Here is a 56483-nt window from a genome sequence, read left to right as displayed (position 1 = left end):
GATCGGGGCTGTTCGATGGGCGCCGAGCAATCGAGGCACCATGTCGCAGGTTTGCCCATGCTCAGGTCTGGCACAGTCCGCGTTCCTCCGCACGCGTTCGCCCGAGCCTAGCGTATGAGCCAGCAGGCCTTGCCGCGTGGCCAAGCGCCTCGGGCAACGCGGGCGTGGTGTTCAGCAGCCCGATTTCTGTACGCCGTGCGGTGGGCATACGTCGGACCGCGTTAGCGGCACCCGACCGTCTGCCATTGTCTCGCGCCAAAACGATGCTGTACGCACGCGACGGGTCCACAAACATGCGCATGCCCAGTAGATCGATGATCGGTGCGCTACGGCGAACCGATCACGTCGTCAGCGCGTCGCATTCTGGACGGCGATGACCGGTGAGAAGAGCTGGCCCAGCGCCTGCACCAGCTTCAGCGGCTGGTTGGCGGAGGCGTTGGCGATATATACCACGTCCTTGTCCCGCATCACGAATTGCTGCGCCAAGAAGTAGTTTTGCGCGCGCAGCATATCGATCCGGTAGACGATCGGCCTGACAGTCGGGGGTGCTGCGCCTGGCTGCTTCGGCTTGAGCGATGCTGCCCCGGCCGGCAGGCGGAAGACAAACACCGAGCTAGGATCGGCGCGACCGTCATTCGGCCCGCCCGCGCGCGCTAGCGCCTCCGCCAGCGTCAATGTGCGGCTCTCGAAGGGGATCTGTGAAATCCGGTCGATCGCGCCGAACACGGTGAAGGTGCGAGGCTGGCGAATCAGTTCGATGCGGTCGCCACCTAGCAACACCAGATCGTCGGGCGAACCGGACAGGATCGTGTCGAGCGGCTGCTCCACCGTGCGTCCCCGGCGCGTGAAGCGCACGATCTCGTCCTGCGGTCCGGTTCCGGTCGCGGTGGACGAACCGGTCTGCGCAGCACGGCTGATCCCGCCGGTATCCGCGATCACGTCGAGCAGACGTTCGCGCGCCAGCGTTAAGGGCACGCGTCGCGGATTGGCGACGGCCCCCATGACGACGACGGTGTTTGAAACGTTGCGGCGAAGGGTGACAATTACCTGGGGGCTCTGCGACTTGCCGCGCAAGCCCGCTACGATCAGGCGCTGCACCTGCACCGTGGTTAATCCGCCGACCGAAATCGTGCCGATATAGGGTACGGTGATCTCGCCATTGCGATCGACGACGATCCCGCCGTCACCAACTGTTTCACCGCTAGCGGAGGGTGGCGGATCGCCACTTGCGGAGGCGCCCCCAGCCGCAATATTAGCGTGTCCGCCGAACAGCGATGCGCCGACCTCGTAAATTTCGATCGAGAGCACGTCGCCCGCTCCGAGCGTATCGATCGCGCCGTCGGCGGTCAGAGTAGCAAGCGCACCGGCAGTCGTATCCATAGTCGACAGGGCGGCGATGTTACCGGGCGCAATATCGACGATCTGAAACCCGATGTCGTTGCGCTTCGTCGCATCTTTTGTGATCCGTCCCCCGGTGGGGCCATTACGCGGCAACGTAGCGCAAGCGCTCATCCCCGACATCGCCAACAACGCTAGTCCTGGACGGACGAACTGTACCGAGCGTGCAACACGCATGATATTACTCCAATGCCACCCAAGATGCTCGGGCGAAAATACGCGGCTTGTCCGGGACGATCCCGAACGTGCCTCGCGAACGCGCCTAGCGTTTGGCGACTTGCTGGTAAAGTTGACGGAGGCGTTCGGCGAAAATGGTATGGGTGAATTTGGCGGCTTGAAGCGGCCCCCGTGTCGCCAGTTGATTCCGCAAGGTATCGTCCCGATCAAGCCTGCGGATGCCATCGACTATGGCGTCGATGTCGTATGGATCTACGGCAAGGGCAGCATTTCCGGCCACCTCGGGAAGCGAGCCGGTGCTGCTCGACAGCAGCGGAACCCCGGCCGCCAGCGCCTCCAGTGCCGGCAGACCGAAACCTTCGTACAGCGCCGGGAAAAGGCTTGCCTTGGCGCCGTGAAGCAAATCCGTTAGCAGAGCGCGGGGGACGTAATCGATACGACGGATCCGCTCGACCCCGGGCAATTGTCGGCCATGCGCGCTGCCCAGCAGCTTCAGCTCGCGCTCGGCATGCCAGGCTTCGGCGCCGACGATGACCAGCGGGGTCTCGAGATCAGCTTCGAGATAGGCCTGGATCACGCGCCCGAGGTTCTTCTTTGGCTCGATCGCGCCGAAGAATAGGAAATAGCCCTTCATCTCCAGGTCGAACAGCCGGCGCAGCCGCCCGGCCAATCCGGTCGGATCGCGCAGCGGAGGTATGTCGCTCGCCTGGTAGCAGTTGGTGACCCGGTCGGGATCGGCGCCGAGCAGTTCGATGATGTCGTCGCGCGACTTTTCGGACACCGTGACGATATGGTCGCTGCGCGCGACGCAGGCGCGCGCGAGCCGGTCATAATAGCGCTTATCCTCGAGACTGGCGCGCGGCAGCCGCAACGGTACTAGGTCGTGCAGTGTATAAATGTTGCGCGCGCCAGCCACGCGAAGCGGCAACGGATAGGTCCAGTGCATGATCGTCGGCGGGTTGGGCATCCGCAGCGTCATGAACGTGCCGTAGCGGCGGAAATGCCGCGCGCAGACGTCGTAGATTTCGCTGAGATTGAACAGCCGGTCAAACCGCGGCAACCGGTCTCCCGCATCAGCCATGATCGCCCGGCCGGTCACAGGAATCTCGATCAGTTGATGCGCCAGCGGGTGGACGCGCCAGCGCCGCACGCGTTTGCGCCAAGTCAGGCGATTTGGCACATCGGCCCCCAACTGCCCGAAGAACAGCGATTCCCGAAGATCGATATCGGCCTTGCGCGGGATGTTGACGCCGAACACGAGATCGACCGGATAGCCGAGCTGGTCGATCGCCGCGGCCAGGTTGCGGCCATAGGTAGCGACCCCGGTACCCTGCGGCAAAGCGAGGTTATAGCCATCCAGTCCGATCCGGACGGCCGATGAATCATGGTCGGTCATGCCATCCCGTACAGGGATAGCAGGCGCTGTGCATAGGGGCCGAGCGCAAAGTGTTGCGCCCGCTGCCGTCCCAGGCGCGACAGACGGTCGCGCAGCGCCGCATCGCCGTCGATCGCGATCAGCCTGGTTCGCAGCGCGGACAGATCGAGCGGATCGACCAATAACGCCGTGCCGTCCGCGACTTCGGCGAGCGCTGCGACGTCGGCCGCCAGCACCGGCGTTCCCAGCGCCATCGCCTCCGCCACCGGAAGCCCGAAACCTTCGGCGAGCGACACGAACACGAGCGCGCGCGCACTGCCGATCAGGTGCAGCACGCGGCCGCGCGGCTGCAGCCCGAGCCGAACCGCGCCGGGCGTCGCGGCGATATGGTCGTCGATGCTTGCGGCATCCAACCCGTCCGGCCCTGAGATAACCAACGGGGTCGTGATTCCGCTGGCGTGGTAGGCGTCGAGCAGCCGATGCAGATTTTTGCGAGCCTCGACCGCCCCGACATACAGCAGATAGCCGCACGCATGGAGCGAGCCGGGCAACGGACCCTCTTCGGCACCGGCGACATCGATGGCCTGATGGCAGCAGGTTACCGACACCGTGGGCCACCCCATCCGTGCGACGATCTGGGCGTGCGCGGCTTCCGATACCGTCGCGAAATCACCGCCCGAAGCCCGCAGCGCATCGAGCAGGCGCCGCAGGCGCGGGCCATTGACCGGACTGGGGATCGCCGGATCGAGCGGCAGCACGTCATGGATCGTATAAAGGTTGCGCCAGCCCGTGACCCGCAAGGGCAGGGGATAGGTCCAGTGCATGATCCCAGGAGGGCCAGGCAGGGTGATCGGCATCGGCCGCTTGTGGATGTCAAAAAACACCTGCGCCTCGCGGAAGACGTCGGGCACGAGGAACCCTTCCGCACTCGCGGTTGCATGACGGCGCCACGGACGCGCTGCCGCCAGCAGCTTGCCGATCTGCGACCGACGAACCGCCGGCCCGCCATCCTTAAGGATCGACGGATGGATTCCTATGCTCTGCAAGGCACCAATAAGGGTTCGTACGAATTGCCCGATACCGGTACCGGCTCCATCTTCGGACAGCATCCGCCCGTCGACGCAGATCGGCATTGCCGACGAACTGACCGCCGCGGATCCTCCGAAGCGTGTGGCGTCCGATATCAGGCTGCCAAATCCTGCAAGGTCATGGCCTCAATTAGCTCCTGCCGCGCAAGCGTGTTGTCGACCTGCGCATACCCAATGGAGCGCAGCCCGATCGCGTAGTTGCGGACTTCGCCCGGCAACTGGGAATAGGATCCGATAACGTTGAAACGCAAATGGAGCGCTCCATCTTTACCAACCACGGCCGGCATGCGGATCGCTCCCCCAGCGTGCCGAAGATCATGCAATCCGATCGATGCTGTTTCCGTATCCGACGCGATGTCGGATATCTTCAAACGACACTCAAGCGCACCGGGCGCGATCGAAAGCTTCAGATAGACCAATAGCGAAGTCCCCGCTGCCATATCGGTCGCTATCGAAAGCTCTGGATTGGCTCCTCTCATCCAGATCCCATGGTCTTCGGCGGCGTAGAAGAAGGCGGATTCCGCCAACAAGCGGTTCAGACGCTGAAAATACCGATGCGTATCGACGCGATCGCCAGGATAGACCTGGAAAGAGAAATTCTCACCTTCCTTGAGCGTCGCCGTGAACGGCGTGATCGGTGTATCCTGATGGAGTTTTATCTTTTCTAGGAAATCGGCGCCGACATCGTTCCACGTCCGTGCAATGAAACGATCGCGGATCGCCTCTACCCGGCTACGAAGATACCCTCGGTCGGTGATCATTCGCCGAAAGACCTTGACCCCCTGAGTCAGGTTAAAAGGATCGACATAGTCCACCAGGTCGCCGCCAACCTCGGGAATGGACGATGTATTGGAGGCAATGCACGGGCGTCCGTGGAACAGGCTCTCGCCGACCGGCAACCCCCAGCCTTCGACAAAGCTCGTGAACACCGAAAATTCGCATCCGGCATATACCGCGTTCAACTCGCCATCGGACAGGTTGTGCGCGATATGCAGTCGTCCGCCGAGATTCTCGGTCGCCGTCAAGACATCGGTAAGTGCGCCGATCTTCCAGCCATGCCGGCCGACGAAAACAAGATCGGGCACATCGACGCCTTCGGCGATCAGACGTCGCCAGGCGTTGATGACGTACAAATGATTTTTGCGCCCCTCGATCGTCGATACATACGCGACGTAGGGCTTTCCCTTCACACGCCGGAGCTGCTCGGGCCACGCGACGGAATGACCGGCTTCGCGCGTCAAATGATGCGCCAGTGGGACGGTCGTCATCGGGATGGGCCGCCCCCCGTTTTCAGTGATGAAGTCGGTCAGCGCAATGCGCGTCGCGTCGGAGATCGTCAAAACGAAGTCGGCCGTACCGCAGAGCTCGCAGATCGCCATCGTGAAGTCGGTGACCAGGGCATCGTCGCAGAATTCCGGATGCGTCACCGGGATGATGTCGTAGACATAGGCACCGATCCGCACACCGTCGCGCTTGGAGCGGACGAAATTCTGGATGCTGTTCCCCAGGCCCCAGAAAGCCCCTAGCAGGATGATCGTACTGCCCTCGAGCGGCCTGACGCGTTCTGCGGCGTCCTCGCACGCCATCAACATCGCCCGCAGCGTTTCGTGATCCACCTGCCGTCCCGAGGCATAGTCGATGGCTCGCATCATCTCGGCGTTGTCGACCATCCAGAACTCACCGGCAGGAAGCGCGGGCGTCTCCGGTCCGACATTGCTCAGAATGAAACGGACGTCGATATCGGTATCCCGTATCGCATGCATGGCGATGCCCGCTTGCACACGCTGGATCCCGGACATCGTCACATGCGCCTTGAGATACCCGAAAAGATCCTGGATCGCGAAGAAGGTGGTGCCCTCCCCCAAGCCCAATGCTTCGATTGCCTTCGTGTCACGGCGTAGCAACCGGATTTGCTGCATGCTTTCGACGTTAGGTGCGATGTCGTTTACCCTCTCATAGGCTGCAAGTGCGTCTTCGCCGCGACCCAGTCGCCGCAGAACGTCGGCAAGGTGGATGCTGGCATCGGCATCGCGGCTATCGAGGTCGACCGCGGCCTGATACGCGTTCGCTGCCTCGGTCAGAAGCCCTTGTTCCTTGTAGGCGTGACCCAACTGAACCCAGATAGGCTGGTCGGTGCGGTTGACCACAAGATGCCGCGCATACGCAGCCGATGCGCCCACCCAGTCGTGGGCATTACGGCATTGATTACCGGTACGGCGATCGTTAGCCCGGCTTCTCTTGTTCAAAAATTTCGAAAGCATGTTTTGCTCCTACCGCGCCCGAGCCGTCGAGTTCCACTGTTGCGGCGCTCCCTGCACCAGCGGGCATCGCCTCGCAAGCAAGGGACCTCATATACCTACCGATACATCGGGGCGCTTGTTCTGATGCTGGCAGTCGCGCTAGCGGCGATGTCGGGGTTCGGCGGGGGGGATCGATCAGTCGCGACCGCAGCGGCTGCGCCTGCGCCCTGCGCCGCGATACCGCGCTTGGCCGGCAGTGGACACGATGCAGGACCCGCTCTTCAGGCCTGTCTGGACGCAACCCCGACAAACGGGAAACTGGCGCTTCCATCCGGCCGGTATGAGGTTGTAACGCCCGTTCGCCTCCGACGTCCGGTGACATTGACGACACGCGGCCTTTCACCGGATGCGCGTCCGTGCTTTGCCGACGAACGTCGCTGCGCAGTCCTGCATCTCGCGATCAAAGCGACCGCGATGGCGGGCGCGATCATGCCCATCACGATAGACAGCAACGCCGTCCGGCTCGATCACCTGGTGTTCCAGGGAACGCGACTGACCGATCCAGCCCTGTCGGCAAGGCGCTGCGCATCGGACAAGAAACGGCCTATGGCGGGCGGACTTCTCGTCAACGGAAATTCGGTGACGATCACCCGCTCGGTTTTTCGCGATATGGCCTGCTATACCGCACTCGAATACGGAACCGGTGTCGAGGCCGTCATCAGCGACAACACCTTCATCGGAAACGGCACGCATAATACCTTGCTGCACTGGGCAGACGGTTTGACGATCCATACCGCGCAACGCTTCCAGATCTCGAGCAACCGATTTCGCGACAATACCGACGTCCAGCTGATATTCGGCAGTTGCGTCGGCTGCACGATCACCAACAATAACTTCAATCATAGCGGGACTGCCGAGGGCGGTGCGTTCGCCGAGATCATGCTGCAAGCCTGGCCCAACGCCACCAGCGGCGATTTCACCGGCACGCAGGTCACCCGCAACACGATCGATTGTGGCGCCCAGCGGCGATGTGGCTTCGGCATCATGATCGGGTCGGCCCCCTGGTATGAGGCGCCGACATTCGGGGGTGCGGTGACCGACAATCGGGTTCGCGGGGCCATGCTGGCGCTCAACGTCGACTATCTCACGGGGCCGATGGTGATCGCGCACAACGACCTCGAAGCAGTCTCCGGCACCTATCCGAGCATGTGCGGCCCGCAACGGATCTCCGGTGCTTCGGCGAACTTCTCCGCAAGGTCCCGGATGGTTTTGCCCCTGACCGCTACGGATACGGCCACGACCGCCAAGCATTACTGCATTCTGAACTACAGTATCCGCTAGGCTAGATCGATCGCATCTCGACTTCGACTGCGTGGTTCAGAATATCAACCGTTTTCTCGTTGGCCGTAAGGTCAAGAACGGTCGTCCGGGCGTTCTCGCTTAGATGCCTGTATTCGTCCAGCGTAAGCGCCTCCAACGCTGCGATGGCCTGCTCGATGGTATCTGTAACAATGGAGTTTTCGGGACGCAGGAAATACTCGCCGAGCGTTTTATCTCGCATGAACTCATGCGTGCTCACAACCGGGGTTCCAAGCATCATCGATTCCAGGCAGGACAGGCCATAGGCCTCTTCGTCTTTGAAGTGCGCCGTGAAGAACGATGTTGCCATCCGTGCATTGCATTGTGCATGCGTAAGCAGGCCATCGGTGGCTTGATGGCCGAACATGTAGCAATTCCCCTGCCACTGCGCACGAAACGCTTCAAAGGCAGGCAGTCCCCGCGTCCAGAACGTCGGCATACTTATAAATGACGCTATCGTCCGGTCTTCGAACGACTGAACGATATCCTTGGCAGTAACGTCGGCAATTACGGGTCGTGGGAAATACAACAGCCTGTGCTGTATCGGATCAGGATAACTTTTCCAAAGCCCAATATCCGGGCATATGAGGATATTGGATATATGCGGCTCATACACATGGTTTTGCTGAGCAATATTAAGGATCATCTTGTCGCCATGCTCGCGCGCAATAGACTTTAGATCTTCCTCCTGTGCCTTGCACCCGATCAAAACAAAACCGGGTTCCGTCTTCATATAGTCTTCGAAGGATAGGATCTCGCTTCCAAGACCGGTATTTTCGGCGAAATACGTAATCCGTCCCCAGTCACAATCGGGACTGAAGACCTTGAAGCCGATCGATTTGAAATCACGAATTAACGCTTCGGTACCCTGGGGGTGATAATTCTGGATAAGAATAGACTTGCTCATACATGCATTTCCCAGCTGTACACTGATTGGATATTGTTTTTACTGTATGGACTGATTGTGCATGTGAATATCAATGGCCTCATCTATCGTGTCATAGAAACTAAGCCGGCCATCCTGCAAAACTGCACCGCGCTCGCAATACGCACGTAAAGTATTTGGATCGTGACTGATCATCAACAGGGTGCCGGCAGAGCGCCGATGATGGAGCGCGTCTTCGCAGCGCTGCCGAAAGCGGTCGTCGCCCGCTGCGGTGACCTCGTCCACCAGATAACAATCGAAATCGATCGCCAACGAAATGCCAAACGCGAGACGCGCCATCATACCGGCCGAATAGCTATAGATCGGCTGATAGAAATAAGCGCCCAGCTGCGCAAAATCCTCAACGTAATCGAGCAGCTGCTGGATATCCCTGCTGTAGATCCGCGCGATGAACCGGGCATTGTCGGCGCCGGTCAAACTGGACTGGAAGCAACTCGAATACCCGATCGGCCAAGAGCATGATACCGAGCGTGTGATGCGGCCGGCGCTCGGCGCCTCGACACCCGAGATCAGACGCATCAAGGTCGATTTACCGGCACCATTGGCACCGCATATACCGAGGCTGCATCCGGTCGGAATATCGAAGCTCAGATCGCTCAGCACATCCTTGCGGAACTTCCGGATGTGATAGCTTTTGGATACGTTTTCAAACGAAATCATCAATTAACCACATATATCAATGTCATCGTCCTGTACGATCACGCTCGCATCTGCCGAGCAACTCAATGCTCCGTGTCACCGCGCTCGGTGCTCAGTGTAAGGCTCCGAGACGTAATTCTCAAGCAGCGGCATTAATACCGCTTGCTAGACCAGACTGACAAACATACCATCGTCTCTGCTCAATTTTATACCGTAATTCGATAGTTTTGAGAGGTTTTTGCGATGCTTTACAAATACCCATCCAATCAGTATTTGGTCTAGTAACCAAGAGTTGCAATGGTCGACAGCCCATTCTGGCATTATCAAGCCCGGCTTGACATTACAGGGACTATTCGACGTCATGCGGCTGGCCCGCAGACCGCACGCTCTGACTATGCGCTTAATTATTTCGGTATGGCGATCGATCCAAAATTCTTTCCCGAGCATCTCGAGCCGATGAAGGGGACCGTCGAAGTCGACGTTATTCCGGCCAAGTGGCATGCCGACATGGCAGAGTTCGGAGCGGCATTGCGCGCCGTCGATCTGGCTGGCGATGTGTTCACCGTTATCGAGCTTGGTTGCCACTGGGGGTGCTGGATCAACATTACGGGTGTAGCAGCGCGTCGAGCGGGTAAGAAAGTTCGTGCGGTCGGCATCGAAGGCGAGCCAAATCACGCGGCGTTCGCCCGGGAATAGACCTTGGCAAACGGGTTTTCTTCAGAAGACGTGACGATCCATCACGGAGTCGCGGCGCCCCGTTCGGGAACCGCATTCTTCCCGCCCGAGGGGAGTGGGCTCGACCCGATTATCAACGGAACGCAAGACCAGGAATTAAAGGCGGAAAACAGCGGACTCTACCACAAGCTGCCCGCGGTCGGTTTCGCCGATCTTGCGGTTGGCGTGAAACGCGTGGATTTACTGCATATCGATATCCAGGGCGGCGAGGCCGATCTGGTCGCTAGTTCGCTGGACTTTTTGAACGAGCATGTCGCTTACATGATGATCGGGACCCATTCGCGCGAGATCGAAGGTCGCCTCTGCGATGACTTGCTATCAGCGGGGTGGCAACTCGAGGCCGAACGTCCCGCCATCATGGACCTTGCCGGCAAGCCGACGCCGCGGGTCGACGGTGTTCAGGACTGGCGCAATCCCCGCGTCACTGGTCATGCCCGGTGACATTTCCGCGCAGCCGCTCCTGTCGACCGGAGCGGCTGCCATAGCCTTTATGCGGGGGGTCTTCGTATTCGGGCCTAAGCGTCGCCCGCGGCGTACATCCACTGTAGCGTATCGGCGAGGCTACGCGGCGCCCAATCCGGCAGCGTCTGCCGGAGCAGCGTCGCGTCGCCGCCCAGCACTTCGACGTCGCCCTTGCGGACGAACGCCTGATTGACTTCGACCTCGATACGATGGCCGCTGATCGCAGTCAGGTGTTCGAGGATGTCGCCGATCGAGGAGACCGCCCCCGTCGCGACGTTGACCACAGGGGGAACATCGACCGCCAGCGCCAGGCCCGCATAAGCGTCCGCAACCGAGCGCACGTCGCCGAAATCGCGCTCTACCCAGGTATTGCCGAGCTCGATCACATCGGCACGCCGGCGAAAATGGTTGACGATCTTGGGGATCAAATACTGCGTGTCCTGACCAACGCCCGTATAGTTGAACGGCCGCGTCACGACGATCTCCAGCCGATCCCGCCACAAATTCGCACCTTGCTCCATCGTACGCTTACTGATCGCATAATGGTTGACCGGATTGGTCGACGTGTCCTCGGTGATCAGTCCCTCGGCATTCGGGCCGTACACCTGCGCGCTCGACGCCAGGATGCACCGTGCGCCGGACTTTTTACGGCTGACCGCGTCGAGCAGATTCAGCGTACCGAGCTGGTTGACCGTATAGAAGGACATCCAGTCGCTCGCATCGACGAACGCATGACCGGCAAGATGGATGACCCGGTCGAAGTCCAGACCGTCGACCGCCTGGTCGACGGCCGCTTGGTCGCGCAGGTCGCATTGCAGCGCGACCGGCGTCGCGCCGGCCTGCTCCAGCGCGGCGGACACGAAGCGACCGGTAAAGCCGGTCGCTCCGGTCAGCGCGACCTGCATCAGAACGACCATCCGGCAGTATTGCGACGCATGTCGGCTTCCATCATCAGCTGCGCGAGTTCTTCGAGCTGAACCTCGGGCTTCCACCCCAGTTCGCGCTCGGCCTTGCCTGGGTCGCCGATCAGCAGGTCGACTTCGGACGGACGGTAGAAGGCCGGATTGACGCGCACGAGCATCTTGCCCGTCTTGCGGTCGATCCCAGTCTCGTTCTCGTCCTTGCCCGACCAGTCGAGCGTGATTCCGACATGGCCAAACGCCAGCTCGACGAACGTGCGGACCGGCTCGGTGCGGTTGGTCGCCAAGACATAGGTGTCGGCGACATCGTGCTGGAGCATCAGCCGCATACCTTCGACATAATCCTTGGCATAGCCCCAGTCGCGCTTGGCGTCGAGATTACCGAGCTCGAGGATCTCCGCCTTGCCCTGAGCGATCTTGGCGACGGTATCGGTGATCTTGCGGGTTACAAATTCACGCCCGCGCAGTGGCGATTCATGATTGAACAGGATTCCGCTGGTGCCGAAGATCCCGAAGCTTTCGCGGTAGTTCACGGTCAGCCAATGCGCATAGAGCTTGGCCACGCCGTACGGGCTGCGCGGGTAGAAGGGCGTATCTTCCTTCTGCGGGATCGCCTGGACCTTGCCGAACATCTCGGACGTTGATGCCTGGTAGAAGCGGATGTCGCGATTGACGGTGCGGATCGCTTCCAGAAGATAAGCCGCGCCGAGGCCCGTGATCTGCCCGGTGGCGATCGGCTGATCGAACGACACCCCGACGAAGCTCTGCGCAGCGAGGTTGTAGATCTCGGTGGCTTCCGACGTTTCGATCAGCCGGATCGCCGAACCCATGTCGGTAAGGTCATATTCGACCAGCTTGAGCCCGGGGTGATTGGTGATGCCGAGCTCGTCGATCCGCCAAAAATTGACCGAACTCGTCCGCCGATACGTCCCATAGACCGTATAGCCGCGGTTTAGCAGATTTTCAGCCAGATATGCGCCATCTTGGCCGCTGATCCCGGTAACGATAGCGGTCTTCGACATAGTTTCTTCCCTCGATAACATGAGCGGGGCGATAGTAGCGTCATGCGCCGATAACCAGAAAATCTTCTGCCCTTTTTGCATTTTGACGAGGCATTCCCGTGCTGGGTAGTCCCCTTACGGACCTATTCTCGGCCCATGCCGGGAAAGCCTGACCCGCAAAAGGGCCGTCCGCTTATGTCAGGGCGCTGATGATCTTTGGCGATCAGCGCACGCCCTACTACCCATACACGGCGAATCCGTTCTGTTATACAGTGCCTAGTCCACACCCGGCAGGTGGGCGCTGCGACGGGCGACGACCCGGCAATAGCGCCGGCCGCACCGAATGGTCGTCGACAACGCCATGTCCTCCGGGCTCAGATCGACGTGCAGAAAACGGGGCGCAGGACAGTCGCTGGCGATCGTGAGCAGATACCGTGCCTCAGCCGCAGCGATGCGCAAGACGGCAACAGGACGCAAGTAATCGACCATCACGACGGCGCCGCGAAGCGCACGCGCCGCGATCGCCGCCCCAGGATCGCCCCGACGAAGTGCTGCTTGCGCGAGATCCTCCGAAAAGGCGGACGACGACGATCGCTCAAACGCGCTCTTAGACTTATCGATGCCCCGGCTATACGCGCAATTAGCCGATCATGCCGCATCTTGTTGTCAGCAAATTTTACGAATGACGGGCAGCGTTGCAGTCCAGTTTTCTTCAGAAACAAAAACCCGGACTTCCGTCCGTCGTGCCAGCATCTTGACCTCAAACTGACGATAAATGATTTTTGGTACAGCAAAGTTTCCAAAATACCGGCGCTTGCATAGCGGTAAGGAAACTCCTTCAGACCGTATATCGATCGTTAATCGGTCCAAGCGCAGCGTGGAACGGCGTGCGCCGCGCTGCGCTATTACGGAAACTTCGTAAAAGCCGGGCTCTAGATCGACGTACGGACCATAGATCAAGGCACCTTTACGATCTGAGACTTTACCAAATGCAGGCCGATCAATCAAAGTTGTGGGTTCTCCAGACTTTGATAAAAACTTTCGTCAGGAATAGATAATGTCCCAACGCGGTAGATTTCCGACAACCCCATGGCACGCGCTTGAGCTCGCACACCTTCAAGTGTTTCAGAGCAACAGGCTGCAATGCCGATTTCTCCTCCTCCCAAGCCTCCCGTAAAGAAAACCAGTGTTAATCCATTTCGCTCAAAGCATTGCCTGATGAAATTATGCGACCACCCATTCTCGAACCATCCTCGCTTTCGCGCGACATAGATTGACTCGGGATCCAACCGAATACCCCAATTGTTCCACCAGTTTTTTTGAACCGGTTCTCCAACGAAACCTATAATGCCCGCTGCCGCCATTTTAGATTTAAGCTGCCCGATGAGATCCCATGGCCTCAGGCAATGATGAAAAGACTGAAAGAAAAACGCAGCATCATATGCGGAGTCCGAAACTCTGCTAAGTCTGCTAAGATCGTCAAAATTCATCTCGTCGCGGGTGATGTTGAGGTTATGCGCTGACGAGCGTCTCCGGCTCAGCTCCCCAAGCGCCGGGTCAATATCAATAGCGTGGACGTTACATCCCGCGTACGCATAAATCTCGGAACTAAGTCCATGCCCGGCGCCGAGATCCAGTATGCGCGGGGACGACTTAAGATTAGATACCGATAGCATCGTCGTCAACGCGCGCATGCTATCTGCCAATATGGCGACGTCGCTGATTCCGGTTGGGTTGGGCGCATCCAGTAGCGGCCGAAGATCGTCGTCGTGCAACTCACCAGACGACTGGTCGAGATCGCGGGATGATATCCCACGATAAAGCTCAACCTGCTGTTCGAAATAGGACCCTGAAAATGGATCGAACGATTGATCCACTACCGTATCGTAATCGAGGTCGATGGGGTAAAACTCTTGCTGGATCGTCGGGCATCCAAGGTTACCACCTGACGCATCGACAGCATGAACAAACCTGTCAATTTCAGCTGTGTGCATACGGGGCATACATATCTCGCGTGGCTAGAGCTCCTTTCACGCCTTATCATGGCTGCATGGAAATGCCCGTATTAGCTAGCGCTACTCTAGCAGGTTGAAAAAACAGCTTGATCCGTCGTTGATTCCTGTCTGTCAGCGCAGGCTCACGGACTTATTAAGAGGACGGTGTACGAGAGCTCGCGATGGCCAAAACCAAGCATGACGGCAAGCGCATCTTACCGGACGTAGAGGCGTTCGCCACATCGCCAGACGATTAGATTGATTATGCGGTGATAGAAAAGGCCGATCGCGTCGCCGTGGTCCCGGTCAGCATGGGCTGGGACGACCTCGGCAGCTGGATGCGCTGCACGTAATCAGCGATTTTGACGCTGACGGCCGCGCGCATTCGAGCAGGGTTGGAGGTGATCGCGATCGAGACGAGCAACTGCTTGGTGCGCACCGACGGCGTACATGTCGCCATCGTCGGTGTCGACAATTTGATCATGGCGGCAGCCGATCGGCCGCATCGCGGCGCTGAGCACTTTTTGTCGCTGATATCCTAAGTTTCGATCGCCTCGTAAGTCCCACCTTTTGCGACATGGGGATGTCGTGTTTTGGTCGTGAGCCGTCCGGCCGTTTGGGCAAGCAGATGCTAGAGCGGTTTCTCACCGGGCTGAATCATAAGGGGATTCCCGTCGCCGCGGTTTTCTGATTCAGAATTCCTGCCGGCGCAGGAGGCTGGCATGGATGGCGCGAGCATTATCGGTAGATCTTCGGGATAGAGTTGTAGCGGCGATCGCGTGTGGTCTGTCGCGTCGGCAGGCCGCGGTACGGTTCGGTGTCAGCGCGGCCAGCGCCGTCCGGTGGCAGAAGCTTGCAAGCCAGCATGGGACGCCGGCACCGCAGCCGCAGGGCGACGATCGACGTTCGATGAGGATCGAGGTGCATGCCGGATTGATCCTGGACGCTTACAAGGCGACGCCCGATATCACCCTTGCCGAGTTGCAGGCGCTTCTGGCCGATCAGGGCACCGAGGTCGCGCTCGGCACGATATGGCGGTTCTTCGCGCGGCGCGGGATCACGCGCAAAAAAAGACAGCGCACGCGACCGAGCAGGATCGCCCCGACATCCTGAAGCGACGAGAGGAATGGTTCGACGGTCAGCTCGATCTCGATCCCGAGCAGCTCATCTTCATCGATGAGACCTGGGCATCGACCAACATGGCGCGTCGCTATGGCAGAGCACCACGCGGCGAACGATTGCGGGCCGGCGTGCCGCACGGGCACTGGAAAACCACCACCTTCGTCGCCGGTCTGAGCCGCACCGGCATGATCGCACCCTGGGTCCTCGACGGGCCGATGAACGGTGATGCCTTCACCACCTACGTGACCCGCGTCCCGGTGCCCGAACTCTCACCCGGCAACGTCGTCATCATGGACAACCTGTCGAGCCATAAGGCGCCAGCCGTGCGCACTGCCATCGAAGCCGCAGGTGCCCGGCTCCTGTTCCTTCCGCCCTACAGCCCGGACTTCAACCCTATCGAGATGGCCTTCTCGAAACTGAAGGCACACCTGCGAAAGGCGGCCGAGCGGACTATCCACGGCCTCTGGGATGCCATCGGCCGTATTGTCGACCTCTACTCGCCCCAGGAATGCTCGAACTATTTCGCAGCCGCTGGTTACGATGCAGACTGATCAGAAACCGCTCTAAAAGCTGACATAGCCGAGTGTCGCAGGCTTTCCCGAAAAGGACCGCAAATTGCGAACGCCAGCGGCTTTTCGAAATTTGTCTTCTCCAGACATCCCGAGAAGACGAGTTAACCGCGAAAATTGTAGCAACCATACTGTCGCGCGGTTAAGTCTGATTACAACCCGCTAGATGGTTGGCACCGACCGACCTTATCAAGCCAGTGGGCGAAGTCTATCGGTTCAACTAACGCGAGAAATGATAGGTATGAATAGCATCCGATTGAAGCTGTTCGCCGAAGCCATGTGTCCCCATCCTGAGCGCGAGATTCACGCCAAAGGTTTGTGTGCATCTTGCTATAACCGGACCAATGCACGCGCCCGTAAAAAGGAGGCAGAAGCTGGGATTATATATAGATCGATAGATGCCGCTATAGAAGAGAAGCTTAATGCGGCGACTTGCAATCACCCGGATCGAGTAAGGCATGGTAGAGGTTTATGTTTGAACTGTTACAAAAAGGTCTATTTAAAAGCTCGTGACGCGGGCGCGAAAGCGCTGCGGAACTTCGTCCCTAAAATAAAGCTTTATGCCCCCTGGGATTCCGCAGTTTAGGCTCAATTAATTGTGGTCGATCTTTCTCGCGGACGAACCCGTAGCGAACCTATTCCCAATTACACTTTCCCGAAATCGTCACCCGAAGACAGAAAAAACGGGAAAGACCGTGCTAACGCCCGACCGCTGTCGGCACTTCGGATTGCTCACTCGATTGTCCGGAAGTGAGCGACAGGAGACAATCGACTTTCGGGTGATCCGATCAGCGCGGGAGCACTAGCAGAGGCGTTTCTCAAAACCTGTTACCGATTGCGTTTCCCGACGGGCAACACAGCGACGGAGTTATGGGAGAGCGTTGATGCCGCGTGGATGTCCTGAGTTACGCCAGCTATATGCTATCTCTCCTGCGACAGCGGATTGTTCGACTGCGTTCTTGGTCGCGAAGGAAGGTTGCTGCTACCGCTCAGCCAGCTCACTCTCCAGTCTGGCGATGGCAACGCCAAGCGCGTCGAATTGCGCGCAGGAAGGCTCCTGCCGCGCCCGTCGGGCCTCCTGTACCAAGTCCGACCAATAGGTGATGGTATCCTTGTAAACCGGGTGACCACGCAGCCTGCGGGCGCTTGCAATGGCATTCTCAAGGTTCTCTAAGATTGATCCGTGGAGCTGCATGAGACCAGATAGGCCGGCAATCCATAAAGAAGAAGGTTTTTTGACGGCCGCCGAAAGCCGCCACGCGGTCGTCGCTAAAGTTCTAAGTTTCGCGACAAAGTTGTCGATGCTCGATATTCCTCGTCCATCAATGTCGCAAAAGTCGGTTGCATAATCATTTTATTCTGATACAGTTCTGCGACATGCTGATCGGCTACGCCCGTGTGTCCACCGACGACCAAGACCTCCGCCTTCAACGCGCCGCGTTGAAGGACGTCGGGTGCAAGCGGGCGTTCGAAGAAAAGGTCTCAGGTGCGAAGCGTGACCGGCCCCAGTTAGCCAAGATGATCGAGCAGCTCCGCGACGATGACACGGTGGTGGTGACGCGGCTCGACCGGCTGGCACGCTCCACCCGTGATCTGCTCGACATCGCCGAGAAGCTCAAGGAGGCGGGTGCCGGCCTGCGCTCTCTGGCCGAGCCCTGGGCGGACACCACATCGCCAGCGGGTCGCATGGTGCTCACCGTGTTTGCCGGCATCGCTGAGTTCGAGCGCGAGCTGATCCACCAGCGCACCAGCAGCGGGCGGGTAGCGGCAAAGGCGAGAGGAGTTCGGTTCGGCCGCCCGCCTAAGCTCACCCCCGACCAGATCGCGCTCGGGGAACGGTTGGTAGGCGAGGGTACTTCCGTTCGCGAAACCGCCAAACTGCTCAAGTGTCACCATGCCACGCTCTATCGGGCGTTGACTGCTGCGCTGGCTCCGTGAGCGCTCTGCAACCTGGTGCTTCGGAAGGGGAGGCCTGATGCCGATCCGACCCGAACACGTGTTCCTGTACCCGATCGACTGGCCGCAGCTCTCGCGTTATGTTCGCTTCGTGCGGGCAGGAGGCTGCTGCGAGCATTGCGGGCGCCCCCATGGGCAGAGAGTATTCCATCTCCGGGACGGGCGGTGGTGGGACCGGAAACGGCATTGCTGGCGCAACGGACAGGGTCGCCGCGTGCGACGGCCGACCGAGAACATTCTGGTGCATGGTGCCTGGACGCCCGTGGTGCTGGCCTGCGCGCACCTCAACCATAACCCCAGTGACAGCGCGCTCCATCAGCTCGCGGCGCTCTGCCAGCGCTGCCACATGCTCTACGATGGCCCGGAACACCGCCGCCGGCGTTGGATGAACGCGCATTACCGACGTGCCCTCGGCGACTTGTTCTACGGCCCCTACCCTTTGTTCGGAGCCGACTGGATCACGCCCACTCCACTCAGCATGCTGGATAATGACGTTTTGCTATAAGGACCTTAAGGGGTGCTATATAAGGCCTCCCAAGAAAACAGGTGACTTCCATAGCTAGCACACTCCTTGCGGAAACGACGGCCACCGTATCCGAGTTGATGCGCAATCCAATGGGCACCGTCGCAGCTGGCGAGGGTTTTCCCGTCGCCATCCTCAACCGGAAAAAGCCGGCTTTCTACTGCGTTCCTGCCAAGGCTTTCGAAGCGCTCTTGGATCGGCTGGAGGATGCTGAGCTGAACGCGATCTCCGATGCCCGCGCGGGGGAACCCGTCACCAAGATCGCGCTTCATGACCTATGAGCTGGGGCTCCTTGAATTCTGCGCTGAAGTATGGTGCAAACTCGGCACGCAGACACGGGACCAGTTCAAGAAGAAGCTCGCTGAGCGGCTCGACCATCCGCATGTCCCCGCCTCAAAGCTTTCGGGGGCGAAGGACCGCTATAAAATCAAGCTGCGTAACATCAGTTACCGTCTTGTCCGGAGCATTGAGCGGGTCGCCGGAAGATGCTTTTTTACCACGCGTTGTTGCTCGAAACTCAAATGCGTCGGTTTAACGGCTGATAGATTGTAATCTGAGAGCCAACGAAACGCTCGGCATCCTCACTGCTCGTAAGGCGAGGCAACACCTCTCCGTGATCTTCATTGCGGCCTGCTTCAGCGGCCGCTTCGTCGCTAGCGATTCTTTCGGACGAGTTCGCCATAGCGGGCCATCTATGCAGGCATCGCTACGGGCTGCGCTGCCTGCGGCCGCGCTCGAACCGATACGGACACTTCAACTTCTCGATCAAGCCGACCAAGGATCGAGATAAGCCGATCGATCGTAAACCGTCCCAAATTGACGTTGCGGATACGCGAGAAGTCGGCTGCTGCGATGCCAGTCGCGCCATGGGCGGCGCGGACGCTGAGCTTACGCTCGTCCAGCGTCTTGATGATCTCTGCCGCCAGCAGCGCTTTAGTCTGACGAACCTCCGGATCGGGTAAGCCGAGATCGCGGAACAGGTTACCACTGCCGGCAAGGATGGCCATATCGTCGTCGTCGCTCATCGCTTCAGTTCCTCTTTCAGACGCTTAATCCGCTCTGCCACGAGGTCGATCTCAGCCTTCGGGGTGGCAATCCCGCTCTTCGACTTCTTCTGGAAGGCGTGAACGACATAGATCACCTCCCCAAGCTGGACGGCATAAACGACGCGGTAGGCATCACCCCGCTCCCGCAACACCAACTCCCACACACCGGAGCCAAGGCCAGCAAGCGGCTTGGCGATCCTAGGCATTCCGCCATCGGCAACGATCGTCAGCGCCTCGGCCGCTTTGCCCTGGGTCACCTCTGGAAAGCGCCGGAAGTCCCTTAGAGCGCCTTTCACCCAGCCGATCGGTCGCGTATCTCTCATGCTATCGCATTGTTGTCAATTTTGCCAACGGATGTCAGCCTTCTACCTACGCCAAACGAAGTAACAGACCGTTTGATACGGTGCTTTGCTCGCTCGCATACGGTTTTGCCCGTCAACGACTTGGTCCATCACGATCCTGCTGACGATCGCGTTCACGGTCCATCTCGATTAGCATTCGCTGGAGGATTTCCTCGGGCGTTTGCTGCCGAACCAGCCCAAGTTCGGGTGCAGAGCGCTCCAGCTCCTCACGCAAGGCCGGGTCATGATACAGACCCTCGATCATCTCATTCCTAACGACCGCTACCATCGGGTCGCCTAATCTGCGCTCGTTCTCCACCGTCCACCAGCGCTCCATGAACCGTTCCGCGCGAAGCTGGGGATCGCTGTCGACCTGCGCCTCCACAGCCATTGCCTTAAGCGTGCCGCGGAAGTTGCCAGCCGCAGCTTCATGCACAAGGCTCGGGTTTTGCTCGATCGCGGTCACGAAGTGACGCAAGCCATCATACCGTATCTTGTCCAACGCTTCACCGGCTTGGGTGAGCTCGCTTCGCTTATGCGGCAGCACCGCCAGCCCCGTCTCCTTGGTGCCGGCGGTATCAATTACGGCACGAGCATAACGCTGGATCGCGCCGGGCAGGTCGAGCCGGCTCGTGCTTTCGGGTACATCGTCGAGACGTGATATCTTTTTTGCCTCAGCCGGATTTTGTGATTTGGGAGCCGTCCTCTCTTCGCCTGGAATCCGAAGGCGATTGCTCCGAATGCTGGGCTGCTCATCCGTCTCAACCTTGGCGGGGCGAAGGTTCCGCGCCCTGCCTTGTTCAGCAACAGCCTTGGCGACCGCGTCCAACGACCACCGACGCTTGGGCACTGGTTCAAGACGGCCAGCCTCAGAAGGTGAGGCAACGTGTCGACCGGAGTCTGGATCGCGTTCGCGGCGCTCTCGAGCGCGCGCTTGCATCACGCGAACGACTTCGTCGGCGCGGATCAGGTCGGAACTCGCCCGGAGCGCCTTGTTGGCTTCAACTTTTTCTCTCATCGCACGCGAGCGCTCAATCGCTGCTGCGAGACGGTCCGGCGCTTGAAGCGCTTTACTGGCTTCAAGTTTTTCACGCGTTGCGCGCGCGCGCCCAAGCAAGTGTTCAACCGCCGCTGCGATCCGGTCAGGGCCGTGATCTGCACCGGCTTGGCGTGCATCAACATCCGACGCCGGAGCAGGAACCCCGCGATCCAGTGCCGCCTCGCGGACGGCCCTGGTCGAGTTTGGCTCGGGCGCAGGCATCGTCGCGACGAACTTTTGCAGGCCCTGCGCGACCACCTGATCGACGAACGAAGCTGAACCTGACAGCTCGTCGATCGAGCGCTGATAGGTAGCGCGCACCGTCTCCTGACGCGTTCCAAGGAACGCCTGAACGGGGTCAACAATACCCTGTTCGCGAAGTCGCTGGGCGCGCTCCACCCGGCTCACATCAAGCCGAGGCACCTGCCCTTTGTCGCGGATCTTCTGTACCGCGATGTGCTCATGCGTGCGGTCGATCCCACGTGCCTTGGTCGGTGTCGCGTTGGCTTCAATGCCACGCGCGCGGAGCTTTTCGGCGAAGCGCTGCCGCCAGCGAAACAGGTCATCGCGGTCCGGATGAAAGCGCCGGCCGTCCAGATCCCGGCGCGCGATCGTGATGTGAACATGGGGATGATCGCGATCGACGTGAAGCGATGCGACCCACTGGCGGTTCGCAAACTCGTCGCGCGCGAAGTCCAGCGCGGCTCCCTTGAGGCGTTCCGGATCGGTCCCAGACGGCATCGACAGGATCATGGAAATGGAGGTCGCGCCCTTCCGTCGCGCGTCCCCGTCCATCTCCGCTTCGTGCCACTCCTTTGCGAGCAACTGCATCTCGCGACCGTCGTGAACGACTTCCCCTTCGCTCGTTTCAAGACCCAGCTCCTTCTCCGCGCCGTGACCCAGCCGGGAAATGTAGGTGAAGTTTGCGAGGACATGTCCGCCGCCATGTTGGCGACCAGTGATGCGCACCATCACCTCGGGAACACGGCGCGATGTTCGCTCCAACGTCATGAACGCCCGGCCGCTCATTCGGTCGCGAGAACCGCCTCCGAACGCGTGCTTCGCTTGAGCACTTGGTCGTGATGCCGCAGATGACGATTCGGGTTTCGGCAACATCAATGCGACAGTCTTGCCAAGCATCCTGCCCCCGACTTTAGGGGCTTTGGTGCTTCCTCGCCCGGAGCTGGGACGATGCTTTTTGAACGGCGCGAAGACGCCTGCCATCGAATCCATCGTACCAGAAGAGAAGCGGAAACTCATTCCACCGGAACCGGTGCTGCGCCGGTCCAGTAGCTGATCTCACCGCCAATCGAGGAGGCCAAGGTGCGGCGGGATTCGGTCAGCAGTGTTCTCAGATCGCCGCATGTCTCCATGAAGGGCACAGCGATCCGGGCGATGTCGAGCGAGCTTTCCGGCATGTTCGCCGCGTTCATCGCGTGGACTGCCTGGTTGATGTTCACCCCGATCTTCTGGATCTGTTTCCGGATCTTTGTGATCTCGGTCTGTGTCGAAGGAGCCAATCGGAGCAGTGCGGCCTTGTCCCAAAGCTGCCAGCGGATCGTGCGCTTGACCCACTCACTCCGTGTCAGACGCATCGGCGCGGCCACGGTGTCGATGCCTTCGATTTCACTCCTGTTCAGCCGAACGGTCAGGCGGATATAGTCGTCGGGGTGGCTCCTACCCTGAACCGGCAAGATCGGCAGATCCTCGGTTTCCGGCGCAAGCACGCTGCGCATGAGAGCGCGCGCGATCCAGCGACTGCGGGTCTGGCCGTTCGCTGCGGCTACGCGGTCGATCTCTTCGACCAGCTCGTCTTTCAGTCGAACAGTCACGATCATCTTAGAAGCCCCGCGCAGCGGATCTCAAAACAACAATGTCATACATCGGTGGTTTCTGTGATATCCTGCCATATCTAGCCTAACACCCATATAAACTTTCAAACTCATGCTAGCAACCGGAACCCACAAATGACGCGGAGTGGAGCATAGTGGTTCTGGCAAGGCGCTTTCCCTCCCCTGCTTGGGCTCATGTGGCCGAGACAAGCGCCGCCTGAGAACACGGCTCAGCATTCGAGCATGCCGCCCCAAGGCCTGCCTATCTTTCCGAACATGGAGACCACTGCTGACATCGTCGCACTATGCCCCCGCTGGATGGAGAACAGCGGGGGCATACTCCGGATGAATGCGCAGGTCCGCACGCGCTGCTGCACATGCAGGACACTGATCCGGCTGAGATTGAAGGACATTTTCGCTCGCCATGGTTCGGATTATTCGCTCATCGACAAGCTCGAGCGATGCCGGATGGTCGAGTGCTTCGGCTCGACTTTCTATCTCGCGACACGCACCTGTGGCAGTCAGTGGACGACGTTGCTCCGAGATCCTGCGCTCATCGCCGCGTTCGAGAAACGGCCCTAGTGCGAACCGCTGGAACTAAAAGACGAGCGATCGCGCCCCTTTGCTCCATCCCGCGCGGTCGCAAGTTCACCGGCGATTTTGTCGTTCGGATCGCATCGTGACGGCAAACATGGTATGTCGTTGGTGCAAAGATCGGACGGCCATGCCTGATCGCTCACTGCCCCTAGCTAAGCTAAAACATCCGCTTCGACGTCCGAAAGGATCTCCTTTGAACAAGCTGATACCAGCCTGCACCGACCGTCCCGCTTTCGACGAATCCGAGCGGGTATGGCGTCAGACCGAGGTGGATTTTGCGCGCGGGTCGGTGCGGTACGAGGGCGGCATCCTGTCCAAAGAAATCGAGCGCCTCAATGCTCGCTACATTGCCGGCGAGATCGACAGTGACGAGCTGACGGCAGCCATTCTGGCCTCCGATACCGCCCGTCCATAGCATGGCACCCACTGCCATCATCGTGCCGTTCTGGCCGGCCTGAACCCGCACGCTGGACGACATGATCCGACGCGTGGCCCAGGCACGTTCGCGCTGCCGGCGATGCCACAGCTTGATGTGCATCGACCTGCTCGCGCTGCACCGAGAGCTGGGCGGCTCGGCCAGTCTCATCAACCGGACGACGGCTTGCGCGATCGCCGGCTGCGCGGGGACGGTCTACTATTTCGGTGCAGCGGCCACCGGTGCTGCGTATCATGTGCTGGTCGACGAGCCTGCTCTGCTCGACGGCGTCACCGATCCAACGGCCACACCGTTCCGATCGCGATGGCACGGTACGGTGGCGTTGGATCGGCCCTCTTGCCCGCACCAATGGCCGCTTTCGACCCGTACGCTGGATGACATGACGTGATGGTGGGCCGAGACATGTTCGCGCTGTCGGTGATGTCAGACTCTGAGGCGGTTTATCCACAGGCAGTGCCCTTAAATTATGTTAAAAGATTTACTGTTAAATATAGGTGTTAGAAAGTTAATTTGACTGGATTGATGTTTAACCCTCTCATACAAAAGACAATTTGTGTGCTTGGTTTTTGATAGTCCGAGATCTGGTTTTTGTTCGCCCGGACGACCGGTTTCCAATCGCCCGATGCGTCCAGTTCAATCGGAATTTGGGCTGATCGGGTAGATTGCCGCGGTTGATGTGTCGTATTGGCTGTATTTGCATAACGATGTGGGTTGCTGCAGCAACTGGCGCCTAATGCTAATTGCTCAAAGTTTGTAATAGCCCGACAAACGCAGGGCGTTGAGTTTCCGATCGCCCGATGGTCAAAACAAGCGCGGGATTGCTGACAGGCTTGTAAATGTCAGCGCCGATTGGCACGCGATTGTCAGCGCTAGCTGGCCATACGTTCGGTCCGAAAGCCCCATAGGCTTTTGGCGAGGTCAAGCTCGTCGCGCTTCGCCTTGCCGACTATGCCGGCGAAGTAAGCGCCCGCAGTTAAGCGTATCTCATCCCTGGTGTATCGCTCGGCGGTAATCATGACAGCTACCGCGGTGGCGTCGAGGCCGAGCTTCTCCAACGCATCGACGTAGGTGCCGATGCGAATACCGAGATCGTGGCGGAGGCGGCAAGCCGCAGCGTGGATCTCGCTCCAACGCGGATTCTCGGCGGCGACGTATGCTGCGGTGGTAGGAAACATTTCCATGAGCTCCGCCGGCTTAGCCTTGAAGGTGCTATTGGACGGTGAGGCCGGGAGATCGACTGAGGGTGGAATTTGACGGGTCGGGTCAAAACTACAGGTTCGATTGCTCTGTACATTTTTGATTATAGGGGGGTTGGTTTGTATATATATAGAGGGGCTATTTTTTGACCCCAACCCGTCATTTTCGCTAGAAAACATAAAGCGGTCGATCGTCTCGGCAACCAGTCGATCCACATCCGGAAGCCGATCAAGGGCCGCTTGATAAGCGGCGCTATCGCGCACAGCCTTCGCCGCAGCAGCCATGCCAGCCACCTGCTCAATCGCGTCCTGAAGCATGATCCAGTGTGCCCCGGTCAGACGCAGGTGGGCGGCCTGAGCGAGCGCCTGGCCGACAGTGCGGCGCACGCGCCCAATCTCCTGCTTTCCTTCCTTAAACAGGCGAGACTGCGCCGTATAGGCCTCAGCGCGCTCCCGGAGCTCCCGGAAGCGGACCCGGATCGGCGAGAGGTCGACGCCGAAAGCCGAGGTGATCGCACCGCGATCGTCACGCCGGCCGGTGCGGCGCCCATGGCCGCTATCTCGTGCGAGGATCAGAGCCATTTCGCGGAGCTGCCGCAGTCGGGCCTTGATCGCCCCCACCGTTTTCCCGGCTTCGTCGGCTAGCGTCTGATTGCTGGGCCAGACAACAGGGGTTCGCTCGTCCTTCCAATCCTCAAGGCGCGTGTAGCCGATTAGGTGTTTGAGCGTTTCCCGTGCGCCGGCGCCAAGGCCGAGCGAGATCGCTGCTTGGTCGACAACCCGATAAAGATCTTTCCATTCGCTGATCTCTACCGCGTCGCTGAAGCGCGCCTCGAGGTCGCGCGCGATCCTGCGTGTCATCTCGGTAATCGGGCGAGCGCCCGTTCGTCCGGTGAAAGCTGTTTGAGCGTAAGTCATTGATCGTCCTTTCGCCGAAGGGACCGTCAGCAGGCAAAACGAAGCGTGGCACGAGGCGCGCGTCCTTGAACCGAGGCTCGGAAACAACTAAATGAAGACCTGTGGAAACTGGCCGGCGTTTGGCGACGCAGTCACCTAGATGTTTCAGGATGCCCAGCCATCGTGCTGGGCATTCGTTTATGTGCTCACAGCCATTTCCCTTCCGCCCGTCGCGGATTGTGACGGGCCCTTGCGATATTTGTCGAAGGCGGAGCGAGGGCGGAAGCCTCGCGAACTCGTGCTATCGGGCGGGAAAGCCCCTTAATGTTCGTGCTATTGGGCGGAGAAGTCGCAGCGGATCATGGCGTACCGTCTCGGACAACGTGCGCGAGCTCGTGCTTTCGGGCGGAAAACCCTGTCCAAGAGGCCACGGTTAGCCTCAAGGCAACAGAATCGCGACGTCCGGCCGCTAAACGTGGCATCATGGATAAAGGCGGTGCCTGGTAAGGTTAGCTTCGCCTCGATCAAGCGCCCGTCGTGCTAACGAGCGGAAAAGCCCCCAGCGGAGTCGTGCTTTCGGGCGGAAAACTAGGAAGCGCCGATGCTCGCCAACTCAGGCGACGACGGTGGCCTACTTGGCCGAAGCGGCGGCCAAGCGAAGACTATCGAGCGGGGTGATCGTCACCAGAGTCGACAGCTTCGGACGTCCCCCGCCAGTTCGAGGTTCCTTCCGGTCGGCCAAGGCCAGGGAGTATTCCGGGAGAGATTGGTCCTTGGTGACCTCCCGCAGTGTTCGCTTGAAATTTTCAATCGAGCGAGGTTCGAGCGAGCAGCCGACTCGGCCGGCGAGATCAACGGCATCGGCCTCGAAGCGGGCGCCGTCGACACAGTTAAATTTGGCCAGCTCGTAGAGGCGGCGCTCGATTGGGCCGAGTTTGAAGAAGTCGTCATGATAGGCAGCGATTCGGCGATCCGTCAGGATGGCCCGGTGAAGCCAGTCGCAGAGCATGACTTCGACATGCTTCATCTGCCTTTCTCCATTGGGGAGTTTCGTATATTTGATGTCGGCCTTCAGGAGCCAGGAGAAGGCGCTGTCAGAGCCTTCGCCGCCTGTCTCGATGTTGGTGATAATCTGCGTACCCTGGAGGCGGGTAAGCGAGGCCTTCAGCGACGTGTAGGAGCGCGCGGAGGGATTAGTCCCGGTCATCCGGAAAAGGTCATTCGCGGTGAAGGTTAGCGTCCGATCGATCGTTTCGCCATTCTCAAGTCGGCTCACCATAAGACTGGCGATATAGAGCAGGATCTCTTTGTCGTAGATCGTCGCGACGCCCGTCTTGCTCGGATTGATCTCGATGCGAGCAGTGTCGTTCGCGAAAGCTATGGGCTCCATCTGAGCGCGTTTCGTCAGCGCGAAAAACGGGAACTCCGCGACGGTCCTCTCACCTTGGATGTCACCGTAAAGCGGACTATCCAGGCGGAAGAGGTCGCCTTGAGACGGGATGATCTTGGTCATGGCCTCCTCATTGTTGCCATTACTGTGCGTGCCGTCATCAAGCCTAGTTAGCATGCGGAACCGATCAACTAATCGGCAACCTGCATCGAGCCGCGCTAGACTTCGCGAGTGTAGCGGCTTTGGCGAGCCGGCGCAGCCCGAACGGTTCGTGCTATCGGGCGGAAAACTCTCATTTCTTCCGCGAGTGCCTTCGCCTCAGCCGCGCCGCGCCGTCTGAACCGCACGGCCGGACTCCTGTCAGTCGTTTCCCTCATCATCCTTCAACTCGCGTGTCATGCGCGGGCTGCCATAGGTGCCGTTCGAGAGGGCGAACGCAGAACGGACATGCACCAGCATCACCATGTCGTCGCGCTGGCGCCGGCATGCTGGGCGGTCCTTCCAGGCAAAACAGCCGCCCTGGCTGACGCCGAGCACCCGGCAAAGGCGGTGTACGGGGAAATCCTTCTTCGCCTGATCGACGAGCGCGAACCTCATCGACTTCCCTCTCGGGCGAAAAAAGCGGTCGCCCGCTTCAGTATGTCGCGCTCCTGCCGAAGGATCTCATTTTCCCGGCGGAGCCGCTTCAACTCGGCAGCCAGATCTGCCTGCGGCGCTTCGCCCGGCATCTCCGTCACCCGATCACGACGACGGCCGATCCAGCGCACCAGCGTCGACAGGCCAACGCCCAGATCCTCCGCTACCTCGCGCTGCGTGCGACCGCTGGTCGCCACCAGCCGAACCGCCTCGTCCTCGAATTCCTTTGTAAACCGTCGTTGCTTCGTCATCGAGTTCGCCTTTCACCGCAGGAAACTCTCCACTTTTCTGAAGCAAGTCCAAAGGATCTCGCCCTTGAACGACATCGATGCACCCTCGCCTACCCCGCCTGCGGTCAGCGAAGACGAAAGCGTTCGTCGACAGTGTGAGGCGGATTTCGCGCGAGGATCTGTCCGCTACGAAGGGGGCATTCTGTCGTGTGAGATCGAGCGCCTGAACGCCAGCTATGTCGCCGGTGAAATCGGTAGCGACGAACTAACAGCAGCGATCCTGGCATCCAAGACCGTGCGTCTAGCTGCGCTCTGACCGTCACAGCTTGGGTCGTATCGTCTGCGTGATCTCGGCAGCATCGGCAGCAAGTGACGTGATGCAGTGGTATCGACACCTACGAAGACTCGGTTTGCGATCCGGTTAGAAGGCGCGGTGACTCTTTACGTCCTGAGCTATTCTTCGGCATGGTGAACTCACCAAGTACGAGCCAGACACCATCGAAAAAGGACTGGACATGAGAGGCTATACATACGTCTGGCCCGCACTTTATCAAACTGTGCGGCAGTTGGTAGCAGTTACGGCTCTAGGCATAGCGATGCTTGCAGCGCCGGCGAATGCCATGCTGGCTGCGCCACACAATACGACGGACGCTGCCTGCCGCGCCCTAGACCAGATGAACGGCGGAGATCGCGACGCCTCCCCGGCGCTCGCCGCCTGCATCGCCTCGCAACCGTCGGGTGGCGTGATAGCCCTTGTACCGGGCCAATACCTGATCACTGCCCCGGTGCTTATCTCCAGGCCGGTGTCGATCCTGACGCGTGGCATGGCGCGTTCCGCGCCGCCCTGCCGAGTGCATGATCCGCGCTGCGCCACACTGCTTCTCCAGCTTCGGCCCGATGCGATAAAACCCCGAGCAATGCCGGTAACGATCCGCGCCTCGAGCGTCAGCTTTGACCACATCATTTTCGCCGGGGGAGCCAATGCCTCGCTTTGCCTCAATCCGGCAACGCGTCCTGCAGGGGGGGGATTGAGTGTTGCCGGCAATGATTTTTCGCTGACGAGCTCCATTCTTAAATCCTTCGCGTGCTATACTGCCCTAGAATATGAGAGTGGCGAAAATGGCCATATCTTCGGCAACACAATCGCAGGGAACGGCACGCACACCGTTCATCTAATGTGGTCCGACGGTTTGACCGTTCATGATGCGCAGCACCTTGCTGTCGTCCATAATCATTTTATCGATAATACCGACGTCCAATTAATTTTCGGCGGCTGCACGCATTGCATCGTTGCAAATAACATCTTTCGGCACGGTGGGGTCTCTGCCGGAGGATCTTACGCGGAACTGATGGTCCAGGCTTGGCCAAAATCAACCTCCGGCCGCTATGACGGCACGAAAGTGGTCAACAATGACATCAACTGCGGCCCGCAGCGTGACTGTGGCTTTGGTTTGATGCTGGGTTCCACGCCTTGGTATGATGCCCCGACGAGCGGCGGCGTCGTTTCCGGCAACAGGATCGTCAATGCGGTCCTGCCGATCGACATCGAGGGGCTAACTGGTGAAATGACCGTTACGAACAACAGCATTTCCGGCGCGCCAGCTGGTCGGGTCAGGTCGACCTGTGGCCTGTTGAACGTCAGCAGCCAGGTGAATGTTGCGGCAGCATCGCGGGGATTTCTGCGGGGCAACACAGCGGAGGCGACGGGCAGCACTAGCCGTTCGTTCAAAGGTTGCCTGCTCAACCCACCTTGACGGGGCACAAGCGAGTACAGGGGGCCGCGACGCTGTCCCCTGTACTCGCTTGCGACGTCACGTTATGACGCCATGACCGTCTGGCCGTCCAGCGCTGATAGCTCGATTAATCGCAGCGACAGATCGCGTTGATCCAGGTTCATGCCAAGATCGACAGGCCGTACAACTAGCAGGCCAGATAGAGAGATCAGACACACTGGGTCGTCACTCTGCGGGAGAGGAATGCGGATGGTGAACTGACCCACTTCTTCGGACGGGGCGATCTCGACCTTTACGGCCTCGCCGGCGACCGTGATTGAGATTGAGTTCATCGCGCGATGTCCAAGGAGATGTTCTGCTAGGACCAGCATGCCGCTGGCCCGGCCCGGCTTCACCCAGAAAGACAGGGTTTCGCAGCAGCCCCAATGCCTGCCATCCTCCTCGACCTCATTCCACATGCCTGAAGGAATATATCGCGGTGCCATGGCAACGGGCGGTGCATCAAGGGCCGCCAGTTGCTGAACGGTGATCAGGCCCTCGTCGGTGCCAACCATTTTGGAGGACCATACTAGTATGCCCTGGCTTAATGCCCGCAACCCATTGTTGAGCATCACTAGTGCTTCCCCCGTATCATCAAGGACAAAGGAGACAGCTACCCCGTCGAACTCGGCGGCGGCCAGTTGGCGCGCGCCCCCTCTGATGATCAGCACGCTATCAGTATTAACCCCGGATACAGTCAGCCGAGCAGATACTTCCCCGCCCGATTGGTAAGCGATCTCTGGCAGCCACTCGGAGATGACCACACTCTCCCCATGCGACAAATTTAAAGGCGGAGCCTTGTGATCCTGCCTTATACGCAGCTTCTTGATGGCAAATTCCTGCCAACTGGCCTTGTGACGGACAGCAAGCACCAAGTTCAACGGATCTGATGCGCCAAGCGTATCGTGAGGCAAATTCAGCCGGACAAGTGTTTCGCCAGCTTCGATGACGCAGGAGTAAATTGGCTCTCCATTGGCGAAGAGATCAATATCTGTTTTTCCATTGGAGAATTCATCGATGGCAATAACCAAATCGATAGTCGCATCCTCGGCCAGACGCAGCCGCGCTGTCCCCATAGCCAAACTCAAGATCCCCTCGGCCGAAACGGCACCGTGGGCCTGACTGTTGCCCGCGCATAGATAATCACCGACCGAGGATGTCCACTGATTAGGCAAGATAGCCGTTCGCCCGGCATGACACGACAACATGCGTGTCAGATCCTGCGTCACCGGAACCTTGAGCATAGTGCGGATCTCGGGGCGGGTGCTGAGAAAGCGCGGCATGTCACCCGCAGTTTCCTCGGCCTCGAGCATGAAGGCGCTTAACCCAAGACCAAGACGGCGGCTATCCTGGGAATTAGAATCGACATCTTGAACCCGGAGCAGAAAGTCCGTTTCCAAGACGATGCGGACATACCCATCTTCGCGGTTCAGCGCCTTGGCCGGAACGCGAATACGGGCGACCGATTGAAAGATCGGACTTGGTTTGGCTTCCGCGCCAAAAACGATCACGCCGCAGTTCACATCATTCACGATCACGCGGTAGGTGCATTGGTCGGCAGCACGTTTTAGAACACGGGCCAGAATCGAAAAAACCATATCGCCGGCCGGCTGGCCGGCGAGCTGGAAAGCGAGCACAGCCCTGGTGTCTCCCGACCAGACGCCCCAGGATTCGACGCCGTACCAGCCTTCCTTAAGATAGCGCGAAGCCCCGTCCATGGCCATCGCGACCAGCGCCCCAGCTAGGTATTTGTCCGGCACTGGTTGGCGGGTGGGCGAGCGTAGCGCGCGGATGATGTCATCGGTGGTCTGCGCCCAACTCGTTACGACGAAGCGCTCGCGGATCTCGGCCTCGCGCGCCTCGCGAGAGGCCGCCGAGCGGGTATAGTGCTCGATCCGCGCGCGCCAAGCGAAGCGGTCCATCGGCGGCAGCAGGTCTGTTGCTTCCGGCGAGATCTCCGGCATAGAGGAAATCGCCGAGGATAAGCAGATCTTGCCCCGCGACAGGCTTTCGCCGACAGGCAGGCCCCAGCCTTCGTAGAGCGAGGGATAAGCCGTCATCAGACAGTGCTCGTAAAACCAAGCGAGCAGTTGATCGTCGACGTTCTCAAGAATTCGGATATGGCTGTTGACCCTGCTGTCTTCACGAATGGCCCTGGCGAGTTCTTGGCCATTCCATGCCACTCCGCCGACGATGACGAGATAAGGTGCCGCGTCCCCCATGCTTTCGGTCAGCATGGTCCAGACGTCATAGAGCAGGCCGTAATTCTTTCGAGCATGGATAGCCCCGACCGCGAGAACGAAGGGGCGGCGCGAGAACCAGTCGCGCAATGCCTGACTGGCGGCAGTGATCTCGCCGATGGCGAAATCACCGATTTCGTCGGCTAGGCGAATTTTGGCAAGCGCGGGTGCCTGTGTTTCCTGCGATCGGCAAAATTGGTCTACATCACGTGCAGTACTGTTTGAATATACTAGTATCCGATCAGCTTGCGATACTATCTTGCGACAATTCTTATCCCATATTGCTGTATAACCCGGATTGTACCAGTGCGGGAACAGATGTGGCGTCAGATCGTGCATAAGAACATTGAGGCGGAGGCCGTTCTGCTGCGCGAAGCCCGCGATCGACGCAGCATAGGTGGTGCTCTGCATCCAACTGCTGCCGACCGTGATGAGATCGGAGAAATCCCGCATATCGAAGCCGATCGATGGCAGCTCGCCAAAATTGCGCATTACCTTGACGAAGCTACCGATGGAAACCTGTTCAACAACCACTCGTGGAACTTCCACAAATCGCGCAAAATCGAGATATAAAATGAAGCGCACAGACTGATCGTCATGCTTGAGCAGAGATTGCGCAATCGCGCATTCCACGCGAACAATGCCCGAAAGCGTATCAGGGTTGTTTGCCCAAGTGGTAATATCGAAAATGATACCGCGCGGCGAAGGAAGTGCCGGACTGGGAGTTGTCGGTGCGGCGGCAATGATCTGTCGGCTCGCCACCGCTTCATAGACCGCGCGGGTGGTCTCGGCGTGCTTGGACCAATCATACTGCTCGCGGATCAGGCGCTGCAGTGCTTCCTTGGCAGCCTCGTCCCGCGGTTTTTCCCAGGCCGCAACGATTTTGCCACGGATTGAGGCCATGCTTCCCGGATCGCAATAATCAGCGTGATCACCAAAATATTCGTGTTCGCCGGACCGGTCGGACAGCACCATGCGTACGCCCGCGGCGCCAGCCTCCAGCGCGGCCAGCGGGGCGCCCTCGGCCCAGCTCGGCAGAGCGAATACCCGCGCACCCGCGAGGGCCGAGGCCAGCAGGGGCGAATTGGGATCGATGCGCCCGATGACATGCAAGTTAGAGCCGCCGAAACGTCGGATCAGTTGGCCGTATTCCTCATCGGCCTCGTGGCCGATGAGGACGAGGGGCAAGCCGCTGGATGCCAGCGCGGCAGCGAGCATTAACTGGTTCTTGCGATGCTCCAGACGGCCGACGCACAGCACATAATCGCCCAGCCCATATGTCGCGCGGAACAGGTCCGGATCTGCATCCTCGAAGCGGGATGCGTCCACAGGATTGCGTACAAGGAAAGGATTGGTTGGCGGCGCCCCCACGAGGCGCTCGTATAATTTGCGTTCCTTGTCACTGAGGAACACTGTGGCAGCGGCCATCTCGTTGATCGCTCTTAGGGCGGCCGTATAACCGGGCTCAAAATCGATCGGCGGCTTCGTTTGCTTCACATAGCCGGCGAAAGCATCGTCAATCCGCGCCTCGGCATTTTGCGCATCACTCGCGGCACGGAAAGCGCGCAACAGATCCACCTGCCAGAATGGCGCCTCGCTGAGATCAAGCAGGATCGGTGAAAATACAAGCGGCGTGCTCAGCCGCTTGGCTTGGCAAGCCATCCGATAGGCGTCCGTCGGCGTCCATATGTTGAAACCATGCGCAACATCTGCTGATGCGACAGCCGTATCCAAATGTTTGCCAGCCGTTACACGCAAGCCCAAGCGCGTTAATTCTTCTTGCGTCCGCGGCACGCGCACGCTCGGGCCCCCCAGCGTATAATCCTCAGCGCCATGAGTCAGGAGTGCTACCGAACGTACCCGGTGACGCGACGCGGCTGCAGGCGGTGCCGCAGCGAGAACCGGCTCGTGACGGGAAATCAGATCCGCAAACAGCCGGTCATGTTCCCCCACCCAGCGGGACCAAGTCATTCCAGCCACATTTTCGCGCAAGGCAAACCGTTCGGCCCGCAATTGCTCCAGCACGGCGCGCAGCGACGCGGCATCGCCACGCTCGAAGGCAATATGTGGGTATTCAGCAGCCCAGCCGACATCCGACGCGATAACCGGCACGCCGCTGGCCAAGGCTTCCAGAACGCTCATCGGACCGCCCTCATTCGTGGCGGGTACTAGGATGTAATCCATCGACCTATAAAAAGTGGGAAGCTCGTTCTCTGCGAGATGCAAAGCTGGTCCCGGCCAGCCGCTGCCTGTGAAATGCCACTCGATGTCGGGGATGTCCATCACGGCGCGGACTAGGGCTTCTCCCTTGCGGCCGGTATGATAGGTCCGCCCCACTACGGCTATCTTGAGCTGCGGCCTGAATCGTTCAAGATCCACGCCCGGCGAGATGCAGCTGCGCGCCTCCACACCCAGCGCTGCCACCAGCCGGTCAGTGGCCTGTGACATGGATACGGCATGATCGACAGCTTTGGCCGCATCATTGAAGCGGCGCGCGGCATTGGCCTCATCCTCGCGATGCGTAAAAAGTGCAATTTCAACCGGGGAGACACGTTCCGTTCTGGCGCTGTAAGTCATGTAATACTGAATTTCGGCGCTAGCATTCGATTTAATGTCCGCACTTACATAGGGAAGTGCATGAACAAGATGCTTGGCAAGTTCTTCGATAATCCAGTTTTGGTCACTTAAAACGATATGTACATTTGCCATATTAATAATCGACCTTCAAAGATCTTAAATAGAAATGTAAGGGTATTATGTATATTTTAGTAGAAATAATCATAATACATTAGGTTTTCCAATAGAAAACGTTACTGATTTGAGAGCAAATCCAAGTGAACGTCGGTCCGTGCTGGATATACTTGATGCGGCGGGCTGATGCGCTTCCGGATGTATAAAATCAAGAATGAAACTATTGCCAATATTTTTGGGAATAGGCACAGACAATAATGTGTCAGCATTAAAAGTGCCTGCAATCACGGGGCTGCCGTTAATTAGAAGCATGAGTCTCTGACGTCGGATCGAGGCCGTGACAAAGGGATGCAGTGCCAAATTCAGGAAGAGTGGCTCGTCGTCAGCAGCGGGCACGGCATCGAGCACAAGCCGTGAGCGAAAACCCACAGACCAACGGAAATCTGCCTCTGGATCGGACCAGCCTGTATCGAACCGGAGCTTTGCTATCGTTAGTTCTGCCGGAGGGATGAAATGCTCGCCGGCGTCCGTGACGGCCAGCCTGTGACTGAAAGGGGTCGCACGGCTGTCTTCGTCATGGCCGGCAATATGGCATTCGACTTCGATGACCGCTGCATCTAGTCTGCTTCCGGACAGGGGAATGTCAAAGAGTATGGCTTGGTCCCACGACAATTCGTTGCATCCGAGGGGAATGTCCATGACATGCACGCGCCCGTCTGCCGATCCTGTCTGCTTGACGCGGACTGTGAGCGGCTGCTCCGGTTTCTCCGGCCAGTCCTGCATGCCATCGTTGGTTACGCGCATCTTTAGGACGTGATTCTGTCCCGCTGGGACCTTGCGCGCAGGCGGCACGAGCGGGCTGATGTGGATTGCGGCCGGCAGGCGGCTGTTGGCTTCGACCGTTTCAGCCGCGATAGCACGAAGCTTTTCCGCCACTTCCTTTACACCCGGCACATCGGCTGGATCGGGGAGTACGCACCAGAAAAAGTCCACCAAGAACAATCGCCGGTTTAATTTTTTCGCAATCTTCTCGGCTGCTTGGCGGACATCTGGGAACCGTGGCCGGTAATCATCACCGCAAATAATGCCAGTAGGTCGAAGGAAGGATGTCCAAAAATCAATGTTCCTAGAAAGAATTGGTTCAATGTGAACTGCATCTTCATAATAACAATCAATGGGCCTTGACCAACATACACCGTCAGGACTGTAAGCTCTTATTGGGATTATGTTGGTACATTCTTTAGTATATCTTGAAAAACTGTCGTACCCGTATCCATATCCTGTCCGTCCGCCGATTTCATGAGCCCCTTCATTGCCCTCCCAAGGATCAACGCATACAACCGTCGCTGTTTCCGGGACACTGCGGGCCCAAGCCCAGCTTGATCTGCCGAACAATGACCCGACCTCAACCACGCAACCACCGGCGGGAACTAGTGTCGCAACCACTTCGATGGCCTGAAGCTGCGCTTCGGAAACTTGTCCGGGAATATCTATTCTGTAAGGCAAGCAGTTTCTCCCAATACTGTGCTGCATCTCGCGATCATATTAAAAATAATGAAGGGCTTATTCAGCATCCAGCACTACATTCACTTTGGCGAGCACAAACGTTTTTTGCCCCCGCTCTCGACGCCACCGTCCGCTTCTGGGGCTGATCAACGAGTTCTCAGCCTAACGATTAGCTTTAGCCATCGTCGGGTCAAGTGATGTCGTATCGTGTGTCGCTTGTCGCCCGCCAACACGGCATCAGCGGCAGTCAGGTTTTTACCTGGCGCAGGCTGATAATTTAGTGCGTGTTGACGGCCGCAGCCGCTGGCAAAGAAGTGGTGCCGGCATCCGAGTATCGTGCGCTCGAGGCACAGGTCCGCGAGTTGCATCGGCTGCTCGGCAAGAAGGACATGGAGAACGAGCTGTTCCGTGAGGCGGTCTCCCGGGCCGTGGGCCCAAAAAAACTGCGGTTGCGCTCGACCTCGTTGCCAGGGGGATGGCCTATGAGCGTGGTTGCAGCGGCGCTCGACGTTGCTCGCCCGCATCTTTCCGCAATACGCAACAGGTCACCGCCAAGATCACGAGGGCGGCCGCGTTGCTAGACGCCGAGCTGGTTGCCGGCCTGCCAACCTGCGGCTACCGCCGCCATCGATTGTTCTCCTCGCGATCTTCAGCTTCTCAGCAGCGCTCCATCGACGGCGCCGGCCGCCATCAGTGATGATCTTAGACAAGGACATAAGCCTATGCTCGGGGGCCATCCCTAAGCCTTCGTATTAGGCTCAAATCTGCCCGGGCGAAACGGGGGCTAGTTCACTGGATCAGGTGAACTTCGTTTAGCATGTTAGACGATAGTTGGTCGTTGTACGCTGTTCATCTCCACTGTCGTCTCGATTCCGCGCATCGCATCAAGAAGCTTGATAGGCTAGCGAGGCTTTGTATAGGTTTCGACCGGCGTAGCGAGTACGTCGAGCCGATCGTCGGCATCGGTACTTTTTTTCCCCACAGCACCTTGATCTCCTGCGGCCCCGTTTCAAGGTCTTTGTCAGTTCGGGTATGACCTTGGTGACCGCGTCTAATACCCACCGACGCTTGCCACTGACCTAAGACGGTTAGGCTTAAAAAGCGAGGCGACGTGTCGATTAGAGTCTTGATCACGTTCGCGTGGCCCCCGAGCGCCCGCTTTCATCCCGCGAATGACCACGTTGTCATGGGCCAAGTCGGGAGCCTTGCATAATTCCTGAGGCGTGTTGTCCACAGGGCAGCGCCTCAAACGGCGTTAGGAAATTGCTGTTAAATTATAGGTGTTAGAAAGTTAAGCTTGCCGGATTTGCGCTTAACCCGATGACAAAGCGCAATAATTTTGTGTGTTCGGTTTTTGATAGCCCGAGAAATGGTTTCCGTTCGCCCGAACGGCTGGTTTCCGTTCGCCCGATGCGTTGGGTTTACGAAAGACCGATATGGCTACCAACCGGTTTCCAATCGCCCGATGCGTTCAATTTAATCGGAATCGGGACTAATCGGGTAGATTGACGTGGTCGATGTGCCGTATTGGCTTAATTTGTGTAACAATGTGGGTTGCTGCAGAAGCTGGCGCCTAATGCAAACTGCTCAGAGTTTGCGATAGCCCGATAGAACAGGACATTGGGTTTCCGATCGCCTGATAATCAGAACAAGCGTGGAATTGCTGACAGGTTTGGCACGAAGTCGGCTGGATGATTGAGCTCACACCAGTCCGTATAGGCCGCGTCGAACTGCCGCGGATTATGCCCGCCATCGATCCACGCCATGCGCGCGCGGTCACGGCCGGCGCGAATCGCAGTCGTGCGCCGTTCCTTCACCTCTGCCGCAGCGATGAAGGTGCGATCGATGAAGTGCACCGCCGCTTCGCCGCTTTCCGTCTTGGTGTCCGTCATCGCGTAGCGGGGCAGCTCGTCGCGCTGACACAACTCGCGCACCTTGAATGCGAACATCTTCAGCGCCGCCTCACTGCCTGTCTTCTCGTGCAGGCTGGACATGCGGCATGTCCAGCCCTGCGACTGCGACCCGGCGTGCTTGCGCGCGGCGCGATAGATCGCACGCTCGATGCCGCCCTTGAGCAGGAAGTATTCGCGGTCGAGGGTCAGCACCGCACCGCTCCGGACGCCGTGCAGCAGCCAATCCGGTACGCGGATTGATATTGATTTCAGGTCTTCCCCTTTGGGATCGTCGCTCGCTCCCTCTACGCTCTCGATATAGTGGAACGACGCGAACTGGCGCCGACCCTTGCGAATGTTCGTCTCGACCCGCGTCGTCTGCAGACGGGTGAGCGCGGCCATGAGACGCTTGTAATCCTCGCCGCCGACGTCGCGCGCGATCCCTCTTAGCAGTTCGTAGGGCGTGGTGTGGATTAGGCCATTGACGTCGTTATCGCCTGCCTGGTGGCGCGCCATAAGCCGCGACAGACACCAGATGAGGATATCTGCATCCCAGATCGTCGCCATCCCGTGCAATGGGTTGGCCTCGACGCGGACCCAGACCGTGCCGTCCGGCGACGTAATTCGATCGCCTTGTTGCGCTTCCGCTTCGACAGCGAGAAGAACGGCCGCTGCATCATCTCGGGATCGTCTTTTGGTGCATAGTCAATGATCGCCGTCGACGTGAAGAAGCCGGTCAGCGGATGTTCTTGAACTCGGCCTTTCATTCCTGCCATTCTCCTGCGCGAATGGGGCGGCGCTGCCCGCAGCGTTCCAGCTATCATTTCCTTGGGAACAACCGTTACACTGTGATCCCTGTTGCCAAAAGTGCGGATCGAGTACGGCGGGTAGCTTCACCGATTTACCGACGTTTCGCCACCCGGGCTTTATACTACAGGCTTCACCGCTTGCGCTTTTGAAGCGAGATGAATGGCCGTTCTACGACTTCCCGCTGATCCTGAGCGGGAGACGGGATGAACACGTCAAATCTGGGCGGGAATACCTGCGTGCACAACGTCAATTCTGCCGGTGTGCACGCGTGCAAATGTGCACATTAACGCATGCGACCGAATTGCTTATCGGCGTCGTACTTTGCCACTAGCTCACTGATCGCCTCCGCAAGCAGGTCTTGATGGCTACGCCTAGTACGGGCCGCCAACACACGGAACGCCTCGGCTACAGGGTCGGTCGGATCAAAATAGGCGCCGAGGTGATACTTGCCTGGCCGCTTGCCGCTCGATCGCGCCGCACTGGCTGCCGGTGTAGGAATGGCTGGTAAAGGCATAGCGTTCGGCTCACTTTCGCGACGCACTTGAGGTGCTACGGCCGGAGTTAGCAAGGAGACCCGCTTTGCCATATCAAACCTTCACATTTGCAAATGTGCAATCCATCAAATCATCAAATCATCAAATAGATGTTTATGCAAGGCTGCAACTTCGATGGCCGCCTTACCCTCTGGTTCATGTTCGATGACACCCAAGCCGTAAGGCCAGGCCGCCCGATATGCGCTACGCTCGCGCAACACCGCGCGCGCCACTCGCAAGCCCGTGGCCTCGGCAAGTTTCCTGGCATCATCCAGCAGCGTCGTGGCGGTCGGGGGAGCTGCATTCAGGACGACCACGCCCGTTCGTCCGGTACTGGTGATAAGCTGCGCGGTACGCTTGATCGCGTCGAGGTCGATCAACGAAGGCCGGCATGGAATGACCACAATGTTCGCGCGCTGAGCCGCGGCTGCGGCTTCTGCACCAGCCGCCGGTGGCGTGTCGATAATAGTAAGTCCAAACCCGTTGGCCTCCGCCGCATTGATCGCCTGATCGAGCCTACGTGCGCTGATTGGTTCGACATGTGGGAGATCTGCTCCGCGTCTCTCACTCCACGCCGTCGCGCTTTCCTGCGGATCAAGATCGAACAGTGCCGCTTTAATCCCAGCCGCCTGAGCAGCGACCGCGAGATTGACAGCTAGCGTCGTCTTGCCAACGCCGCCCTTCTGAGCTGCAACGGTGATAATCTGCACGTGTGCACACCCTCAAAAAAGTTTAATTGATATTATGCAGTGCGGCAGGATTGCACAATCTACTATCTGTCAGAGAGACATAGGGAAACTGAAAGCACGAGGATTGGCTGACGCTCAGCTGTGTGTCGATCCATCTCTGACTTCATAACGGGAGGGGGGCCGGGAAGGGGCTCGTGTTTTTAGTTACCCTGTACCTGCATGCGCTGGTCATAGACGGAAATAGATACGGTTACTGAAGCATGAGGATCTTCCCCAATTCGCCTACAGCTCATTGTCGAGAGCATTCGACCGAAATCTTTCGGTTGGGCGCCACACCCACTGCGTACCCCCGGCACCGACGTCTTGGTGCAAAATTACTGTTGGCTTCCGCACTAGTCCGCTAAGGGCCGCTAAATGCGATCAATCCGAAGGTGGTGGGCCGGAGTATCCGCGCAACTGTTGTTTAAGCCTCGGTCAAACGGCGTGCGTGTGCGTCGCGGCACCGCTCGCCACATCAAGGCCGGCAATATCGCGCGCAGGGAACAGGATTGGCCGGCCGCCGCGAACGCTTTCCGACAGGCCTTGGCGAGTGAACCGCACTTGCAGCATCTTTGGGTGCAACTTGGCCACATGGAAAAGGAAGCGGGCGAGATCAATCTGGCTACCAGCGCCTATCAGGAAGCGGCCCGCCTGCGGCCAGAGGATGCTGAACCGTTGATCCGTCTGGGCCACATGGCAAAATCCTGGTATCAGCCGGCCGTGGCCGCAAGCTATTTCGTAAATGCATTGCAGCGCGACAGCGAGAACCTGCAGGCGGTCTCCGAGCTCGTGCGCCTGATGCCCGATCGGGATGAGGTTGATCCAGACTTGTGGTCTGCCGTTTTAGCGGTGCTGAAGATAGACCCGTCGGACCATATGCTTGAGGACTGCGGGCCTCTTCCCCCGGAAGCGATGGTGTTCGACGTCACTGATCTGATCGCGTTCTTTGGACAGCGCCGGCTTCCTACCGGAATCCAGCGGGTACAGATCGAGATATCGCTGGCTTGTCTTGATCGAACGTTCGATCCGCAACCGGTATTCTGCGTTTACGCGAGCGCGCGCCGTGGCTGGATCAGGCTGCCCCACGAAAGCTTCGAGGTGTTATGCCGACTGGCCAAGCAAAGCGACGATATCGAGGATCCGGCATGGAAAAGCCAATTGGATCATGTGTATCGCGAGATCGCGGTAGCGCGCACCATCCGGTTTTCCCCCAAGACTGTGCTTGTCAATTTGGGGACGTCATGGTCGGATCGAAACTACTTACTCGATATACGCATTAGCCGCGCGCGCGATGGCGTTGTGTATGTGCCTTTGGTGTTCGATCTGATTCCCGTGATAGGGCCCCAGTGGTTCATGCAGTCGTTGGTCCGCGACTATCGGACCTGGTTCGGATCGTTGCTCCATTCCGCCGACGGGTTCCTAGCGATTTCGCAAGCTACGCGCGACGATCTAGTGCGTGTTTCCGTCGACTGGAGCGCACCTGTTCCCCAGGAATCGGTGCCGGTCGTCCGTCTCGACGGCGACTTCCGCCAAGCATCTCCCGATGGCAATTCGCTGCAAAATTATGGGCTCGAACCCGGTAGGTACGTGCTCCTTGTGTCGACGCTCGAGCCCCGGAAGAATCATCAGAATGCATTCGAAGCGTGGCTGGCGCTTGCCGATACGCTGGGCGAAGCGCACGTTCCCCGGCTGGTCTGCGTCGGTGGTCGCGGTTGGCTCAACGAGGACTTGCACCGGATGCTGCGCGATCGGCCAGCGCTGCGCCGCATGGTCATCATCCTGCACGGGATTCCTGACGATACGCTGGCCACCCTCTACGAGCACTGCCTGTTCGCGCTGTACCCCAGCTTCTACGAAGGATGGGGACTGCCGGTGTCCGAAGCGCTGTCGTACGGTAAAGTTCCGGCGATCTCGCGCGTGTCGTCGCTTCCCGAAGCCGGCGGACGCTTCGCACAGTATTTCGATCCGGGCGATCCTGCCGATATCGCGGCGACCGTTCGGGCGCTCCTGCACGCGCCGACGCGACACAGTGCCGAGGCGGTGATCCGCAGCGACTATGTGCCGCGCACATGGCGCGGGATCGCGCAGGATGTCGTTGCCAAGTCCAGAAACATCCCGTCGCGCGTGCAGAATACATTGCCGTGCCTCGCCGGTGCAGGGCAATGGACTTTGGCGCTGCCGCACCAGACAGACGTGCTGGATCCACCGTCGGCGGAGACGTGGCAAGGTGAAGCACTCCGGCATGGTCGGGCGTGGCAGTCACCCGGTCTGTCCGGATGCAGGATCGATGGGGATGATGCTGCGCTGCGGTTCCACTGGGCAGGCCTGCAAGGCGCCATGCTGCACATCCATTTCACGCCTAGCCGCGCCGAAGCCGCAGCCAAAATCGCGATGGACGGCCTAGACCAGACGTGTCGTATTCGACCCGGCATGCCGGAAATCATGGCGTGCCCGCTGCCGAATGTCGCCAAGCCCCTGTGGATCACGATTGTACCGATCATCGGCGACGTCATCATCGAGAAGATAGAAGTCACGACCTTGCCGGTAACGGGCGCCTAGAAGATGCCCTTGTGTTACTTCTGACGCGACCAACGCCAGATCCAAGCACCGGACACGGTCTGCACACCTTAAAGTCGATACCCGAAATCGCCCATTAAGTCGCGAAACATCGTCGTCAGCTTTTCAATGGTGGCAGGCTGCAGTTTCTTTGCGTGATCCCCCGGTGTTCCGCGCCGGATATGCCGTGTCGGATCTTCGGACACCGGGCGAATGTCGTGCGCTGCGGCAATCTGTTTTATGATATCGTTGTCTATTATTACGCCGATATGTGTCAACACGGACTCAAGAAAGTGAGCCTTGTCGAAGAAAATATCCTCGTAGCGAAGCATGAGCAGGTTTTCGTCAAAGACATGCTCTCTGTAATCGTAGAGCTTAGCATGCAAAAATTCCGCATGCTTGATGACATACTCGTCGATCTCCATATGCTTATCGCGCATATGATAATCCACAAGCGAGTCCGCATTCTTGTTTGGAAGCTTGTGCGAAAAATGTTTTCCGCCAAAGGCGAAATACTGCGAGGTCAGCATGTCTCTTGGATCCCGTATGAGAAAAACTTTAGGCACGCCACCAAGCCGTGCGTAATTTTTCAACACTGCAGGAAAAGACCGAAACCCGAAATACACGCAGCCCGGCATGAACATTGGTTGGATATCGTCGTCAGCCTGCCAGATATCATCGAGGACACCCTCGAGAAACAAGATATCCGGTATCGATATCGCCGGAATCTCGCATCTTTCAAAGATGTGTTCCAACATCCCAAAAAGCAAAGAACTTCCTGCCTTATGGACCGAAAAAACAAATGACTCGGTGCCGGCTCCGGGTATCGGCATTTTAATGATAGAACTATAGTCCATATAGATCTACAATCTATACGACTCTACGTGCGGTCCATATATTACCATTGCCGAGCTTTCGCCTATAGTGATACAATACTAGCACTTATCATTAAATAAAAGATAGGCTTAAGTTCCGATCATCAGAGATAAAGCCTGAGAAATCTCTTAATACTCTACCATAACTTCAAACAAAATGATGCCGAGTTCCTGCCCGGGGGCGCGCAATACGTCGCTGACTTCCAACGTGATATCGATATCCCCGACCGGCCAGTCCACGAGCCATGCACGGCGTTCGACGTGACCGATCGGGCCGGCCAGAGGCACGCACCAGTCGTAGGCCCGTCCTGCAATTACCGGGCGGACGCGCTGATCACGCACGCCCGCGGCTAAAACTAGCCGCAATGTCCGCGGTCCGCGGTCCGTAGTCCGCACGCGAATCTGGCAATTATCGCCCAGACTCCAACGGAAGGGAGCGTGCAGTCCCTCCTGCGGGACCGCCGGTTCTTCTGGGAGGAAGCGCGCCACGCGCTCCCAGTCGCCGTCTACCGCCAGCATCGGCGTCGACCAGGCCGCAGCGGGTACGAGCGCGAACTTCGTCTCTTCCCAGCCTGGCGCCGGCGATACCGATTTGCCGGTCGCGCTCAGCCCGATCACGTGGAGGAGTGGGGCACCGTCATCGGCATCGCCAAGCCGTTCGAACCGAACTCGGGTAGGGCCGGCGTCGTATGCGCCGGCCACCGATACCGTCTCGGCACCGTCCGCGCCGACGCAAAACGCCATTATGCCTTCGTTGACATGGACCGTCCATGTGTCACCCGGTGTGCCCCGGACATGCACCCGCAGCCCCGACATGCCTATATGATCGAGACAGACAATAATCTCCGCATCGCGCCCGCCGATCGACAGACCGCGCTCTCCGTCCGCAGCAACGTAGGGCATCGCGTCGCCCAGCACCGCCATCGTCGCGGAGCTGGCGACCGGATCGAACCATCCGGGGCGATCGGGGTCGCGGTAGGACCGCACCCGCACGGTTCCGCCGCGCAGATGGAGCGGCGATGATCCGCCGACACCGCGCAGATCCGGGCAACGCTCGTCTATTGCGTTGGCGAGCGCGACGAGCGATCGCGTTGCCACGATCAGGTCGCGGAACCGGCACGCGTCCTGCGTCGTATCTTGCGAAAGGCGCTTCGCTATCCCCAACTCGAGCAAATCATCTTCGGGGCGCAGAACCCTTCCGCTCTGGTCGAGGACCATGAGCCCGCACGCCCATGCCGCGCCAGCAAGCATCGTGCCCCCAGGCCCGGATACGACAGCGACGTCCGCCGCACTGAGCAGATAGGACAGCAGCAGCGGATCCGCGATCCCGTCCAGCGCAAGCACCGAACAGTCCGGCGTCGCAGGCGATGAATTATGGCCGAAATTCAGTATCCGCGACGGGCCCTCCGCCATCGCGACCACCCGCGCGATCGCAGTCGCCGTATCCTCTACAGTGGCCTCGGCGATGCAGACGATCCGCTCGTCCGCGCCAAAGCCTAGGCGCTGGCGCACCTCGCGCCGATCGCGTGGGAGAAGCAGATCGGTATCCACCGCCAGCGGCAGGTCGACAGCCCTTCCTGCCTGACCGACAAGACGCAACGTTCCACCATTTAAGGCAACCGTCATCGTAGCGTCGGATCGATCGGCGATAGTGCTCGATGCGACGACCAGGCTACCGGGGGGGAGAGTAGGCAAGGTATCGGCCGCGACGACGATGTGCCGAACGTCATATCCCAGCAGCACAAGCCCCGCCGCCAGCAGCGCGGCCGGCGTCCGCCCGAGCATCGGTCGATCGCCGTCGAGTACCCATATTATCGGTGGATCGCACACCGCGCTCGCTCGCGCGACAGCCTGGGCAAGCGCGCATCCGACCCGGACCACCGCAGTGGTCTCGGTCGTGGCGCGGTACAGCATCGGTGCAGCCTCCCGCATGCTCGACAATTGCAGCGAGCACCCCATCGAATCGCGCTCGTCGACGAACCCTGCCGCAGCGCCCGCGCCGGTCGCGTCGAGCAGAGCCGATGCCGCGTCGATGCCGCGAGGCGTCATCACCGACCCGCGCTGCAGGATCAACACCTCGTCATGACCTGCGTCATGAAGCATGTGGCGCAGCAGTTCGATGTCAATATGCGGACCTACGATATCGATGCAGCCGGCTATGTCAGCGTCTCGGGCACGGACCACCCGGTCCAGTGCCGCGCTTTGCGGATCGCGGACGACGAAGATCGTCGTGCCAGCCGGCGCAACCGCAGCGCAGCCGGCCAGGCTCAGATCGAGCAGATCGGGCTCTTCGTCCTTGCACAGAATGGCGATCGCCAGCGCCCGACGATCGGACCGCGTCGGCTGGGGAGGGGGAAGAACCGGTCTGCGCAGGAAGGCCTCGTCGGTGCTCGTCACCTCGCACCGGATCAGCAGTACCGATCGTTCTTCGGACGGACCGTTGCAGTCGATCAGCAGGCGGTTCTCGCCCATATCGAGCCAGCGAACGGTTTCGATGACTTGATCCACCAAAGGCACCGGTGCCTCAAGCGTGATCGGCTGCGGCGCGCGCGTACCAATCCCAAGACCAACGACAACGCCGTCATGGCTTACGCGAAGTGTCAACCGAAGCCGATAGCGGCCGGTCGCCTGCACAAGGATCGAGATTTCGGCTCGATTGCCGTTGATCCAGCGAATGCCGCCAGGAAGCTGATATTGGGGATAAGGGCCTTCCGGCGCGGCGAAACCCGACACGGGTCGGCAGACCCCACTGAGTTCCGGCCGGCCGTCGCGCAGGAGCGCCGGCGCCGTCAGCGTCACGGGATCGTAGGCGGCCTCGATCCAATGCGCGCTTGCCTGATCAAAGGTGGCAACCGTGCCGAGCGCGCCCAGTTCGGTTGCGTCCGGCAGAGGCGGGGCGGCGTCGATCTCCCGGTAATAAGCTTCCATATCGCCCGAAAGTTGCCCGACGCGGCGGCGGTGATAGGCTGTTACCGAATCCACCACGCAATGCCCGGTCACGCGTGCCATACGCCGCCAGAGATCCCAGTCGCCGGCAAGACGAAAGGCGGGATCGACACCCGCAACCGCGTTCCAGACCCGCCCGGAGAAAAAAGTTCCCTCCTGCATCAGGAAGGATAAGGCACGGCCATCGTGAAGGCCGTTGGCGAGCGCACTTCGTGCATAGGGCAAAGCAGGTGCCAGCACGATTACTGCTCCCGCTTCGTTGAGCAGTGCAGTCCGGCCGCTGAGAAACTCGCAACCTGCTATGTCCTTAAAAACACCGCCGACGGTAACCAATGCCCCCTGCGCCAACCCGTCGTCACTGTTGATCCAGGTGAGGATATCGGTGTCTTGCGGTGCAAGTTTCGCAAAGCCGCGCTGCAAGGCGTCGTACATGCCGGCATCCTGCTCGGACACGAAGCTGAAGACGACGTTGCCCGCATGAGGAAGATAAAAACCCTCGCGCAATCGGCGCTCCCATGCGCGGAGCTTGTCGATCGTGCCATCGGTGGAGCCACCGTCTTGCACATGGTAATGAAGCGAATACCCAGGAACCCCCTGTCGCAGAACGGACGCGATCGCCTCGTCGATAAAGGTTTCCGCATTGAAGACCGGTGTGACGATCACGAAACGTCGATTCACAGCCCCCGCAGGCACAGGGTGCGCTGTGGTTTCGTCCTTAGTCGTTTTCACAAGCTCGTCGGGACATACCTGGGATAACCCAGTCCACCCTTGCAGGAGCGGTCGGAACCAACGGGCTAACGCGGCAGAGGTCTGCTTCAAGCGAACAAATCCGGTTTGCGAAGGCGAAGTGCCTGAACAAGAATCAGGGTTTTGGCGTCGAGCAGTCGCCCATTGTCGGCATCCTGCGCCAGACGTGCCAGCGGCAGTTCGTGCACCATGATATTCTCGTGCTCGTCGTCGCACCCGCCACCTTGTCCGATTTGATCAGCGATAGTGTAGGGGGCGAGAAATAAATCCAGACGTTCCGTCGAGATGGACGGCATTGTCCACAGACAGACGACATGCTCCAGTGAGCTGAGTTTGACGCCTGCCTCCTCCATCGCTTCCGCACAAATGCGCGTAGCGGGATCGGCAGCGTCGAGCCGCCCTGCAATCACCTCAAGGATGGAGGTATCTCCACCAAGCATAACGGCTGCACGCGGCTGGGAAATGAGCAGGGCGGTCCGGCGCTTGCCGTCATAGGGTAGCACGGCGACGCCCGGCCCATGATCCTCAACATGCCGCTCGACCAAGGCACCATCGGGCATTTTCATGCTGACCCGACTGACGTTGATCCACCCCTGCAGAACTATGTCGACCGCGGCAATACGAGCGACTGGGTCTTCTATCACCGTCACGTCGTTGGCACCCATGTATTGACGTCTACCGCCGCCTGAAGGCGACGAAGCGATTGCCATGTCTCGGCAAAGGCTTGGTAGTCAGCCTCTTGGCCGAGCTTGGCCGTTTCGCGCGCCGCATCCGCGACTGCCGAGACCAGAGCGGACCAGTCGAACAATGCCGCTTGCTCCAGCCCGGCACGGCGCAGACCATCACGAACCGCAGCCGACGTCAGTTTTGCGAGCGCGGCCGCCATCTCCGGCCGGGACACGCCGTCGATGATCACGCAGGCATCCCCCGTTACCTCGGGCAATGATCCGCGCGCGGTTGTCACGACCGGGCACCCGCAGGCCATCGCCTCGAGGACCGGCAGGCCGAATCCCTCATACAGCGACGGGTAGATCAAGCCTGTCGCACCGGACAGCGCGGCTGCCAGATCATCATCGGTCAGCGAAATCTGCGTGGCCTTTACGGCTGGAGGCAGTGCCGCCAGTTTTTGGGGGGCGATCGTCGGCTCACCTCCAATGCACAGGATATCGAAGGCATCGATACCGAACGTGGCGACCGTATCAAACAGCAAGGCGCCGTTCTTGTAGTTGAGATGCTGCTCGCGCGAACCGACCGTGACGAGATAGGGGCGCTGGTCGAAACCGATCCGTTGCCGGAACGCCGCAACCCGCTCCTCGCCGACCGGATGGAACACCGCGCGGTCGAAGCCCGGATGCGCGACGCTGACGTGATCGAGCGTCGGATAGCAGGCCAGCAGATCCTTGCGCGTGCTCTGCGAAATTGCAATGTGCCGCCTGGCATAGGCGATCGCGACGGCCTTTTCCTGCCAATGGCGGTGCGCCAGATCGAACTCGAACAGTTCAGGGATCATGTCATAGACGACGAGGAACATTGGGGTGGACAGCGGTGTTGTGTAATAAGTCGATGTGAAGACGTCGACCGTGTAGAAATCGCAGATCCGCTGGATCAGTTCGCTGTCGTCCGCAGTGTAGAGATCCTTGTAGGTCGGGAACGGGATCCGCGTCACGCCCTCAAGCACGGGCATCCCGCCGCGGTCCAGCACCAGCACGTCGAGACCCTCGATTGCGGCCAGCGCAGGCAGGACCGATTGCCACACGCGGGCAATGCCCGAACCGGCAAGCTGGAAGAACACGCCGTCGACAAGAAGCTTCACGCCACCACTCCTTCGCGCCGCGTACCCAGCGCGAGCAGCGCAGACTGGACGATGTCGTATCGACGTCCCTCACGCAGCGGCGCCGCGTCGATCTCGTCGACCCTGGCGAGAAACTCTTCGTCGGAGATTACGAGCATGGGCGATACGATCTTGCGATAGAGCTCGCGGGAAACCGCATACGCTTCGACCGCACCGCGTGTGTCCGGACGCGTGGACATGCCGTCGGGATTGACGAAATAGGCGGCATGAGCCTCGTTCACCTTGTAGAAAATCTTCCCGGCAGCCCGGCAGCGCAACCAGAACTCAAAGTCCGCAGCAGACTGCAGCGACTGATTGAACGGCCCCACATCGCGGTGCAGCGCCGCGCGCCACATCGGCGCATTATGCGGACTGTTGAACTCCATCAGATTGTACCGACTGACGACCGGCAGGTCGCTGCGAAAGTCACGTTTCGCAATCTCTTCAAACGGCAATCGGGGTTCGAAGCAGTAAAGGACGTCCTGGTAGGCAACGTCGACGAAATCGAGCGTGTCGAGCAGAGCCGCCTGTATTTCGAACGAGTCGTTGCGACGGATATCGTCGACATTAGCATTGGTGAGATAGCGCCCCTTGGCCATCTCCGCCGCGATATTCCAGGCCTCGTAGATGCCGACGCGCGCGTCCATCCGCTTGTAGACGATGTTGGGAAAGTCCCGACAGAATTCTTCAATCACCGCGCGCTCGTTTTCGGGCGAGTTGGCATCGATGATGATCAGTTCGCAATGCGTCCTGAAGATCGTCTGGGACGTCATATTCTCGAGGAAGGAACGGATGAACGCCCCACCGCGATAGAGGCTCGTGAGGATACTGACGACGCAGTCCTCGGCAGGCCGCAGACGGACGACGCTTTCAAAACCGAGGACATCGTGCTTGATCGCAGTCTTGGCGACAGCCTTTTTACCGGTCCGCCAATCCGCGAGGGTCACGGCGCCGCGCGAACCGAATATATACGCCAGATGGGGATCGTTGGCGTGCTGTGGCGGTAGCAGGCGCCTGCGCGCTTCGTCGGCGAAGAGTTGCCAGACAAGCGGGGAGATATCCGATCCCTGCTTGTCGACCATGCGTCGGAAATGGTCCACTTCCGCAGCCGCGGCACCGCGACCCAGCACGATTTCGAACGCAAGCTGGACCTTGATTCCCGGAACCACGTCGAACGCCCCGCGGATCAACTTGGCCTCTGCACTCTCGCCAATGCCGAAAACCACGTTCGACAGACGACCTCCGTTGCCGGCTGCGCCACGCCAATTTTCCAAATCCGCCGGGCCAGGCATGCGCCCTAGTGCCATCCGGTACATAATCTCGATCGTCCGATTGATCGAGGCGTCGTCCTCTACCGACTCCTGCGGTAGCTGGGGTGGCTGCAAGGCATCCCGAAGCACCACGGCGAGCGGGGTTCCGCGTCCGACATCATCGACACGCAACTCCACTTCATAGGCCGACGGGGCATCGTGTCTGGCCGCTTCAAGCGCGTACGCCACCACCTCGGCAATGTCAGCTCGACTAATCGCCAGCATCCCTTCGGGAAGGCTGGGTCTAGCCGGCTCGGCGTGGGCCCGAACGGACAACGCCTCCTGGCTATATATAATGTCCGATACGGCCGCCATCGCGCCATCATGCTGCATATTTGCGATATGCACGGCTACCTCGCCGTCACCCGGGTCCCGAGCAAGAAACGCCCGATATAATTGCCGTACCAGATCGGCCGCCTGGTCTGCAGGTACGGCATGCTCGATTGTCATCAACACGTTCTCGAAAAGGGGCTCGTAAGCGAAAAGGGCTGTCACACGACGACGGCGCCGTGCCTTACTCGGCCGTGGAAGATTCCAAGAACGCGTCGACGGTCGAGCGAATACCATCGACAAGCTCGATCTTGGGCGCCCAGCCGAGTGCCCGCAGGCGGCTCGAGTCCATCACCTTGCGCGGGGTACCGTCCGGCTTGCTCGTGTCGAACACAAGGTCACCCTCATAGCTGACCACCGACGCGATGGTCTCCGCCAGTTGGCGGATCGTGACTTCCGACCCGCTGCCGCAATTGATGTGCTCATAATCGGTGTAGTTGTCGTGACAGAAGACCACGCCGGCTGCCAGATCGTCGACATGCAAAAATTCGCGCATGGGCTTGCCCGAACCCCAGACCTGAACGGTCGAGATTCCTTGCCGCTTGGCGTTGACGATCTTGCGGATCAGCGCAGGCATGACATGGCTGCTGCGGAGATCGAAATTGTCACCCGGGCCGTACAGATTGCACGGCATGACCGAGATATAGTTCCGGCCATATTGCCGCATATAGGCTTGGCACATCTTCAAACCGGCGATCTTGGCGATCGCGTACCATTCGTTCGTCGGCTCCAAGCTGCCGGTCAGGAGGCTATCCTCCTTGATTGGCTGCTCGGCAAATTTCGGATAGATGCACGACGAGCCTAGGAACACCAGATTGTTGACGGCCGCAAGATGCGCGGCGTTGATTGTGTTCACCTGGATGCACAGATTGTCATACAGGAAGTCTGCGGGCAGCGTGTCGTTGGCCATGATCCCGCCGACCTTGGCCGCACAGAAGATGATAGAGGAGGGCTGGTTCTGCTGAACCCAGTCGCGCACGTCGCGCTGATTGGTAAGATCGAGCTCGGCACGGTCGACGGTGAGCACACGCCGCCCCTGCGCCCTGAGCGCCCGCGTAACGGCACTGCCTACCATGCCGTTATGGCCAGCGACCCAGACAAGCTCGTGCATTCAATACTCCATCGGAAAGCGGCGGTGCTACCATAGCCGTTTGCGCCGTCCAAGCAGGACACCCCATAGGACTCCTGCTTTCTTGTTCAACACAACAGATGCGTATCGGGCTCCGATCGCTGCCCGTGAAATACAACGTTGAGTGTCGAAGCCTCTCCGGTCAACGTGATCGCAACGGTACCGCCGACACGCCGAGCTGCCGCATCGACGACGGGCTTCCGTCCAGCAGCCGACGTGCCGATCCGTGCCACGGTCAATCGATAGGTGCTCGTCCCGGTCGTAGGCAGTTCGCCGACGGACGTCGGGGCGCCGATCAGCGCAAAGTTGACGAGGCCCACCGGCTTTACCTGTTCATCGTCGTGCACATAGCCGACATAGGTCGTGTCCGTGGATCCGCTATAAACAGTGAGTATCGCGGGGGACGTGCCCATCAAATAGGTGTAGACCAAGCTGTCGCCGGTCTGCGCGAGCGTTGCGCCCATCATGCCCGGTACGATGGTCGTGCCGAACGCCACGATTGCTCGCGTTGCGGCGGTGTACGCGATCGTGGCGGTATCGAAACCCATAGCCGATCCTCGCAGTAATGGCCTGCGTCGTACTTGCCGTGACTAGCCCTGCAAAACTGCGATCACGCGAGAAATTGTATACGGGCCGATATAAAGGCGTCGGAGTTGGCAAAGGAAGGGGGTTGCTGTCGAGGAATCGCCGCCGCAAGCTCCCAAGAGCAAAAAACGCCATTGGTAGCGGTAGATACCGGTTGGGTCTTTACGGCAATCCCCGCCCAGCTGTTCGCAAGACTTATCCCCCAGATGGTTTCGATGGACAGCCTTACGGCTCGCTAATCTGTACTTCCACATCTTGCCGCTTGCTGCCACGCCCTTGCCGACATAGCTTCGTATCCGTCCGGTCTAGCGGACCAGCAACAGCATGACGTCTTCGGTTGGTGGTGCCGCAAGGATCGCCGCGCGGGTCGTCGGCTGGATGCCTGCCTCCAGTGTGATTTCCGCGAGCGTGAAACCATCCGCGACGATCCGGTCGATGAACGCACCCGGATCGTCGTACCGCATCCGTGCGAATTCTAGGACGATCGTCAGCGGCCGCGCCGCCTGCAGGATACCCGCCATCCCGCGCCAGATCGCCAGTTCGGACGTATCGGCATCGATCTTGATGAGGTCGGCATCCAGCAACGTGGCAAAGCTGTCCAGCCGGCACGTCCGCATCAGGCGGGTCTCTGTCGCCTGGTCGTCCGAAACCGGATGATCGGCGGGCAGCAGATGGCCGTTTTTGGGTTCGTCGGTCGGCACGACCAGCACAACGTCGACCTCGTCATCGGCCAGCGCCTGCTCATACACCGTGGCGACATCGTGGAAGCCGTTGATGGCGATGCTCTGCGTCATACGCCGCGCCAGATCAGTGTTCGGTTCGAACGCATGGACATGCCCGGTCGGCCCCACCAAATCCGCCATCAGCAAGGTGAAATAGCCGAGGTTCGCCCCGACATCGACGACTTTCATACCTGGCTTGATCAGCGTCGCCAGCAGTTCGGTGAGCCACATTTCCCAATAGCCGTCGAGCAGCAGATGGCTCGACAGGCCGACGTCGGTCGTGTCGACGATCATCTTGTATCGGCCCAGCACCCGGCACAGCGAGCGGTTGTCGCCGAGATAGGCGTTGGCACAGAGCTGCCGGATCACCGCCTCGTTACGCTGACGTGACTGGGTATGCAGATGATCGAGATGGAACAGGCGGATGCCCGCCTCGGCGGTCGATCGACGATGTAGACGAGACACGATACTCGACAAAACAGAAGGCTGATTCATGCGGTCGCCATATGACAGGTCGGACCATAAGGCGACCATTACCCGGCGGATGATATCGTTACACAGGACGCAGCACGAGAGAACCGTGCAGTTTTTGAGACGGAGAAAACTGGTTCCGCCGGTTGCCGCACGGCTACTCGCCGCTCCTTTTTTACCAGCATAGCTCTAATCAGTGCATGACAACGCACATTTGGACCGCATTTTGATCTCGGTGATATCCACGATGCCGGGCAGGCGATCACGTCGCGTTCTTCCCAAGTCTGCCACGCTCCGTCGCTGCAACGCTTGGTTGCGGGGCGTGGAACGCCTGTGACCGAAGCGATATCGATGGAAGTGCCCTTTCCCTACCGCAATTTGCTGATATTGCGCGGCCATGGACAGTATCCCAAACACACAACTCTGTCGGGCAGGCTAAAGTGGCTGACGCGCTTTCCTCACGTGGTTCGCGGTGCGTCTCGCATCGCCACGCCAAGTCGTCTTGCGCAAGCCATCGCCGCGTTGCGGCATCACATGCGTCGCGCATGCTTTCCTTCTGCCCAATGGATGCTTGGGCATGACGATGATTTCGGATACCTCGGGGTCGACCGGAGACCGTGGCTTCTGGCGCGGTCTGAAGGTGCAGGGCGACGTGATCGGGGCGCTGCTGATGCGCGAACTCCATACCCGTTACGGCCGAGAGAATATCGGGTATCTATGGATTTTCCTGGAGCCGATGACCCTGGCAGGCGCGGTCGCCTTGCTGCATATCGGTGGCGGATCGTCCCACGGGACGGGCATCAACCCGATCCCCTTCGCTATTCTCGGGTACACGCTTTTCATCATGTTCCGCGGCATGGTCACACGCGCCGACGGTGCGCTGGAGGCGAACATGCCGTTGCTGTACCATCGTCGCGTCACGATCTTCGATATGATGTTCGCGCGTGCGTTGCTGGAAGGCGCGGGTACGATCGTCACGTATGCCGTACTGATCGGCTTCGTCATGATCATAAATCTCGCATCCCTGCCGGCACGCCCGTTGGAGCTCCTGATCGGGATCATGCTGATATTCTGGTTCTCGTTTGCAGTCTCCCTGCTGATCTGCGCCTGGACGCACGACAACCGGCTGGTGGCACGATTTGTACACCCCATTACTTACATATTGATGCCGTTATCGGGGGCCTTCTACCAGTTGGCCTGGATCCCCGAGCCGTATCGAACGTGGCTTACGTGGTTTCCGCTGACCACGGTCTTCGAGTTGCTTCGCTACGGCCAATTCAGTGCCGCGAAGGACACGTACGTCGATATCCCCTATATCATCGGCTTCTGCCTCGTGCTGACATATGCCGGGTTGGTGTCGATCCGGGTGACGCGGCGTCGCATTCATCTTCACTAAGGTAACTATACTTGGATAACGTTTCTTCATTGGACCGGCCAGGACGCGGCGGTGCGCTACTTGGGTGGATGCGGGCGCATCGCAACTGGTGCCTGATCGTTCTCGCGCCAACGCTGCTGATCGCTGTCTATTATTATCTGATTGCGGCCGATCAGTACGTATCCGAGGCACATTTCGTCGTGCGCACATCGGATATGCAACCCGCTGCGCCCAGCGGGCTTGGCCAGGCACTAAGTTTGGTGGGCGGGGCTTCATCCGAGCGGGATGCCTTGCTGGTTGCCGATTATCTGAAGTCGCACGATGCGGTGGATGCCTTGCAGTCGCGGATCGGGCTGGCACAGCGTTTCCAGCGGCCCGAGGCCGATATCGTCTCTCGCCTGTGGTATGCTAATCCCACTCCCGAACAGCTGCAAAAATATTTTGAAGGCAAGGCCGAGGTCGAGGTTAGTTCTGAGACGGGGATCACCACGCTGAAGGTGCGCAGCTTTCGACCGGAAGATTCCTATCAAATTGTCCGCGAGATGATCCAGCTGGGTGAGGCGCGTGTGAACACGCTCAATCGTCGCAATTACGCCAATGCTGTTGCCGCATCGAAGCGCCAGGTCACCGAAGCCGAGACCAATCTTGCCCAAGTCCAGGGGCAGATCACCCGGTTTCGCCGTGACGAACGCGATTTCAATCCGCAGGTGACGGGGACCTCGCGGACTAGCATGGTATCCGAAATGCAGGGCCAGCTTGCCATTGCCCGTGCGCAGGAATCGTCGATGGCAGCGGTCCTGTCGCCCAACAGCCCGCAGTTAATCGCGGCCCGCCAGCGGGTAGCGGCGCTTTCTCGTCAGGTCGGCGCAGAAACCGCCAAATTGTCGCAAGGACCCGGCAATGTCGCTGCCGGCATGGGCGCGTATGAGAACATAAAGATCCGCCAGGAGTTGGCGGGCAAGCAGTTCGAACTCGCGTCCGCGGCACTGCAGCGCGCACGGGACGACGCTCAACGCCAGCAGCTGTATGTCGTACCGGTGGTCGATGCCAATCTGCCGGTCCGCGCGCTGTACCCGCAGCGCACCAAGATCGTCCTGACCGCGTTTCTCTCGCTCCTGCTGATCTACGGTATCGGCTGGTTGATCACCGCAGGTGTCCGCGAACACGCCGCGTAACCCGAATGGGGCTGATCGGCGCGATGCTTTGCACCGACCAGCCACTCACAGTCGACACAGTGCGGCCACACGGCGGAAGATTGGTGGCGAGCTTGCGGGCAGCGGGACCCAGCAG

45 protein-coding genes and 1 pseudogene are annotated in these 56483 nt (G+C 59.3%); 16 read left to right on the top strand and 30 right to left on the bottom strand.

Translation table 11 applies throughout. The annotated features are described in order from the left end of the window. Positions 1-348 precede the first annotated feature (348 nt). The 4 genes from L8F97_RS19200 to L8F97_RS19185 all read right to left on the bottom strand — a co-directional run bounded on the left by L8F97_RS19200 (position 349) and on the right by L8F97_RS19185 (position 6299). Positions 349-1512, bottom strand: coding sequence for a polysaccharide biosynthesis/export family protein (locus L8F97_RS19200; protein WP_242153898.1), 1164 nt, complete (start codon positions 1510-1512; stop codon positions 349-351). Positions 1513-1660: 148 nt separating this feature from the next. Then, on the bottom strand, positions 1661-2971 hold the full coding sequence (locus L8F97_RS19195) for a glycosyltransferase family 4 protein (RefSeq protein WP_242153896.1): 1311 nt from the start codon (positions 2969-2971) through the stop codon (positions 1661-1663). Further along, complete coding sequence (locus tag L8F97_RS19190; protein WP_242153894.1) at positions 2968-4083, bottom strand: glycosyltransferase; 1116 nt, start codon at positions 4081-4083, stop codon at positions 2968-2970. Before L8F97_RS19190 ends, L8F97_RS19195 begins: the two co-directional genes overlap by 4 nt. A 50-nt stretch (positions 4084-4133) precedes the next feature. Continuing rightward, positions 4134-6299, bottom strand: coding sequence for a glycosyltransferase family 4 protein (locus L8F97_RS19185; RefSeq protein WP_242153893.1), 2166 nt, complete (start codon positions 6297-6299; stop codon positions 4134-4136). A 453-nt stretch (positions 6300-6752) separates the two neighbouring features. Here L8F97_RS19185 and L8F97_RS19180 point away from each other — a divergent pair, with 453 nt between their 5' ends. Further along, positions 6753-7619, top strand: coding sequence for a right-handed parallel beta-helix repeat-containing protein (locus tag L8F97_RS19180; RefSeq protein ID WP_242153891.1), 867 nt, complete (start codon positions 6753-6755; stop codon positions 7617-7619). A gap of 1 nt (position 7620) precedes the next feature. Here the strand turns inward: L8F97_RS19180 and L8F97_RS19175 are convergent, their stop codons facing one another. Together L8F97_RS19175 and L8F97_RS19170 are read right to left on the bottom strand one after the other, a co-directional pair. After that, a complete protein-coding gene (locus tag L8F97_RS19175) occupies positions 7621-8544 on the bottom strand; it encodes a glycosyltransferase (protein WP_242153889.1) in 924 nt (307 codons plus the stop codon). Between the two features lie 39 nt (positions 8545-8583). Beyond that, on the bottom strand, positions 8584-9243 hold the full coding sequence (locus tag L8F97_RS19170) for an ABC transporter ATP-binding protein (RefSeq protein WP_242153888.1): 660 nt from the start codon (positions 9241-9243) through the stop codon (positions 8584-8586). Between the two features lie 276 nt (positions 9244-9519). On the opposite strand from L8F97_RS19170, the gene L8F97_RS19165 reads away from it, so the two are divergent. Together L8F97_RS19165 and L8F97_RS19160 are read left to right on the top strand one after the other, a co-directional pair. Then, positions 9520-9918 (top strand): hypothetical protein, encoded by a 399-nt coding sequence (locus tag L8F97_RS19165; protein ID WP_242153886.1) that lies wholly within the window; start codon positions 9520-9522, stop codon positions 9916-9918. 3 nt (positions 9919-9921) lie between these two features. Beyond that, the gene (locus tag L8F97_RS19160) at positions 9922-10398 is read left to right on the top strand and encodes a hypothetical protein (RefSeq protein ID WP_242153883.1); all 477 of its coding nucleotides are present in this window, start codon (positions 9922-9924) and stop codon (positions 10396-10398) included. A 74-nt stretch (positions 10399-10472) separates the two neighbouring features. Here the strand turns inward: L8F97_RS19160 and L8F97_RS19155 are convergent, their stop codons facing one another. The 4 genes from L8F97_RS19155 to L8F97_RS19140 all read right to left on the bottom strand — a co-directional run bounded on the left by L8F97_RS19155 (position 10473) and on the right by L8F97_RS19140 (position 14343). Next, a complete protein-coding gene (locus L8F97_RS19155) occupies positions 10473-11336 on the bottom strand; it encodes a GDP-mannose 4,6-dehydratase (protein WP_242153881.1) in 864 nt (287 codons plus the stop codon). Beyond that, positions 11324-12361 (bottom strand): GDP-mannose 4,6-dehydratase, encoded by a 1038-nt coding sequence (gene gmd / locus L8F97_RS19150; RefSeq protein WP_242153879.1) that lies wholly within the window; start codon positions 12359-12361, stop codon positions 11324-11326. Before gmd ends, L8F97_RS19155 begins: the two co-directional genes overlap by 13 nt. A gap of 645 nt (positions 12362-13006) precedes the next feature. Next, positions 13007-13348: a hypothetical protein gene (locus tag L8F97_RS19145; RefSeq protein ID WP_242153877.1), complete on the bottom strand. Its 342-nt coding sequence runs from the start codon at positions 13346-13348 to the stop codon at positions 13007-13009. Beyond that, positions 13345-14343 (bottom strand): class I SAM-dependent methyltransferase, encoded by a 999-nt coding sequence (locus L8F97_RS19140; RefSeq protein ID WP_242153875.1) that lies wholly within the window; start codon positions 14341-14343, stop codon positions 13345-13347. Before L8F97_RS19140 ends, L8F97_RS19145 begins: the two co-directional genes overlap by 4 nt. 353 nt (positions 14344-14696) lie before the next feature. Here L8F97_RS19140 and L8F97_RS19135 point away from each other — a divergent pair, with 353 nt between their 5' ends. The 6 genes from L8F97_RS19135 (at position 14697) to L8F97_RS19110 (ending at position 19056) form a co-directional block, all read left to right on the top strand. Continuing rightward, positions 14697-14876, top strand: a complete 180-nt coding sequence (locus tag L8F97_RS19135; protein WP_242153873.1) for a hypothetical protein — start codon at positions 14697-14699, stop codon at positions 14874-14876. A gap of 184 nt (positions 14877-15060) precedes the next feature. Then, a protein-coding gene (locus L8F97_RS19130; protein ID WP_242153870.1) for an IS630 family transposase occupies positions 15061-16007 on the top strand; the annotation gives its coding sequence in 2 pieces (ribosomal slippage) (positions 15061-15397 and positions 15397-16007; 948 coding nt in all). A 1395-nt stretch (positions 16008-17402) separates the two neighbouring features. Further along, positions 17403-17963 (top strand): recombinase family protein, encoded by a 561-nt coding sequence (locus L8F97_RS19125; RefSeq protein ID WP_242153868.1) that lies wholly within the window; start codon positions 17403-17405, stop codon positions 17961-17963. Positions 17964-18000: 37 nt separating this feature from the next. Next, positions 18001-18486, top strand: a complete 486-nt coding sequence (locus tag L8F97_RS19120; protein WP_242153867.1) for a hypothetical protein — start codon at positions 18001-18003, stop codon at positions 18484-18486. Positions 18487-18596: 110 nt separating this feature from the next. Continuing rightward, complete coding sequence (locus L8F97_RS19115) at positions 18597-18785, top strand: plasmid stabilization protein (RefSeq protein ID WP_242153864.1); 189 nt, start codon at positions 18597-18599, stop codon at positions 18783-18785. Next, a complete protein-coding gene (locus L8F97_RS19110) occupies positions 18775-19056 on the top strand; it encodes a type II toxin-antitoxin system RelE family toxin (RefSeq protein ID WP_242153862.1) in 282 nt (93 codons plus the stop codon). The genes L8F97_RS19115 and L8F97_RS19110 overlap by 11 nt, the downstream gene beginning before the upstream one ends. A 140-nt stretch (positions 19057-19196) precedes the next feature. Here the strand turns inward: L8F97_RS19110 and L8F97_RS19105 are convergent, their stop codons facing one another. The 4 genes from L8F97_RS19105 to L8F97_RS19090 all read right to left on the bottom strand — a co-directional run bounded on the left by L8F97_RS19105 (position 19197) and on the right by L8F97_RS19090 (position 22768). Then, the gene (locus L8F97_RS19105; protein WP_242153860.1) at positions 19197-19529 is read right to left on the bottom strand and encodes a helix-turn-helix domain-containing protein; all 333 of its coding nucleotides are present in this window, start codon (positions 19527-19529) and stop codon (positions 19197-19199) included. Continuing rightward, positions 19526-19873: a type II toxin-antitoxin system RelE/ParE family toxin gene (locus L8F97_RS19100; protein WP_242153858.1), complete on the bottom strand. Its 348-nt coding sequence runs from the start codon at positions 19871-19873 to the stop codon at positions 19526-19528. Before L8F97_RS19100 ends, L8F97_RS19105 begins: the two co-directional genes overlap by 4 nt. 112 nt (positions 19874-19985) lie before the next feature. Then, positions 19986-22190: a relaxase/mobilization nuclease domain-containing protein gene (locus L8F97_RS19095; RefSeq protein WP_242153856.1), complete on the bottom strand. Its 2205-nt coding sequence runs from the start codon at positions 22188-22190 to the stop codon at positions 19986-19988. Then, the gene (locus L8F97_RS19090; RefSeq protein ID WP_242153854.1) at positions 22187-22768 is read right to left on the bottom strand and encodes a ribbon-helix-helix domain-containing protein; all 582 of its coding nucleotides are present in this window, start codon (positions 22766-22768) and stop codon (positions 22187-22189) included. The genes L8F97_RS19095 and L8F97_RS19090 overlap by 4 nt, the downstream gene beginning before the upstream one ends. A gap of 784 nt (positions 22769-23552) precedes the next feature. Here L8F97_RS19090 and L8F97_RS19085 point away from each other — a divergent pair. Together L8F97_RS19085 and L8F97_RS19080 are read left to right on the top strand one after the other, a co-directional pair. Beyond that, on the top strand, positions 23553-23774 hold the full coding sequence (locus L8F97_RS19085; RefSeq protein WP_242153852.1) for an antitoxin VbhA family protein: 222 nt from the start codon (positions 23553-23555) through the stop codon (positions 23772-23774). Between the two features lie 115 nt (positions 23775-23889). Continuing rightward, a complete protein-coding gene (locus L8F97_RS19080; RefSeq protein ID WP_242153850.1) occupies positions 23890-24183 on the top strand; it encodes a hypothetical protein in 294 nt (97 codons plus the stop codon). 481 nt (positions 24184-24664) lie between these two features. On the opposite strand, the gene repC is transcribed toward L8F97_RS19080, so the two are convergent. The 3 genes and pseudogenes from repC to L8F97_RS19065 all read right to left on the bottom strand — a co-directional run. Beyond that, a complete protein-coding gene (gene repC / locus L8F97_RS19075) occupies positions 24665-25909 on the bottom strand; it encodes a plasmid replication protein RepC (protein ID WP_242153848.1) in 1245 nt (414 codons plus the stop codon). A 610-nt stretch (positions 25910-26519) separates the two neighbouring features. After that, positions 26520-27401, bottom strand: a complete 882-nt coding sequence (locus tag L8F97_RS19070; RefSeq protein WP_242153846.1) for a replication initiator protein A — start codon at positions 27399-27401, stop codon at positions 26520-26522. Between the two features lie 255 nt (positions 27402-27656). Further along, positions 27657-28165: pseudogene (locus L8F97_RS19065) on the bottom strand (transposase); the annotation flags it as partial. Between the two features lie 64 nt (positions 28166-28229). Between L8F97_RS19065 and L8F97_RS19060 the strand changes: the two are divergent. Together L8F97_RS19060 and L8F97_RS19055 are read left to right on the top strand one after the other, a co-directional pair. Next, positions 28230-28460, top strand: coding sequence for an antitoxin VbhA family protein (locus L8F97_RS19060; protein WP_242153844.1), 231 nt, complete (start codon positions 28230-28232; stop codon positions 28458-28460). 280 nt (positions 28461-28740) lie between these two features. Beyond that, entirely contained in the window at positions 28741-29898 is a 1158-nt protein-coding gene (locus tag L8F97_RS19055) for a hypothetical protein (RefSeq protein ID WP_242153842.1), read from the top strand. Positions 29899-29960: 62 nt separating this feature from the next. On the opposite strand, the gene L8F97_RS19050 is transcribed toward L8F97_RS19055, so the two are convergent. The 5 genes from L8F97_RS19050 to L8F97_RS19035 all read right to left on the bottom strand — a co-directional run bounded on the left by L8F97_RS19050 (position 29961) and on the right by L8F97_RS19035 (position 40298). Then, positions 29961-34865, bottom strand: coding sequence for a glycosyltransferase (locus L8F97_RS19050; protein WP_242153839.1), 4905 nt, complete (start codon positions 34863-34865; stop codon positions 29961-29963). A 69-nt stretch (positions 34866-34934) separates the two neighbouring features. Next, complete coding sequence (locus tag L8F97_RS19045) at positions 34935-36380, bottom strand: class I SAM-dependent methyltransferase (protein WP_242153837.1); 1446 nt, start codon at positions 36378-36380, stop codon at positions 34935-34937. Positions 36381-37996: 1616 nt separating this feature from the next. Continuing rightward, positions 37997-38869: a replication initiator protein A gene (locus L8F97_RS19040; protein ID WP_313932060.1), complete on the bottom strand. Its 873-nt coding sequence runs from the start codon at positions 38867-38869 to the stop codon at positions 37997-37999. Positions 38870-39338: 469 nt separating this feature from the next. After that, positions 39339-39569, bottom strand: a complete 231-nt coding sequence (locus L8F97_RS22995) for a ribbon-helix-helix domain-containing protein (RefSeq protein WP_409929063.1) — start codon at positions 39567-39569, stop codon at positions 39339-39341. Between the two features lie 105 nt (positions 39570-39674). Next, positions 39675-40298 carry an AAA family ATPase gene (locus tag L8F97_RS19035; protein ID WP_242153833.1) on the bottom strand — a complete coding sequence of 208 codons (624 nt, stop codon included), beginning with the start codon at positions 40296-40298 and terminating at the stop codon, positions 39675-39677. Positions 40299-40766: 468 nt separating this feature from the next. Between L8F97_RS19035 and L8F97_RS22885 the strand changes: the two genes are divergently transcribed. Further along, the gene (locus tag L8F97_RS22885; RefSeq protein ID WP_242153831.1) at positions 40767-42875 is read left to right on the top strand and encodes a glycosyltransferase family 4 protein; all 2109 of its coding nucleotides are present in this window, start codon (positions 40767-40769) and stop codon (positions 42873-42875) included. Between the two features lie 68 nt (positions 42876-42943). Here the strand turns inward: L8F97_RS22885 and L8F97_RS19025 are convergent, their stop codons facing one another. From L8F97_RS19025 to L8F97_RS18990, 8 genes are all read right to left on the bottom strand, one after another. Continuing rightward, entirely contained in the window at positions 42944-43729 is a 786-nt protein-coding gene (locus tag L8F97_RS19025; protein WP_242153829.1) for a sulfotransferase domain-containing protein, read from the bottom strand. Positions 43730-43876: 147 nt separating this feature from the next. Then, positions 43877-47371 carry a glycosyltransferase gene (locus L8F97_RS19020; RefSeq protein ID WP_242153827.1) on the bottom strand — a complete coding sequence of 1165 codons (3495 nt, stop codon included), beginning with the start codon at positions 47369-47371 and terminating at the stop codon, positions 43877-43879. A gap of 137 nt (positions 47372-47508) precedes the next feature. After that, entirely contained in the window at positions 47509-48105 is a 597-nt protein-coding gene (locus L8F97_RS19015; protein WP_242153825.1) for an NUDIX hydrolase, read from the bottom strand. Beyond that, on the bottom strand, positions 48087-49253 hold the full coding sequence (locus tag L8F97_RS19010; protein WP_242153823.1) for a glycosyltransferase family 4 protein: 1167 nt from the start codon (positions 49251-49253) through the stop codon (positions 48087-48089). Before L8F97_RS19010 ends, L8F97_RS19015 begins: the two co-directional genes overlap by 19 nt. After that, a complete protein-coding gene (locus L8F97_RS19005) occupies positions 49250-51031 on the bottom strand; it encodes a glycosyltransferase (RefSeq protein ID WP_242153822.1) in 1782 nt (593 codons plus the stop codon). The genes L8F97_RS19010 and L8F97_RS19005 overlap by 4 nt, the downstream gene beginning before the upstream one ends. A 64-nt stretch (positions 51032-51095) precedes the next feature. Continuing rightward, positions 51096-52022, bottom strand: coding sequence for a GDP-L-fucose synthase family protein (locus L8F97_RS19000; protein WP_242153820.1), 927 nt, complete (start codon positions 52020-52022; stop codon positions 51096-51098). 86 nt (positions 52023-52108) lie between these two features. Further along, positions 52109-52588 (bottom strand): hypothetical protein, encoded by a 480-nt coding sequence (locus L8F97_RS18995; RefSeq protein WP_242153818.1) that lies wholly within the window; start codon positions 52586-52588, stop codon positions 52109-52111. A gap of 342 nt (positions 52589-52930) precedes the next feature. Further along, on the bottom strand, positions 52931-53812 hold the full coding sequence (locus tag L8F97_RS18990; protein ID WP_242153816.1) for an FkbM family methyltransferase: 882 nt from the start codon (positions 53810-53812) through the stop codon (positions 52931-52933). 583 nt (positions 53813-54395) lie between these two features. Between L8F97_RS18990 and L8F97_RS18985 the strand changes: the two genes are divergently transcribed. Continuing rightward, positions 54396-55214 carry an ABC transporter permease gene (locus L8F97_RS18985; RefSeq protein ID WP_277925084.1) on the top strand — a complete coding sequence of 273 codons (819 nt, stop codon included), beginning with the start codon at positions 54396-54398 and terminating at the stop codon, positions 55212-55214. A gap of 11 nt (positions 55215-55225) precedes the next feature. Beyond that, positions 55226-56368 (top strand): lipopolysaccharide biosynthesis protein, encoded by a 1143-nt coding sequence (locus L8F97_RS18980; protein ID WP_242153814.1) that lies wholly within the window; start codon positions 55226-55228, stop codon positions 56366-56368. Positions 56369-56483: the final 115 nt, after the last annotated feature.

This window comes from Sphingomonas sp. BAUL-RG-20F-R05-02 (genome assembly GCF_022662305.1).
GTDB lineage: Bacteria > Pseudomonadota > Alphaproteobacteria > Sphingomonadales > Sphingomonadaceae > Sphingomonas.
This window is presented reverse-complemented; position numbering and strand designations above follow the sequence as displayed.

What these genes read in the sequence shown, in the direction of transcription:
- L8F97_RS19200 (WP_242153898.1), bottom strand. Translation starts at nt 1,512, where the DNA reads ATGAGCGCTTGCGCTACGTTGCCGCGTAATGGCCCCACCGGGGGACGG.
- L8F97_RS19195 (WP_242153896.1), bottom strand. Translation starts at nt 2,971, where the DNA reads ATGACCGACCATGATTCATCGGCCGTCCGGATCGGACTGGATGGCTAT.
- L8F97_RS19190 (WP_242153894.1), bottom strand. Translation starts at nt 4,083, where the DNA reads ATGCCGATCTGCGTCGACGGGCGGATGCTGTCCGAAGATGGAGCCGGT.
- L8F97_RS19185 (WP_242153893.1), bottom strand. Translation starts at nt 6,299, where the DNA reads ATGCTTTCGAAATTTTTGAACAAGAGAAGCCGGGCTAACGATCGCCGT.
- L8F97_RS19180 (WP_242153891.1), top strand. Translation starts at nt 6,753, where the DNA reads ATGGCGGGCGCGATCATGCCCATCACGATAGACAGCAACGCCGTCCGG.
- L8F97_RS19175 (WP_242153889.1), bottom strand. Translation starts at nt 8,544, where the DNA reads ATGAGCAAGTCTATTCTTATCCAGAATTATCACCCCCAGGGTACCGAA.
- L8F97_RS19170 (WP_242153888.1), bottom strand. Translation starts at nt 9,243, where the DNA reads ATGATTTCGTTTGAAAACGTATCCAAAAGCTATCACATCCGGAAGTTC.
- L8F97_RS19165 (WP_242153886.1), top strand. Translation starts at nt 9,520, where the DNA reads ATGGTCGACAGCCCATTCTGGCATTATCAAGCCCGGCTTGACATTACA.
- L8F97_RS19155 (WP_242153881.1), bottom strand. Translation starts at nt 11,336, where the DNA reads ATGGTCGTTCTGATGCAGGTCGCGCTGACCGGAGCGACCGGCTTTACC.
- gmd (WP_242153879.1), bottom strand. Translation starts at nt 12,361, where the DNA reads ATGTCGAAGACCGCTATCGTTACCGGGATCAGCGGCCAAGATGGCGCA.
- L8F97_RS19140 (WP_242153875.1), bottom strand. Translation starts at nt 14,343, where the DNA reads ATGCCCCGTATGCACACAGCTGAAATTGACAGGTTTGTTCATGCTGTC.
- L8F97_RS19125 (WP_242153868.1), top strand. Translation starts at nt 17,403, where the DNA reads ATGCTGATCGGCTACGCCCGTGTGTCCACCGACGACCAAGACCTCCGC.
- L8F97_RS19120 (WP_242153867.1), top strand. Translation starts at nt 18,001, where the DNA reads ATGCCGATCCGACCCGAACACGTGTTCCTGTACCCGATCGACTGGCCG.
- L8F97_RS19115 (WP_242153864.1), top strand. Translation starts at nt 18,597, where the DNA reads ATGGGCACCGTCGCAGCTGGCGAGGGTTTTCCCGTCGCCATCCTCAAC.
- L8F97_RS19110 (WP_242153862.1), top strand. Translation starts at nt 18,775, where the DNA reads ATGACCTATGAGCTGGGGCTCCTTGAATTCTGCGCTGAAGTATGGTGC.
- L8F97_RS19105 (WP_242153860.1), bottom strand. Translation starts at nt 19,529, where the DNA reads ATGAGCGACGACGACGATATGGCCATCCTTGCCGGCAGTGGTAACCTG.
- L8F97_RS19100 (WP_242153858.1), bottom strand. Translation starts at nt 19,873, where the DNA reads ATGAGAGATACGCGACCGATCGGCTGGGTGAAAGGCGCTCTAAGGGAC.
- L8F97_RS19095 (WP_242153856.1), bottom strand. Translation starts at nt 22,190, where the DNA reads ATGAGTTTCCGCTTCTCTTCTGGTACGATGGATTCGATGGCAGGCGTC.
- L8F97_RS19090 (WP_242153854.1), bottom strand. Translation starts at nt 22,768, where the DNA reads ATGATCGTGACTGTTCGACTGAAAGACGAGCTGGTCGAAGAGATCGAC.
- L8F97_RS19080 (WP_242153850.1), top strand. Translation starts at nt 23,890, where the DNA reads ATGTGCATCGACCTGCTCGCGCTGCACCGAGAGCTGGGCGGCTCGGCC.
- repC (WP_242153848.1), bottom strand. Translation starts at nt 25,909, where the DNA reads ATGACTTACGCTCAAACAGCTTTCACCGGACGAACGGGCGCTCGCCCG.
- L8F97_RS19070 (WP_242153846.1), bottom strand. Translation starts at nt 27,401, where the DNA reads ATGACCAAGATCATCCCGTCTCAAGGCGACCTCTTCCGCCTGGATAGT.
- L8F97_RS19055 (WP_242153842.1), top strand. Translation starts at nt 28,741, where the DNA reads ATGCTTGCAGCGCCGGCGAATGCCATGCTGGCTGCGCCACACAATACG.
- L8F97_RS19050 (WP_242153839.1), bottom strand. Translation starts at nt 34,865, where the DNA reads ATGGCAAATGTACATATCGTTTTAAGTGACCAAAACTGGATTATCGAA.
- L8F97_RS19045 (WP_242153837.1), bottom strand. Translation starts at nt 36,380, where the DNA reads ATGCAGCACAGTATTGGGAGAAACTGCTTGCCTTACAGAATAGATATT.
- L8F97_RS22995 (WP_409929063.1), bottom strand. Translation starts at nt 39,569, where the DNA reads ATGCCTTTACCAGCCATTCCTACACCGGCAGCCAGTGCGGCGCGATCG.
- L8F97_RS19025 (WP_242153829.1), bottom strand. Translation starts at nt 43,729, where the DNA reads ATGGACTATAGTTCTATCATTAAAATGCCGATACCCGGAGCCGGCACC.
- L8F97_RS19015 (WP_242153825.1), bottom strand. Translation starts at nt 48,105, where the DNA reads ATGGGTGCCAACGACGTGACGGTGATAGAAGACCCAGTCGCTCGTATT.
- L8F97_RS19005 (WP_242153822.1), bottom strand. Translation starts at nt 51,031, where the DNA reads ATGACAATCGAGCATGCCGTACCTGCAGACCAGGCGGCCGATCTGGTA.
- L8F97_RS19000 (WP_242153820.1), bottom strand. Translation starts at nt 52,022, where the DNA reads ATGCACGAGCTTGTCTGGGTCGCTGGCCATAACGGCATGGTAGGCAGT.
- L8F97_RS18995 (WP_242153818.1), bottom strand. Translation starts at nt 52,588, where the DNA reads ATGGGTTTCGATACCGCCACGATCGCGTACACCGCCGCAACGCGAGCA.
- L8F97_RS18985 (WP_277925084.1), top strand. Translation starts at nt 54,396, where the DNA reads ATGACGATGATTTCGGATACCTCGGGGTCGACCGGAGACCGTGGCTTC.